Source organism: Sphingobacterium sp. NPDC055346 (genome assembly GCF_053645235.1).
Window position 1 is genome coordinate 115,344 of sequence record NZ_JBSHMI010000002.1, and the last position, 57,671, is coordinate 173,014.

General features: G+C 35.5%; 49 protein-coding genes (1 of these 49 only partly in view). 29 read left to right on the forward strand and 20 right to left on the reverse strand.

The window, feature by feature from the left end; translation table 11 throughout:
* Positions 1-579: the start of a SusC/RagA family TonB-linked outer membrane protein gene (locus tag ACWICE_RS04815; protein WP_185211726.1), read on the reverse strand. The gene continues 2,406 nt to the left of window position 1, outside the view; 579 of the gene's 2,985 nt are visible here — the first part of the coding sequence; its start codon is at positions 577-579; its stop codon lies off the left edge, out of view.
* A 637-nt stretch (positions 580-1,216) separates the two neighbouring features.
* On the opposite strand from ACWICE_RS04815, the gene ACWICE_RS04820 reads away from it, so the two are divergent.
* From ACWICE_RS04820 to ACWICE_RS04830, 3 genes are all read left to right on the forward strand, one after another.
* The gene (locus ACWICE_RS04820; protein WP_313258389.1) at positions 1,217-1,612 is read left to right on the forward strand and encodes a hypothetical protein; all 396 of its coding nucleotides are present in this window, start codon (positions 1,217-1,219) and stop codon (positions 1,610-1,612) included.
* A 134-nt stretch (positions 1,613-1,746) separates the two neighbouring features.
* The gene (locus tag ACWICE_RS04825; RefSeq protein WP_454297769.1) at positions 1,747-6,087 is read left to right on the forward strand and encodes a CusA/CzcA family heavy metal efflux RND transporter; all 4,341 of its coding nucleotides are present in this window, start codon (positions 1,747-1,749) and stop codon (positions 6,085-6,087) included.
* A gap of 2 nt (positions 6,088-6,089) precedes the next feature.
* A complete protein-coding gene (locus ACWICE_RS04830; protein WP_454297770.1) occupies positions 6,090-7,235 on the forward strand; it encodes an efflux RND transporter periplasmic adaptor subunit in 1,146 nt (381 codons plus the stop codon).
* A gap of 60 nt (positions 7,236-7,295) precedes the next feature.
* Here ACWICE_RS04830 and ACWICE_RS04835 read toward each other — a convergent pair whose 3' ends face one another.
* The 6 genes from ACWICE_RS04835 to ACWICE_RS04860 are packed head-to-tail and all read right to left on the reverse strand — an operon-like array spanning position 7,296 to position 14,177.
* Positions 7,296-9,092 (reverse strand): amidohydrolase, encoded by a 1,797-nt coding sequence (locus ACWICE_RS04835; RefSeq protein ID WP_454297771.1) that lies wholly within the window; start codon positions 9,090-9,092, stop codon positions 7,296-7,298.
* 19 nt (positions 9,093-9,111) lie between these two features.
* A complete protein-coding gene (locus tag ACWICE_RS04840; protein ID WP_185211731.1) occupies positions 9,112-9,795 on the reverse strand; it encodes a YoaK family protein in 684 nt (227 codons plus the stop codon).
* A 5-nt stretch (positions 9,796-9,800) separates the two neighbouring features.
* Entirely contained in the window at positions 9,801-10,223 is a 423-nt protein-coding gene (locus ACWICE_RS04845; protein WP_185217025.1) for a DoxX family protein, read from the reverse strand.
* A 9-nt stretch (positions 10,224-10,232) separates the two neighbouring features.
* Positions 10,233-12,149, reverse strand: a complete 1,917-nt coding sequence (locus ACWICE_RS04850) for an amidohydrolase (protein WP_454297772.1) — start codon at positions 12,147-12,149, stop codon at positions 10,233-10,235.
* Between the two features lie 27 nt (positions 12,150-12,176).
* Complete coding sequence (locus ACWICE_RS04855; RefSeq protein ID WP_454297773.1) at positions 12,177-13,469, reverse strand: alginate export family protein; 1,293 nt, start codon at positions 13,467-13,469, stop codon at positions 12,177-12,179.
* Positions 13,470-13,523: 54 nt separating this feature from the next.
* Positions 13,524-14,177 carry a hydrolase gene (locus ACWICE_RS04860; RefSeq protein ID WP_454297774.1) on the reverse strand — a complete coding sequence of 218 codons (654 nt, stop codon included), beginning with the start codon at positions 14,175-14,177 and terminating at the stop codon, positions 13,524-13,526.
* Between the two features lie 480 nt (positions 14,178-14,657).
* Here ACWICE_RS04860 and ACWICE_RS04865 point away from each other — a divergent pair, with 480 nt between their 5' ends.
* From ACWICE_RS04865 to ACWICE_RS04900, 8 genes are all read left to right on the forward strand, one after another.
* The gene (locus ACWICE_RS04865; RefSeq protein ID WP_454297775.1) at positions 14,658-15,887 is read left to right on the forward strand and encodes a DUF3748 domain-containing protein; all 1,230 of its coding nucleotides are present in this window, start codon (positions 14,658-14,660) and stop codon (positions 15,885-15,887) included.
* Positions 15,888-15,970: 83 nt separating this feature from the next.
* Entirely contained in the window at positions 15,971-16,570 is a 600-nt protein-coding gene (locus tag ACWICE_RS04870; RefSeq protein ID WP_454291695.1) for an RNA polymerase sigma factor, read from the forward strand.
* Positions 16,571-16,713: 143 nt separating this feature from the next.
* On the forward strand, positions 16,714-17,889 hold the full coding sequence (locus ACWICE_RS04875) for a FecR family protein (protein ID WP_454297776.1): 1,176 nt from the start codon (positions 16,714-16,716) through the stop codon (positions 17,887-17,889).
* A gap of 161 nt (positions 17,890-18,050) precedes the next feature.
* Positions 18,051-21,611 (forward strand): SusC/RagA family TonB-linked outer membrane protein, encoded by a 3,561-nt coding sequence (locus tag ACWICE_RS04880; RefSeq protein ID WP_454297777.1) that lies wholly within the window; start codon positions 18,051-18,053, stop codon positions 21,609-21,611.
* Positions 21,612-21,621: 10 nt separating this feature from the next.
* Positions 21,622-22,026, forward strand: coding sequence for a hypothetical protein (locus ACWICE_RS04885; protein ID WP_454297778.1), 405 nt, complete (start codon positions 21,622-21,624; stop codon positions 22,024-22,026).
* Between the two features lie 9 nt (positions 22,027-22,035).
* Positions 22,036-23,157 carry a RagB/SusD family nutrient uptake outer membrane protein gene (locus tag ACWICE_RS04890; protein WP_454297779.1) on the forward strand — a complete coding sequence of 374 codons (1,122 nt, stop codon included), beginning with the start codon at positions 22,036-22,038 and terminating at the stop codon, positions 23,155-23,157.
* Between the two features lie 14 nt (positions 23,158-23,171).
* A complete protein-coding gene (locus tag ACWICE_RS04895) occupies positions 23,172-24,338 on the forward strand; it encodes a hypothetical protein (protein WP_454297780.1) in 1,167 nt (388 codons plus the stop codon).
* A gap of 9 nt (positions 24,339-24,347) precedes the next feature.
* Positions 24,348-24,680, forward strand: a complete 333-nt coding sequence (locus tag ACWICE_RS04900) for a TlpA disulfide reductase family protein (RefSeq protein WP_454297915.1) — start codon at positions 24,348-24,350, stop codon at positions 24,678-24,680.
* Between the two features lie 50 nt (positions 24,681-24,730).
* Here ACWICE_RS04900 and ACWICE_RS04905 read toward each other — a convergent pair whose 3' ends face one another.
* From ACWICE_RS04905 to ACWICE_RS04920, 4 genes are all read right to left on the reverse strand, one after another.
* Positions 24,731-27,259, reverse strand: coding sequence for a phosphocholine-specific phospholipase C (locus ACWICE_RS04905; RefSeq protein WP_454297781.1), 2,529 nt, complete (start codon positions 27,257-27,259; stop codon positions 24,731-24,733).
* Between the two features lie 574 nt (positions 27,260-27,833).
* Positions 27,834-28,046 (reverse strand): hypothetical protein, encoded by a 213-nt coding sequence (locus tag ACWICE_RS04910; RefSeq protein ID WP_454297782.1) that lies wholly within the window; start codon positions 28,044-28,046, stop codon positions 27,834-27,836.
* Positions 28,047-28,541: 495 nt separating this feature from the next.
* A complete protein-coding gene (locus tag ACWICE_RS04915) occupies positions 28,542-29,024 on the reverse strand; it encodes a hypothetical protein (protein ID WP_454297783.1) in 483 nt (160 codons plus the stop codon).
* A 439-nt stretch (positions 29,025-29,463) separates the two neighbouring features.
* Entirely contained in the window at positions 29,464-29,985 is a 522-nt protein-coding gene (locus tag ACWICE_RS04920; protein WP_454297784.1) for a hypothetical protein, read from the reverse strand.
* A 225-nt stretch (positions 29,986-30,210) separates the two neighbouring features.
* Between ACWICE_RS04920 and ACWICE_RS04925 the strand changes: the two genes are divergently transcribed.
* From ACWICE_RS04925 to ACWICE_RS04940, 4 genes are all read left to right on the forward strand, one after another.
* Positions 30,211-30,489, forward strand: coding sequence for a hypothetical protein (locus ACWICE_RS04925; protein WP_454297785.1), 279 nt, complete (start codon positions 30,211-30,213; stop codon positions 30,487-30,489).
* Between the two features lie 4 nt (positions 30,490-30,493).
* Positions 30,494-30,730: a hypothetical protein gene (locus ACWICE_RS04930; protein WP_185211746.1), complete on the forward strand. Its 237-nt coding sequence runs from the start codon at positions 30,494-30,496 to the stop codon at positions 30,728-30,730.
* Between the two features lie 6 nt (positions 30,731-30,736).
* Positions 30,737-31,639 (forward strand): helix-turn-helix transcriptional regulator, encoded by a 903-nt coding sequence (locus ACWICE_RS04935; protein WP_454297786.1) that lies wholly within the window; start codon positions 30,737-30,739, stop codon positions 31,637-31,639.
* A 201-nt stretch (positions 31,640-31,840) separates the two neighbouring features.
* A complete protein-coding gene (locus tag ACWICE_RS04940) occupies positions 31,841-32,185 on the forward strand; it encodes a hypothetical protein (RefSeq protein WP_454297787.1) in 345 nt (114 codons plus the stop codon).
* A gap of 73 nt (positions 32,186-32,258) precedes the next feature.
* Here the strand turns inward: ACWICE_RS04940 and ACWICE_RS04945 are convergent, their stop codons facing one another.
* On the reverse strand, positions 32,259-32,819 hold the full coding sequence (locus ACWICE_RS04945; protein ID WP_454297788.1) for a hypothetical protein: 561 nt from the start codon (positions 32,817-32,819) through the stop codon (positions 32,259-32,261).
* A 329-nt stretch (positions 32,820-33,148) separates the two neighbouring features.
* The gene (locus ACWICE_RS04950; RefSeq protein ID WP_454297916.1) at positions 33,149-33,658 is read right to left on the reverse strand and encodes a flavodoxin; all 510 of its coding nucleotides are present in this window, start codon (positions 33,656-33,658) and stop codon (positions 33,149-33,151) included.
* 611 nt (positions 33,659-34,269) lie between these two features.
* Between ACWICE_RS04950 and ACWICE_RS04955 the strand changes: the two genes are divergently transcribed.
* Complete coding sequence (locus ACWICE_RS04955; RefSeq protein WP_454297789.1) at positions 34,270-36,240, forward strand: DUF1963 domain-containing protein; 1,971 nt, start codon at positions 34,270-34,272, stop codon at positions 36,238-36,240.
* A 24-nt stretch (positions 36,241-36,264) separates the two neighbouring features.
* On the opposite strand, the gene ACWICE_RS04960 is transcribed toward ACWICE_RS04955, so the two are convergent.
* The 3 genes from ACWICE_RS04960 to ACWICE_RS04970 form a co-directional block, all read right to left on the reverse strand.
* Positions 36,265-36,753, reverse strand: coding sequence for a hypothetical protein (locus ACWICE_RS04960; protein WP_454297790.1), 489 nt, complete (start codon positions 36,751-36,753; stop codon positions 36,265-36,267).
* Positions 36,754-36,946: 193 nt separating this feature from the next.
* Positions 36,947-37,963, reverse strand: coding sequence for an acyltransferase (locus ACWICE_RS04965; RefSeq protein ID WP_454297791.1), 1,017 nt, complete (start codon positions 37,961-37,963; stop codon positions 36,947-36,949).
* Between the two features lie 90 nt (positions 37,964-38,053).
* Positions 38,054-38,980 carry a hypothetical protein gene (locus tag ACWICE_RS04970; protein ID WP_454297792.1) on the reverse strand — a complete coding sequence of 309 codons (927 nt, stop codon included), beginning with the start codon at positions 38,978-38,980 and terminating at the stop codon, positions 38,054-38,056.
* 209 nt (positions 38,981-39,189) lie between these two features.
* On the opposite strand from ACWICE_RS04970, the gene ACWICE_RS04975 reads away from it, so the two are divergent.
* On the forward strand, positions 39,190-39,606 hold the full coding sequence (locus tag ACWICE_RS04975; protein WP_454297793.1) for a DUF3995 domain-containing protein: 417 nt from the start codon (positions 39,190-39,192) through the stop codon (positions 39,604-39,606).
* A gap of 405 nt (positions 39,607-40,011) precedes the next feature.
* Complete coding sequence (locus tag ACWICE_RS04980; protein ID WP_454297794.1) at positions 40,012-40,992, forward strand: hypothetical protein; 981 nt, start codon at positions 40,012-40,014, stop codon at positions 40,990-40,992.
* 33 nt (positions 40,993-41,025) lie between these two features.
* On the opposite strand, the gene ACWICE_RS04985 is transcribed toward ACWICE_RS04980, so the two are convergent.
* On the reverse strand, positions 41,026-41,367 hold the full coding sequence (locus ACWICE_RS04985; RefSeq protein ID WP_454297795.1) for a hypothetical protein: 342 nt from the start codon (positions 41,365-41,367) through the stop codon (positions 41,026-41,028).
* Between the two features lie 361 nt (positions 41,368-41,728).
* Here ACWICE_RS04985 and ACWICE_RS04990 point away from each other — a divergent pair, with 361 nt between their 5' ends.
* The 4 genes from ACWICE_RS04990 to ACWICE_RS05005 all read left to right on the forward strand — a co-directional run bounded on the left by ACWICE_RS04990 (position 41,729) and on the right by ACWICE_RS05005 (position 45,150).
* On the forward strand, positions 41,729-43,012 hold the full coding sequence (locus tag ACWICE_RS04990; RefSeq protein WP_454297796.1) for a phage integrase SAM-like domain-containing protein: 1,284 nt from the start codon (positions 41,729-41,731) through the stop codon (positions 43,010-43,012).
* Positions 43,013-43,164: 152 nt separating this feature from the next.
* Positions 43,165-43,824: a hypothetical protein gene (locus tag ACWICE_RS04995; protein WP_454297797.1), complete on the forward strand. Its 660-nt coding sequence runs from the start codon at positions 43,165-43,167 to the stop codon at positions 43,822-43,824.
* Positions 43,825-44,010: 186 nt separating this feature from the next.
* Positions 44,011-44,337, forward strand: coding sequence for a DUF3853 family protein (locus ACWICE_RS05000; protein ID WP_454297798.1), 327 nt, complete (start codon positions 44,011-44,013; stop codon positions 44,335-44,337).
* Positions 44,338-44,412: 75 nt separating this feature from the next.
* Entirely contained in the window at positions 44,413-45,150 is a 738-nt protein-coding gene (locus ACWICE_RS05005; RefSeq protein ID WP_454297799.1) for a hypothetical protein, read from the forward strand.
* Positions 45,151-45,767: 617 nt separating this feature from the next.
* Here ACWICE_RS05005 and ACWICE_RS05010 read toward each other — a convergent pair.
* Positions 45,768-46,016 (reverse strand): hypothetical protein, encoded by a 249-nt coding sequence (locus ACWICE_RS05010; RefSeq protein WP_454297800.1) that lies wholly within the window; start codon positions 46,014-46,016, stop codon positions 45,768-45,770.
* 22 nt (positions 46,017-46,038) lie between these two features.
* On the reverse strand, positions 46,039-46,164 hold the full coding sequence (locus ACWICE_RS05015) for a hypothetical protein (protein WP_454297801.1): 126 nt from the start codon (positions 46,162-46,164) through the stop codon (positions 46,039-46,041).
* Positions 46,165-46,562: 398 nt separating this feature from the next.
* Here ACWICE_RS05015 and ACWICE_RS05020 point away from each other — a divergent pair, with 398 nt between their 5' ends.
* The 6 genes from ACWICE_RS05020 to ACWICE_RS05045 all read left to right on the forward strand — a co-directional run bounded on the left by ACWICE_RS05020 (position 46,563) and on the right by ACWICE_RS05045 (position 55,667).
* Positions 46,563-46,766 (forward strand): type II toxin-antitoxin system Y4mF family antitoxin, encoded by a 204-nt coding sequence (locus ACWICE_RS05020; RefSeq protein WP_454297802.1) that lies wholly within the window; start codon positions 46,563-46,565, stop codon positions 46,764-46,766.
* Positions 46,766-47,101 carry a HipA N-terminal domain-containing protein gene (locus ACWICE_RS05025; protein ID WP_454297803.1) on the forward strand — a complete coding sequence of 112 codons (336 nt, stop codon included), beginning with the start codon at positions 46,766-46,768 and terminating at the stop codon, positions 47,099-47,101. The genes ACWICE_RS05020 and ACWICE_RS05025 overlap by 1 nt, the downstream gene beginning before the upstream one ends.
* Positions 47,094-48,023 carry a HipA domain-containing protein gene (locus ACWICE_RS05030; protein WP_454297804.1) on the forward strand — a complete coding sequence of 310 codons (930 nt, stop codon included), beginning with the start codon at positions 47,094-47,096 and terminating at the stop codon, positions 48,021-48,023. Before ACWICE_RS05025 ends, ACWICE_RS05030 begins: the two co-directional genes overlap by 8 nt.
* A gap of 733 nt (positions 48,024-48,756) precedes the next feature.
* Positions 48,757-49,308: a hypothetical protein gene (locus ACWICE_RS05035; RefSeq protein ID WP_093095635.1), complete on the forward strand. Its 552-nt coding sequence runs from the start codon at positions 48,757-48,759 to the stop codon at positions 49,306-49,308.
* 496 nt (positions 49,309-49,804) lie between these two features.
* A complete protein-coding gene (locus ACWICE_RS05040) occupies positions 49,805-52,741 on the forward strand; it encodes an RNA-directed DNA polymerase (RefSeq protein WP_454297805.1) in 2,937 nt (978 codons plus the stop codon).
* Between the two features lie 1,600 nt (positions 52,742-54,341).
* On the forward strand, positions 54,342-55,667 hold the full coding sequence (locus ACWICE_RS05045) for a metal-dependent hydrolase family protein (RefSeq protein ID WP_093095639.1): 1,326 nt from the start codon (positions 54,342-54,344) through the stop codon (positions 55,665-55,667).
* A 472-nt stretch (positions 55,668-56,139) separates the two neighbouring features.
* On the opposite strand, the gene ACWICE_RS05050 is transcribed toward ACWICE_RS05045, so the two are convergent.
* Complete coding sequence (locus ACWICE_RS05050) at positions 56,140-56,535, reverse strand: helix-turn-helix domain-containing protein (protein WP_093095640.1); 396 nt, start codon at positions 56,533-56,535, stop codon at positions 56,140-56,142.
* A gap of 519 nt (positions 56,536-57,054) precedes the next feature.
* Here ACWICE_RS05050 and ACWICE_RS05055 point away from each other — a divergent pair.
* Positions 57,055-57,483 carry a DinB family protein gene (locus tag ACWICE_RS05055; RefSeq protein ID WP_175486276.1) on the forward strand — a complete coding sequence of 143 codons (429 nt, stop codon included), beginning with the start codon at positions 57,055-57,057 and terminating at the stop codon, positions 57,481-57,483.
* Positions 57,484-57,671: the final 188 nt, after the last annotated feature.

A 57,671-nucleotide genomic window follows, 5' to 3' on the forward strand; every position in this document is an offset into this window, starting at 1 on the left:
GTTCACATAGACCCCATCTAAGATGATCAAAGGTTGAGAGGCACCAACAAGGCTTGAAAGCCCTCTTAACTGTATGGACATACCACCACCTGGAGCTCCAGAGTTAGAACGGATGTTTGCACCCGTTACTTTACCGTACAGAGCTGCATCGGTCGTTTGAGGTTTAGTCACACCAGTCAGTTCAGCGGCATTCACCGAACTAACAGCATTTGCTAAGTTTTTTCTTTTGATAGAGGAAGCCAAACCGGTAACAACGACCTCATTCAAGGTATTGTTCATGTTTTCCTGCATCTTGATGACAAGGTTGTTGCTTGCAGCGGAGACCTGGACTTCTTGATCTTCAAATCCTACCATTGTAAAGAGGATGGTAGCGGGAAGTTTTGGGGCATTGATGGAGAAATTTCCATTGTTGTCAGAGACACCACCAATTCGGGTGTCTTTAATCCTTACACTGACATTCGAGAGTGCTGAACCTGAAAGTTCATCAACCACCTTTCCTGAGATGGTTGTCTGGGCATAAGTCAATTGAACAAGACTAAGCCAAAAGAAAAGCACATAGAGCAGCTTATGTTTCTTCATAAGATTGATTAATTAGGGTTAGTTTTTAGGTTAAAAAAGTAATAATTACTAGAAAATTTTCTAGAAAAAGGCTACGGCTAAATTCGGTTTGTTAAGGTCTCAGGCGGTAAAACTAATTTAATTGGAACAGCTTTACAATTTAGAATTATTGTTGTCACTACTTTGTTACCAATGCCTGAATTGTTATCAATGTTTTTACAGAAAACGAAATTAATTGGCAAATAATTAAAGATTCAACAATTTTATTTAAAAGTCCATAAAGAATGTAGACTTTGTAAAATATGACAATCCTTGTTCCAAAGTGAATAAATTGGTCTGATCGTCTGATTTTCCTTGTTGAAATTTGATGATAAAATCATCAAATCTTTCTTAGTTCAAAAATAAATTTTTAGGCAAACACTTTTTTATAATTTCGCTATTGATAATTGGTAGTTAATTTTCTGCATAAGAGCTTGTTAGGTATTTTTGTGCTATCTATGAAATAAACAATAAATGGTAAAGAATCTGAACAGGATCAATAAGTATTAGGATAAGATTACAGAAAAGGGTCTGAGGATTCCTAATCACCTTATTTTGAACAGATTTAAATTATTGAACCCAACAATTATTAAAAACAATGTTTCTTAAATTTGATTTAATGAAAAAGCAGTTCGCCATATTGTTTCTATTTCTATACGTTTTTTCGACAACGGAATTAAGTCAATTGTTGAAATTACCTATTCTAATAGAGCATTATTTTGAACATAAAGAAAAAAGCTATGATCTCAGCTTTTCTGATTTCTTAGTATTGCATTACAACGAAGACCATTTCAAAGGTCACGCTCATGACGAAGATTATGATCAGGATAAAAGGCTTCCTTTTATGCTTCATAGTTCAACCTTAAGTTTTGTATTTATTTCACCAACAAGTATAAATCTTGAAGTAATAGACAAGGCTTATATCGAGAAGGAAAAGACCTTTCCTTTTGAAAATGAATTTTTAATAAATCACATTTACCTCTCGTCCATTTGGCAGCCGCCAAAGGCTTGTTAATCTTTCCGCCTAATATCGGTTTGTAATCACATTCTTGGGTAACCATGTCCAGTTCTTTAAGGAATTGGGGGTTTCAAGGGGGTTACAGACTAGGCTTGAGTTTCATTTTTTTAAAGATTAACAGAATCCAGATTATGCTTACAAGAATTATTGAGTATTCCGTAAGGAATAAGCTCATTATCGCACTCTTGGTATTGGGGCTTATCGCTGTGGGGTCATATCAGCTTACTAGGCTGCCCATTGACGCAGTTCCAGACATTACCAATAATCAAGTGCAGGTTATTACAGTGGCCCCATCATATGGCGCAACTGATATTGAACGTTTGATTACCTTTCCAATTGAACAGGCCAACAATAATATTTCCGGCAGAAAGGAAATACGGAGTTTTTCGAGGTTTGGCCTTTCCTTAGTGACCATCGTTTTTGAAGATCATGTTGATATCTATTGGGCCCGGCAGCAAGTTGCTGAGCGTCTCCAAAAAGTGCAGCAGGAGATTCCTGCGGAAATAGGAATACCTGAGCTAGGTCCAATATCGACGGGTCTTGGCGAAATATATCAGTATGTAATCCGGGCCAAGACAGGCTATGAACGGAAGTTCAATGTGACAGAATTGAGAACTATCCAGGATTGGGTGGTTAGGCGACAGCTTTTAGGAGTACAAGGCGTTGCAGAGGTAAGCAGCTTTGGCGGCAAATTGAAGCAATATGAAATTGCCGTAAATCCAGATAAATTGAATGCCTATGGAATCACCATTCATGATGTTTTCCAAGCCTTGAATGATAACAACCAGAATACAGGTGGTTCCTATATTGAGAAAGGTCCGACGGTTTTATATATCCGTAGTGAAGGCCTTGTTAATTCCATTATGGATATTGAAAATATAGCCATCAACAAGGAGTCTGAAGTTCCATTATTTATCAGAGATGTAGCGGAGGTAAAGATTGGTTATGCCACACGTTATGGTGCCATGACTTATAATGATGAAGGCGAGGTGGCAGGCGCTGTGGTGATGATGCTAAAAGGAGCCAATAGCAGCCAAGTCATAAAGGAGGTAAAAAAGAAGGTTGCTGAAATCCAAAAAACACTACCTGAGGGCGTGCTGTTGGAACCTTTCTTGGACCGGACAAAGATGGTCAACAATGCGATAAACACCGTTGAAACCAACCTTTTGGAAGGTTCCTTGATTGTCGTTTTTGTGTTGGTGCTATTTTTAGGAAATATAAGAGCAGGCTTTTTAGTTGCTTCCGTCATTCCTCTTGCCATGCTGTTTGCCATCTGTATGATGAACCTGTTCTCGGTCAGTGGCAACTTGATGAGTTTAGGGGCCTTAGATTTTGGGCTCATCATTGATGGTGCGGTTATCATTGTTGAAGCGGTCATGCATCAACTGAGCAAGAATGCGAAATTCCAAGAATTGACCAATATACCGAACAAAAAGATGGATTCTATTGTGGTGGATTCAGCGGGTAAAATGATGAATTCTGCGGTATTCGGTCAGGTCATTATCTTGATTGTTTATCTTCCGATATTGACCTTAGAAGGCATAGAAGGGAAAATGTTTAAACCAATGGCAGAGACGGTTGCTTTTGCGTTATTGGGGGCATTTCTTCTCTCCTTAACTTATATCCCTATGATGAGTTCGGTTTTGTTAAAGAAAAGACAGCTAAAACCTTCCTTTTCGGACCGAATGATGAAAAAGATGGAAGCTCTATATCAAAGAATCCTATTTAAAGTATTGAGGTTGCCCAAACTTATCTTTTCCATTGTTCTAATCCTATTTGCAATATCGATATGGATTTTAAGTCGGATGGGAGGAGAATTTATTCCTTCTCTGGAAGAAGGAGATTTTGCTGTTGACACCAGGATATTGCCCGGAAGTAATCTGAATACCACCATTGAAAGCGTCACAAAGGCAGCGAAAGTCTTAAAAACCAACTTTCCGGAAGTAGAAAAAGTTGTTACAAAAATAGGTAGTGGGGAAGTTCCAACCGATCCGATGCCGATGGAAGCCTCCGATATGATGGTTATCTTAAAAGACAAAAAGGAATGGACATCAGCCAGGACCTTTCCAGAAATGGCAGACAAGATGGCAAAGGCATTGGAGGATGTGCCGGGCATAACCGTTGGTTTCCAATATCCGGTTCAGATGCGCTTCAATGAGCTGATGACGGGTGCTAGACAGGATGTAGTGCTCAAGATATTTGGCGATGACCTCGATTCCTTAATGGAAAGTGCCAAGAAGATCGGAAAGATTATCAATGAAGTTGAAGGAACTCAGAATTTATATATAGAGCCTATATCGGGATTATCCCAAGTGCTGGTAAAGTTTAACAGACCTGTCATAGCACAATATCATCTTTCCATTGCTGAAATCAACAAGGTCATCAATGCTGCCTTTGCAGGGCAGCAATCAGGTCAGTTTTTCGAAGGGGAGAAGAGGTTCGACATCGTAGTGAGATTGAACCAGGATCTACGACAAAACCTTCGACAGGTTCAGGATCTCCTTATACCCACGAAAGAAGGAGTGCAGATTCCTTTGTCCAAATTAGCAACAGTGGACATCGTCCAAGGACCCAATCAAATTCAGCGAGAGAATGCGCAAAGAAGGATTGTAGTGGGTTTTAATATTAAGGATCGGGATGTTCAGAGTATTGTTGAGGAACTTCAAGGTAAAGTGGAACAACAGATTAAGCTTCCAGCTGGTTATTCCATTTCCTATGGTGGTTCTTTCGAGAATTTGAATAATGCAAAAGGTAGATTGATGATTGCTGTTCCAATAGCCTTAGCGTTGATTTTTATCCTGTTGTTTTTGGCTTTTAAGTCAATCAAAGAAAGCCTTCTGATCTATACGGCGATACCCTTGTCTATTATTGGAGGGGTGTTTCTTTTGGCATTCCGGGGGATGCCGTTCAGTATCAGTGCTGGGGTAGGGTTTATCGCTTTGTTTGGTGTGGCTGTTTTGAATGGAATTGTGTTGATCTCGGAGTTCAATAGGTTGAAGAAAAAAGGGATAAGGAATATTGTCAGGATTGTTATTGATGCTGGCGAAAGCCGTTTGCGCCCCGTCTTGATGACTGCTAGTGTCGCTTCATTGGGATTTATCCCAATGGCAATCAGTTCAGGGGCTGGTGCAGAAGTTCAAAGACCCTTGGCAACCGTGGTCATTGGAGGCTTGATGGTTGCAACTTTGCTGACACTGTTTGTTCTTCCATTGCTTTATGTCACCATTGAAAATGGATTTAAAATAAAGATTAAAAAGCCTGAAACATTAGTTATCATTTTCTTGTTCATGAGTTCCTTTTTAGGTAATCAGCTTAATGCACAGACTCCTATTTCACTAGAGGATGCCATGCAATTGGCCATAAAGGAAAATCGCAATATTAAACTAGAGAAACTAAAATCTGACTATGCGAAAAGTTTGATAAAGACAGCTAGCTCCGATATTCCTCAGTTTGGGATCAATTCTGAATACGGCCAGGTCAATAGTGCCAATACGGATATCCGATTGAATGCCTCACAAAGCATTGCCTTCCCAACGGTTTACAGCAAACAAAAAGGCTTATTTACTGAGGAATGGAAGAAAAGCGAATTGCATATTGATATGAAAGAATATGAGTTGAAGAAAGCCATTTCCTTGACTTACTATGAGATGTTGTTCTGGAAGGACAAGACAAAGCTTTTAGAAAGTTATCATCAGCTGTATTCTAAGATGGCGGAGAAAGCAACCTTGCGTAAGAAGGCTGGAGAAAGCAATATATTGGAACTGAGTACAGTGGAGAACCAAAGGTCATCGATTGGTGTTCAGGTCATGCAAATACAACAGGAACTTGAAATGTTGCATAAGCGTTTTAATTGGCTTCTCAATTCCAATTCAGCATTCACGGTGATAGATGAAGCTCATGCAAAACTTGCTTTTCAAGAGGGTCAAGACAACCCTCAAATAAGTCTATTGGAACAAGAAGTTGTCATTTCTGCTAAACAGGTTGAATTGGAGAAATCTAGGCTATTGCCAGAGTTGACACTAGGGTATAGTTTGAATAGTTTCAAAGGGATTGGTCCAAACGATATCTATTACAATGCCGTTCCAAGGTTTCATACTGTACAGTTCGGGATAGGCTTGCCCATTTTCTCCTCAGGACAAAGGGCCAAAGTGAAAGCATCAAGGATATCAGAAAACATAGCAGAGAGCAATCTTCAAAACTTCAGATACAGCATGGAAGTTCAAAGGGAGCAGCTACATATTGCTTATCAAAATTCCTTAAAGATTGTCAATCAGTTTGAATCAAGTGATTTAAGGCATGCCCAAATAATTTTGGAATCTGCCCAAAGTCAATTTAATAATGGAGAGATCAATTACTTGGAATACGTGATGCTTTTAAATCAAACCGTACTGGTAAACAATAATTACCTAGATGCTTTGTGGAAGCTCAATGAAGCTGTCATTCAATACAAATTTCTTCTTCTAAATCAATGATCATGAAAATTATAAAATCAATTTATTTATATATATCCTTAATCCTGATGAGCATCATGTTTGCATGTTCAACGAAGGTAAGCGAACTGCAAAGTGTGGCAAACAAAGTAGAAGAGGACCTAGTCATTTTAACGGACGCACAACTAAAAAATGCAGACATCGAAGAAATGGAAATCTCCGATCAGCAGATTTCAGTGATGTTAAAAATGAATGGCAAGATTGATGTGCCTCCACAAAACTTAATATCCATCAGCGCACCTTTAGGAGGATATTTAAAGCAAACAGATTTAGTGACGGGAAAGAAGGTGGCCAAAGGGCAGGTTCTTGCCATATTGGAAAATCCACAGTTTATTCAGTTGCAACAAGATTATTTGACTGCAAAATCGAAGTATAACTTTGCCAATCTCGATTATATCCGTCAGCGAGACTTGAACCAAGCCCAAGCTAGTAGCGACAAGGTTATGCAAGCTGCAAAATCTGAAATGGAAAACCAACAGGTTCTTATGAACACAATTGCACAGCAATTGAGGATGGTCCATATAGATCCTAATCAAATAAGCTCAACTAATATTGTCAATCATGTTGCTGTGTATAGTCCGATTAATGGATATGTCAGTAGAGTCAATGTAAATATCGGGAAGTATTTAAGTCCCACCGACGTCCTTTTCCAATTGATCAACCCCAGCAATATTCATCTCAGCATTAAAGTTCTGGAGAAAGACTTGGAAAAATTAAAGGTTGGACAGGAGTTAGAAGCCTATTCAAACCTAGATCCTCAGACTAGATACCCGGCAAAGATCCAATTGCTGGGGGCCATAATTGACGAAAATGGATTGGCAGATGTTCAATGTCAGTTTACCCAAAAGAACCTCAATTTAGTTCCGGGTACTTACATGAATATAGAAATTGCATCACAGACTGCTTTTTCAAAAGCATTGCCCGAGGAAAGCATCGTAGATTACAAGGGACAGAATTTTGTGTTTGTTCATGAAGGCAAGAATACCTACCGTATGGTAGCAGTTTCTTTAGGCGAGTCAGATAAGGGATTTGTACAGGTGTTAAATGCACAGGATTTTTCGCAGAAGAAGGTTGTCAGCAAGAATGCCTATACGCTTTTGATGAAATTAAAGAATACCGAAGAAAAATAGTGAAGAACAGGATTTAAAAAATGAGCTGTCCATCTCGACAGCTCATTTTTTTAAGACTGATTAATTTTCTTGGTAACCACCATAATATTTAACTGGGCTCCATGCGGGAATCACTTCCAGTTTTTCTTTGCTGAATGCTTTGAACTGATCATCTGCAAATACTATTTTCCCATCTACGATGGTTAAGTTAGATTTTAGTTTTTTGATATCATCTTCAGGAATGGTAAAATAATCCTGATCCAAAATGATCAAATCCGCATAATAACCTGGTTTTAGCAAGCCTTTTTCATTGCTTTGTTTGATAAGGTCGTAGCCTCCTTTTGTCATAAGTTCAAGAGCCAGTGTGCGGTCCAATCGATTTTCCTTTTGTAGGATTTCGGTATTTCCAACCGTCTTTCCAGAGACCAACCAATGGATTGCCAACCAAGGGTTGAAAGATGAGACCCGGGTGGCATCGGTGCCTAATCCGACAGGGATTCCCATTTCTAGGATTTTATGGATGGGTGGCGCTTGATTCGCAGCCTTCTTGCCATACCTTCTGATAAAATTCTCACCTTGGAAAGACATCCTATTTTGAATGGCAATCCCTCCGTTTAATGCTTTGATCCTTTTTAGGTTTGCATCACTTACCGTTTCCGCATGGTCAAAAAACCAAACAAGGTCTCCCAATGGAATTTCCTCATTAACGGCTTCGATTACATCCAACATCCTTCCAATGGTTTCATCATAAGTAGCATGCAATCTGAATGGCCATTTATTGTTCACCAACAATCGGATTACGGGCAGCAATTGAGTTTCCATGGATTCTGGTAATTCCGGTCTCGGGAAAAGGAAGTTCTCAAAATCTCCGGCATCAGAGACGATATTCTCGCCTGCACCAGCTACATAATAATCTTTGGGTACCGCTGTTGCTTTTGGATGTATGCCCACATCAACCATGCCTACCCATTTGGTATAGTCATTCAGCTCTTCACCCTTTTTCTGGGCGAAAAGGTAATGTGGAAGTCGAATGCTGATCTTTCCTTCTTCATTCAATTTATCGGTTATGCTATAATCATCCGGATAGTTTTGGAAACCACCACCAGCATCCATAACAGAGGTGATGCCTAGGCGATTCAATTCTGTCATGTAAAGTAAGGTTGAATTTATCTTTTCTGCGTCACTCAGCTCGGGCAGTTTGGAAAGGGTGGAGTACAAGATAAAAGCATTGGGTTCTGCAAATAACATCCCAGTTGGATTTCCGTTTTTATCTTTCTCTATTAATCCTCCAGGAGGATTTTCACTCTCCGAGTTCAGTTTCAGGGCGGCAACCCCCGCTTTGTTTAAATACACTTTTCCGTAAAGATAAAGGACGAAAGTCGGTACATCGCCGGTAGCTTCATTGATTTCCTCAAGTGTAGGGAAGCGTTCTTCCTTAAACTGATTCGGAGACCAGCCACCAACAACTCGCACCCATTGGCCTTTTGGAGTCCGTTCGGCTTGTTCTTTTAACATCTGAAGTGCTCTTTCCAGACTGCTCACTCCATCCCAGCGCAATTCGCTGTTGTAGAATCTGCCAGCTCGGATCACATGGGAATGGGAGTCAAAAAGACCAGGAATTACTGTTTTCCCTTTGGCATCTATTGTTTTGCTGGATTTTCCTCTCAACTTATTGATTTCAGCATTGCTGCCTAAGGCTAGGATTTTATTGCCTTTGATGGCGATAGCTTCAGCAGTGGGATCAGCATTGTCCATGCTATGGACTTTCGCGTTATGGATAATAATATCTGCCTTCTCTTGTGCCGATAATTGCGAACTGCAAAAAACACAGAGTATAGTAAGGTAGGCAAGTGTGATGTAGTGATTGAATTTTCTCATGATAGATATGTTTAAGGAACTAACTGCTTGCAATTTTGGCTTTTGAAAAAAACAGGCTGTAATAGAGCAGGACCAATGTTGCCGGAATCAACAGGACGACTAAGCCATATTTTGCAGAAAGCAGGGCTCCAGAGATACAGCCAATCAAGAACCCGACAATTAATATGAGCATCCTCCAGAAACTTTTTCTGGCATCAACATCTTTTTCCTTGCCCATAAAAGCATGACAAAAATCCAATGTTGCCTTAGTCACATTTCCAGTCATCACCGTCGTTGGTCCAAAAGTAGATTTACCATAGAGTTTATTGATGGCATTTTTAATACCTAGAGCAAACACTACAACCAGCACTATTCCGAAATTCACTAACGATTCAATGGGATAATCTTTACCGATGAAATGCGCGAGCAGTCCCGAGATAGCTAATATGGTACCCATTACTAAATAAAGAGTACGTTCATTATTGATTTTGCTGTTAAGGTATCCCGTAAAATAAACAGCAACAATAAATACAGGAAAGGTCAGTAATATCCTGTAATCAGAAAGTTGCGGATTGTGGATCAACTTATTGGCAAAGACGACAAAGTTTCCCGTCACATGGGCAGAAAAAACTTCATTTCCAGAAGTAAATGTTGCGGTATCGGCATAGCCGGCAACAAATACCAAAAGAAAATTAGCGATGATTTTTGAAATGTTGTTTTCCATGTTTTTTAATGTAGAAAGTTGTTTATGATCCAGTAGTCCACTGATTTGGTTCCTGCTCCAAATAGTACCAGCAACAATAGAGAAAGACTGTACATAAAGGGCACATCTCTTTCTACCACACTATCTTTCCTGTGGATGACAAAGTATCCGATAGCCGTGATCATTAATGCTGGCAGCATAACTAAGCGGGTACCAAGCCCTATGACTCCTAATAATGGAAGATATAGGGTGGCGAATACTGAAATTAAATTATTCAGTTTTTGAGGCAAACCCAAAGGATTTGGGGTGTCGTGATGGCTGTCCGTTTTCTTTAGACCATGCACTCGCATCAGTTCGATCATCAATAACACCCTGAATCCAAGGAATACCCAATTGTTAAATTCTGATCCTAAATCAGAGTATAATAGTTTGGTTATTAGCTCTTGCATGGATATTTATTAAAATGAAAAACAAGAACAGCCTAATGTACCCCAGAAGGACGTGTAATTATTTACTGGGACATTGCTCATCCTAGCTACATTATGGTTATGACCATGAACATTGCATGAGCCGATACATGCGTGGATGTACTGTGCTTGCGCTTGGGCCATAGCCTTTGCTTTCGCCGATTTGACATCGCTGCTATTCTTATTGTAACTAGAAAGTTCTAGATTGTTAGATCCAGGGAAATAGCCATTGTAGTTTTTGGTCGGAGACCAATCCGGTAAAATTGGAAGGGCAGGAGGCGCTTCGTTTCGGAAATCACCTTTAGCATAGACGATCTTACCCCCAACAACGGTCAGGTCAGCTTCGATATCTTTGATTTCCTCTTCTTGAACATTGAAATAATCACGGTCCAAAACAACCAAGTCTCCTAATTGACCTACTTTGATCTCGCCCTTTTTGCCTTGTTCGTTTGAGAACCAAGAGCCACCTTTGGTATATAGTTCAAGAGCGGTTTGACGGTCTAAAATGGTTTGATCGGAATAGATTTTCTGTCCACCTACTGTTTTTCCGGCAGCTAACCAGTATAGGCCAACCCATGGGTTATAACTTGCAACACGAGTGGCATCAGTACCTCCGGCTACAGGAATACCCATCTCCAACATCTTTTTTACTGGTGGGGTATGTTCAGCAGCATCTTTGCCATATCGTTCGGTAAAATATTCACCTTGGTAGGCCATTCTATGCTGAATTGCAATACCACCGCCCAATGCTTTGACACGTTCAATGTTTTGTTCGGTAATGGTCTCAGCATGGTCAAAAATCCAATGCAATCCATCAAAAGGAACTTCCTTGTTTACTTTTTCAAAGACATTTAAGAATCTATTGATACTCTCGTTATAGGTCGCATGTAACCTGAATGGCCATCTGTTGGTAACCAAAAGCTTCACCACTTTTTCCAGCTCTTCTTCCATGGTTTCTGGAAGGTCAGGCCTTGGTTGCAAAAAGTCTTCGAAGTCAGCAGCAGAATAAACCAACATTTCGCCGGCACCATTATGCCTATATTTATCATCCCCTTGGAAAAGCTTTACACTGTCTATCCAGCCTTGAAAATCTTGATATTCCTCTTTAGGTTTCTGTGTAAATAGGTTGTATGCTATCCTTACGGTCAGTTCATCTTCATCCCTTAAGGTTTCGATGACTTTATAATCATCCGGATAATTTTGTGAACCACCGCCAGCATCGATTACACTGGTAATCCCAAAGCGATTCAACTCACGCATAAAATGTCTTGTGGAATTCAAGGACTCCTCAAAACCTAATTTTGGACCTTTGCCCAATGTCGCGTACAAGATGGTCGCATTTGGAGTCGCTAGGATCAAACCTGTTGGATTGCCATTGGCATCCTTTTGGATTTCTCCTCCCGGAGGGTTAGGCGTGTTTTTATCATAACCGACAGCACGAAGGGCAGCGGCATTCAAAAATGCTCGGTCATATAAATGAAGGATAAAAACAGGGGTATCAGGAGCGATGGCATTGATCTCCTCCAAAGTAGGCATCCTTTTCTCTGCAAACTGCTGTTCTGTCCAACCGCCTACAACTCTGACCCATTGCGGACTCGGTGTGATATCCACCTGTTCCTTAAGCATTCTCAAGGCATCAGCCAAAGAAGGTACTCCATCCCAACGCAGCTCAAGATTGTAGTTCAGACCACCGCGGATTAAGTGGGTATGTGAATCGTTGATGCCCGGGATAACCGTTCTTTGCTGCAGGTCCACAAGTTTGGTCTTGTTGTCCGAAAACTCCATCACTTCCTTGTCGGTACCAACCGCAATAAATTTATCATCTTTTATAGCCACTGCATTGGCTATCTGGTTTTCTTTGTCTAAAGTATTAATCTTTCCGTTATATAATATTATGTCTGCTTTCATGATTATTTATTTTTAAAAATTATACTTCTAAAATGAATATTGAATTCCCAATGCAGCTGAGAACAGGTCTACAGCATCCGATTCCTGTAAGAATTGATCGGTTTTGAAATAGGCAAAGTCACCCATGAGAACAAGTTTTTCTTTGAGGTGATACTGAGGGCTGACTTGAAACTGGCTACCAATGTTTCTTGATTCCTGATTTAGGCTTTTTATCAAGGGATTTCCGCCTACATCATATACGGCATCTTCACTCGAGTTCCTCCAGAAATAGATGTATTCTAAGGAAACTGTAAGGTCCTTGATAGGATTGATTTTGCTGTATAGATGGATGTTGGTTAAGTTTTTAGGACCGATGATCGGACTTAATCCAAAATAGGCTCCTTTTGGATAGATAGGATCGAAGGTATTCAGCGTTTGATCTGTTGAATCCTTGTCTCCGCTGATGTATTGCGCTTTTAAGCCTAAAATTGGTTTCCAATCTAATTCCGCAAACTTATACGTGATATGAGCTGAGGCCGTAGAGGAGTTGATCTGTTCCCCTGTATTAGCCTTTCCCCATTGAAGGAGTGCTTCTAGATCATAAGTGAAGTTTGAGGTGCCTTCCCAAATTCGAAGCCCTAAAGAGTGCTTCTTGGTTTCATAACTATGTAGGTTGATAACTTCCTTTTTTCTATGGGTACCTAAATAGTAAAGGTCAAAATTCTGGATCACAGGAACATGATGCTTAACAGCATATATTCCCCATAGCACATTGTTCTGATTTAAGAATCTATCATTAAAGAAACCGGTCTTGGCTTGAACGTATGTGGAAAGAAAAGCATCAATCGACAGGTCATTTTGTTCATATTTAACCTTGATGGCATCAAATGACTGCCTGTTGTTAGGTCCTTCCCGAACAGAAATAATCCTTTGTGAACCATATTGAAGTTCCTGTCTTCCTATCGTCGCTGAAATCTTATTCGAGTTATTGATATTATGGGAATATTTATAATACGCTTGATGTAGATCCAAAACATTTTCATCGACGGGGGACACCGGTTTAGGTATTCCATTTGCCAATCCACTTTGGAACTCAACCTTGAATTGATGGGATGCACCTACATTTAAGGATGCATTCCATAAAAATCGAGTCAATAAGTAATCGGAATCATTTCCCTTTTTCCAATTTTGATTGTTGAAATGAAAATATTGCACGCGGATATCTCCTCCCTGTTTGAAATTGGTTTTGTTTGATCGTTCTATGGAATCTTGCTGTTGGGAAAAACCAAAAACTGGAATTAATGATATGATTGAAATAAAAATATATCTGCTAATAGTCATTCGCCAGTTTTTGGTTTTGTTCATCTTCTACCTTAAAATAATAGGGTTAGAGGATTAATTGTTTTTATTAAGCATGTGTTTCGCATAGTGCACACCTAAACCGTATGATCCTGCTCTTTGCTTGATTAAGTTGTTTACAGGTTCGTAAGTTTCTTGACGTGCCCAATCTCTCTGTAGTTCCAATACATATTGAACAGCAGTGATCGGAATTACACCAGCTTGTTGCATGCGGATTAAGGACATGTTATGGGCCTCAGGTGTAATGTCACCACAGGCATCAGTAACAACATATACTTCAAAACCTTCTTCAATTGCCGAAAGTGCTGGCATCGCAATACACACACTGGTCCACAGACCAGCCAATACCAATCTTTTCTTTCCTGTGGCTACGATGGCGTCATGGGCATTTTGGTCTTCCCAAGTGTTCATTGTGGTACGGTCGATACAAGGATGGGTTGCTTGCGGATATACATCTTCGATCTCAGGGAAAACTGGTCCCGAGAATGTTTCTTCGGCTACTGTAGTTACGATGGTAGGGACATTGAAGATTTTAGATCCTCCGGCTAGCAAGGCTACATGGGCGCGCAACTGCATCATGGGGATGGATGAGGTTGCAAAAGCCATTTGTCCTTCATGGTCGATCAACACTAAAGCATGGTTGTCTGGTGTCAGAAGTGATTTTGCTGGGGTTGGATTTTTGGATGTCATGGTCTTTGTGATTAAATAGTGAAAAAAAATATTTAGTTAATTAGTTTCGCGGGTATTAAAATAATGTTTAAAACCTAAAACATATTTCAAAGTTATTTCCTGAATGATAACTATCCATTGATTTATGTTAATAAATTTAAAAAGAACAATTAAATGTTTAACCATCTAATTTCCAGTTTGTTTTCACAATTAATGTTAAATTATTAACAGCAGAGTAGGGATGTGTTCTTTGCTTTAGGCAAGGTTTTAAAAGAAAATTCTAACAGAAATCTTAAAAAGATGAAAAAAATTTAAAGTTATTAACCAAAAATTATGCGTGTTGGATAAAATATTATCAAAAATAAAGCGGGTGAACTTAGGGTTTGAATTTCATGGTCGATCCAAAACAGCAATTTTTGCCTTCTTTCCAGCTAAATTCCATAATTTGCTTCTTGTTATTGCAGCTGTTTTTTTGCCGGATGTAAAATGAATTCTAATTCCATGTATAAAATTGAAACGCTTACCCAATCCGATCGAGGACATACCCTTCACCATAATTCCGTTTTCAACTTCAATAATGAATGGATCGTTTTCGACGCAAGGAACGACGATACTAAAATTGGAGAATGTACCGAAATTGGAATGGTCAATGTTAACTCCAAGGAAGAAAGAATCATATACCAGACCAAGAACCCAAGCCAATATGGTCCAGGAGTAGGAGCAGCATCTTTTCACCCGCATGAGAACTGTGTGATCTTTATCCATGGCTTACCTGATGCCAATGCTGAAAAACCTTACGCAATGACCCGCCGTTTTGGAATGATGGTCGAACTTGGTCATGAGATCAATGCATATCCAGCAGACTCAAGGGATATCCAAAAGCCGTTTTCAAAAGGAAGCTTAAGGGGTGGAACGCATTCGCATTGCTGGAGTCCCAACGGTGACATGGTTAGTTTCACCTATAATGACGAGTTTATTGAACCTGATTTAAGGACCGTTGGAGTAATGTTTCAAAAGAGTCCTGTAGAAAAAGTTGAACCTATTCCTGGAAATATACAAGGAACCTATTTTTCCAGCCTTTTAGCTCAGGTGGTACCAAAGGCCATCTCAGGCTCGGATCAAATCGTAAAAGCATTTGATGAATGTTGGTTAAATGATAATGTCTTGGCTTTTCAAGGTAATACGTTAAATAAGGAAGGTAAGCAGATAACCGACATCTATACCGTTGAAATTAATAGGGATTTATTGCTCAAGGATTCTGTTAATGATGAAAACATTTTGGATTATCCAAGAGTACCTCAGGATATAGAAGCTGTTAGGATCACGAGATCGGAGAAAGGCTTGTCAAATTTAAGGCATTGGCTAAGAGCAAGTCCAGATGGAAGAGCCATTTATGCATTGGCCAAAGATAATCAGGATAAAAACCAAATCATACTATGTGAAATTCCTTCTGGGAAAATGATCTATCTTAGCGATTTTGATTTTTCAGTTGCATCAGCTATCAATCTTGATCCAAAAGGAGAGCAGATTACTTTTATTGCCAAAAATAATGTTTACCTCTTCCATTTGAAACAGTCCAAATTGGTTAAACTCACCGATTTCAATGAAGAGGATCTCCCTGTTCAAGGAATCCCTAACTTCTCTAGGAATGGTCGCATCATCGCATTTAATCAATTTGTGAAGAACAACGGGAAACTGAATCAACAGATTAAATTGATTTACCTAAAATAGAGCGTACGTTTAAACATGAATATCCGTCAATAACCAAAGGTTTTTGTAATTTAGGATGTTCATCACCCTAAGGAATAAAATACATGGTCGATCAAGGCAATAAAGACGAAAGAGAATTGCTTTTGCAATTGCAAGCTGGAAATCGTACTGCTTTTGAAAAACTATACCATAGGTACGCTGAAAAACTTACGATAAAACTCCTGCAACTCGTGAAATCGGAAGATCTTGCCCAAGATCTATTACAGGATATCTTTCTTAAAATTTGGCAGATCAGAACAGAATTAAAGGAAGAAAAATCTTTTGGAGCCTTGCTCTATACCATGGCGACCAATCAATCGCGAAACGCATTTAGGAGTTCAATTCGAGAACAGAATCGTATTTCTCAACTAAATACCGGAGAATTCTACTCGCACGTGGAGGAGAACTTACAGTTTGAAGAAACGAATAAACTATTTGAAGAAGCGCTATCTGCTTTGACACCTAGACAAAGAGAAGTATATGTACTCCATAAACTGGAAGGTAAAAGCTATAAAGAAATTAGTGAACAACTTCAGATCAGCCATTCCGCCATCAATCAACATTTGCAGATCGCTAATAAGCAGATCCGATTATTTCTGCAAAGTAGGCTTCCTCAGCTACTTTTGTTCTTGGTTCCCTTTGTCTCAAGCAATTATTTTCGCTAAAAGCCTAAAATTATATATCTGATAATCAGGTTGATATAAATTATTTCAGTTTTTTTATAAAACTAACCTGTTACTTTTTTGGTATTCGGTGTATTCTAAGTATAGTCCACTAACTATTAATAAAGCCAATTTTAAAATCCGATATGGAAAAGAATGAACAATATCGCGTTTTGTTCCATAAGTATATTAACGATACTTTGGATAAGGATGAACTAGACCTGTTGACTTCCATGATTGACTCAGAAGAATATGAAGAGGAAATGGATGCTTGTTTTCGGGATTATTTCCAGTTTTCCGACAATAATAAGGATCAGGAAAACCTGAAGATCAAATCTGTTCCAATTGTAGAAGAAACCTGGAGGCAATTGAACCTAAAAATCAATGAAGAACATCGTGTCATAGAATTTCCTAAGCACCGAATTTCACCAGTTTTGAAATATGCCGCTGCCGTACTATTACTGATGAGCATTTCAACGGTTTGGTACTATATATACAATAAAGCTAAAGTAACATCGCAGGAACAGGTTGCCTCAGCAGATATCCTCCCAGGAACCAATCGCGCTACTTTAACCCTTTCCAATGGAAATGCCATTGCATTAAGTGAGGGGCAGGATGGGCTTGTAGTCGGAGCAGATCAAATGACCTATGCAGATGGGACAACCATTATGAAAACTCCGGAAGTGCAGTTGGCAACCATTAGCACCCCGCGGTCAGGTCAATATCAAGTGACCTTGCCGGATGGCTCTAAAGCTTGGTTAAATGCGGCTTCATCCATTAATTACCCTACTCAATTTATTGGAGAAAACAGACAGGTAAAAATTACGGGTGAAGTATATTTTGAAATTACGAAAAACCCAAAGAAACCATTTATCGTTCAATCTAATAATCAATTCGTAAAAGTTTTGGGAACCTCATTTAATATTAATGCTTATGGTGATAAAGGGCAGGTGATTACTACTTTGGTTGAAGGTAGTGTGCAGGTGAGCTCGGATCAGAACAATGCGGTTGTTAAGATTAAACCAGGTCAACAAGCTATTCTTTCAAGTAATGGAGAATTGCAAACCAGAGTAGTTGATACAGATGAGTATGCTTCCTGGAAGGATGGTCTCTACATGATCAATAACCTAAGTCTGGAAGATTTTGGAAAGAAAATCGAACGATGGTATGATGTTGAAGTAGATATGGGACCTTTTAAAGAACAAAAACTCTCGGCTACCATCAGAAGGGACGTGAAGTTAAATGAAGTTTTAGAAGCAATAGAATTAAATACCAAGATTAAATTTAAAGTAAAAGACAGGAAAGTAACTGCATATAAATAGGGGTCGATCTATTGTTTGCCTTTACAAAAAGCTGCCGAGGTGCTGAAGACACCTCAGGCAGTAATGCCTGAAAAAATAAAAGTATAGCTAACTATTTTTTAAACAGACAGTACAAACTTAATAATTAGACTGGATTTTACAATTTAAGTCCGTCTTGGTTTATGGAATGTATTGTTCATTATGATGTACCGATGAGCAATAAAAAACATGTTTTTTTATTAAAAATGAAACTGACCATTTTTCTATTTTTATTTTCCATGCTAGGGGTCATGGCAAAATCTAATGCACAGAAAGTCAATTTGGACCTCAAAAATGCCACCTTCAAGAAAGCATTTTTAGAACTTACCAAACAGACTGGCTATATCTTTGTGTTTGAGGATGGCGTAATAAATCCGGATTGGAAAATTAACCTAAAAGTTTCGAACAAGGATTTTTCGGAGGTAATGCCTGAGTTAATTGAGAATAAGCCTCTGCAATTTAAGAGAAGTGGGAAATCCATTTCAATTTCATTAAAGCCAGTAAGCCAAGTCAATCCTTCAAGAGCTCCACAGGTCATTGAAAGCCAAGAGCAAGGGACCATTACTGGTCAGGTTTTAAATGAAAAAGGAGAAAAGCTGATCGGGGCAACCATCATTAATCTTCGTACACAGAAAAACTATTCTACGGATGCGCAGGGTAGTTTTACCATCGATGATGCGCAAGCGACAGATATTTTGGAAATATCGTATTTGGGATATGAAAAAAGGCAGCTTCAATTGGATGGGAAATCATTCTATTCTGTGCAATTGACCCCCAAACCTGAAAGCATCGGTGAGGTGACGGTTGTCAATACTGGTTTTCAAACTATTTCTAAAGAAAGGTCCACAGGCTCATATGGTACGGTATCCAAGGCTCAATTGGAGAAACCTTCTACCAATATTTCGCAACGGTTGATCGGGACAGTACCTGGAATGCAAGCTAGGTCTGTAGATGATAAAGGAAATCCTAAACTCGAGATCCGTGGCCAATCCAGCTTGATGGCCAATGCAACCCCATTGGTTGTTGTGGATGGTTTTCCTATCCAAGGTGATTTCTCCTCCATCAATCCCAATGATGTTGAATCCGTTACTGTTTTGAAGGATGCCGCAGCAGGCTCAGTTTGGGGAGCTCGTTCTGCAAATGGGGTTATTGTTGTCACGACTAAAAGTGCCAATAAAAACGCTCCATTAAAGGTGGAATTAAATGTATTCACTAAAATCTCACCCAAACTGGATTTAAGCTATGTTCGTCCACTGGCTTCCTCTTCTGAAACGGTAGATTATGAAATGAAAGCCTATGAAAATTGGCGTGCCCTACCTGATCCATTTTCTTTTTATGATGTAGGCTATGATTGGGGAACAGCATCCATATTGATGAATGAAGCTAATTATGGGTTTATAACAACGGCTGAGCGTGATGCACAATTGGCTCAATTGAAAACTTTGGACAATAAGAAGCAGATCGCGGATCATTTGCTTGACAATCCAGCGGCTACCCAATACAATTTCTCCATTTCCGGTGGCTCTGAAAGGATGACCAATTATCTGTCCCTGATGCATGAAAGTAACCAGTCAAACTTTAAAGAAACCAATGGTAAAAAATATTTGATCAACTTTAGGAATATTACCAGCATTACAAAATGGTGGGATTTAACCTTGGGAGCGAATTATCTGTACAATAAAGATCATAACAGTGGAGTTACCTTGGAAGATCTGAATAGCTGGTCACCTTATGATATGTTGATCAATCCTGATGGCTCCTATACAAATGTCAATAAATATTATGCACCTATTCTAGATCGAGAAGTTCCTACTGCTTCATTTCCTTATGCTGACTGGACCTATAACCCGATATTAGAAATTGCAAACAGAAACCTCAGTATAGAAAATACACAGGCTAGATTTCAAGGGGCCATGAATTTTAAATTGTTAAAAGGCTTATCGGCAGAATTAAGAGGTCAATATGAATATGGAACAGCCAATACCCGAAATCTGTTCAATGAAAACAGTTTTGAAGTCAGAAAGTCTGTAAACGAATCGACGACTTGGGATCCATCCGTTGAACCCAACCTCTTTATAATGAACCTTCCAAAAGGTGGCATTTTAAAGCAAAAACGAGTACGTACAGATTTATACAATGTAAGAGGGCAATTAAGGTATAACCGCGATTTTGGTCCCGATCATGAGCTTGATGCCTTAGCGGGTATGGAATTCCAAAGCTTAACAGCGGAGTCTGTTGAAAATCCACCTGCCTATGGGTATAATGAAGAAACTATGTCTGTAGGGACTTTTCCTAATGGCCCAGGGGGACCATCTAATCCTATCCTAGATTATTTGGGACAGGAAATTACGTTTCCATACCTTAATGTTTTTGGATACACGACACAGCGCCTATTCTCTGCTTACGGGAATGCTGCATACACTTATAAACAGAAATATATCCTTTCCGGAAGTTACCGTTTTGATGCATCCAATTTAATTACTGATGATCCTAAATATCGTTATGCCCCATTCTTTTCCGTTGGGGGAATGTGGCATCTCTATAAAGAAGGGTTCATGGAAAATGTGGATTGGATAGACCGGTTAACAACCCGATTGACCTATGGAAAGTTAGGAAATTATGATCCATCTACCACATTCAGGCCCTTGATTACACCAAGCCAGTCTCCCGATCTATATATCAATGCACTGATTGCTGGATTTGCAAGTTACGGTAATCCAACCCTTAGATGGGAGCAGACCAGTAATTGGGATTTCGGAATAGACTTTTCATTTTTTGAACACAAACTATTTGGTAAGGTAGACCTCTATAAAAAATCTGGTAAAGACCTTTTGGCCGAATTGTCCATTCCTTCTATCCATGGTACGTTTATCCAGAAACTGAACAATGCGGCAATGGTCAATAAAGGTATTGAAATAGATCTTGGTACTTCGCAGAATTTTGGCGACCAAGTACAGTGGACTGGAAACGTAAATTTCGCTTATAATAAAAATGAGATCACGGATTTATTTGTTGTGAATTACAATGCATTCCAAATGCCTTTGGGCGGTTCTGCTGCTTATGTAAAAGGCTATGATGCCAATACGGCATGGCGATGGCAATATTCTGGTATCGTCGATAATCAACCGACCCGAATTGGCCCTGATGGTGAACCTTTCCCATTATCTTCTTTTCCTGAAGGCAATCCATTAACCTATTTGAGGAATATGGGTACCATGGTAGCACCTTATACTCTCGGTTTTATGAACTCCTTCAAGTATAAGAACTTTGATTTCTCCTTTATTTTCACAGGTAAATTTGGTCATGTTTTTCAAACACTTGGATTCAATTATCCGCCAAACTGGGTTTCTAGAGTGCTTCCGAATTCAAAATTATCGGAAGTGAATACTGCTGATCCAAGCAAGATGGTCCCTCTGCCATTGAATAAAGATGATTCTGAATATTATATCTGGAGTTATGTGACCAGCTCAATGGACTATCTGATCCAATCAGCATCGCATGTTCGACTTCAAGAAATCTATTTAGGGTATCATTTTCCAGAAACCTTGACCAAAAGAATTGGAATCAACAATGTACTGTTGTATGCACAGGGGAACAATCTATTCAGCATCTATTCCAACAAGGCTGGAGAGGACCCAGAATTCCCAATGGGCGGAATGCGTTTGATGCCTAGCTATACCTTCGGGTTGAAGTTTGACTTTTAAAACTTAGAAAATGAAAAAAAGAATATTTGCGTTATCGATCATATCTTCCTTGTTATTGGCTTCATGTAGTAAAATCGATGATTTCTTGAATGAACCTCCAAGCAAAACCTCGGAATTGGAAATCAAGACCTTTGATCAGTTGAACCAGTTGTTAAATAACTATAGCGAGGTATTTGCCCAAGATTTAAACATGACTGCGGTCTTTAGTTCTGATGATTATTTTCTAAGTACGGGCATTTATGATGCCGATCCTTCGGTTGTATCCATCACAGCAGTTAAATACGGTCTTTGGGATAGCAACTTTTTGCCAACAAATACTGGTGATGATTTCTGGACTGCCGAGTATAAAAAGATTTTTTATGCTAATACTGTTTTGACCTATCTTGACCAAGTTTCGGGTGGAACTGCTGAATAGAAAAACAACATGAAAGCTGAAGCTCACTTTATTAGGGCTTATAGCTTATGGCAATTGGCAAATACCTATTGTTTACCTTATACCGAGGCCAATGCAAATGAGCTCGGATTGCCCATAAAATTGACCATCAGTTTTGAGGAAAATAGCGAACGTCAATCTTTGGCAAATACCTATGCGCAGATTGAAAGTGATCTTGCTGAGGCCTTAAAGATCAATACGCCATTGGTCCAAAGTGGGAGAGCAGTACATTGGCGAGCCAATAAGACTGCAGTAAATGCATTTGCAGCAAGGTATTGGTTGAACAGGAATGATTATGCCAAATCTCTACAATATGCTAATGATGCTCTATCGGGTTATAGTATCCTTGTCGATTATAATTCCCAAATGCGTTTTGGAATTCCTAAAACTGTAACACTGGATGCAGGTACAGCAAATCAGAAATCTTTTACGATTCAATATCCCTATACCCATAATAATCAAGTAGAATATACCGATATGATCGGATGGAAGGAGTTCCTATATTTTAGGATGCTTTCCAATCCCAGTTATTGGTATGTACCTAGTCCCGAATTATTGGCTTTATATGACCAAAAAAATGATCTACGCTATAAATACAATATCGTTAAAGGTTACTCTTATGATAGAGGGATGTTAAAGCCATCCTATGATTATCCTGGCTATGTTTTCTTCTATAAAGATCGAATCCCATCAGGTCCAACGGTGGCAGAGATGCTCTTAACAAAATCGGAAGCCCAAGCCCATTTAGGAAATACAGCTGCTGCAATGGAAACGTTAAATACTTTACGTTCTAAAAGAATGCTTGCGGGACCTTGGGTCAATTTAACAGCTTCAAATAAGGAAGATGCAATTAAAAAGGTTTCTGATGAAAGAAGACGTGAAATGCCTTTTTCCCAAAGATGGATTGATGTCCGTCGATATAATCATAATGAGATTTCCTCAGATGATATCATTATGAAAAAATCCTTCTATCCGTATAATAACTCAGTTGTCAATAATGATCAGCCTAAACAGGATTATACGTTACCCAAGGACTCAAGACGTTGGGCAGCTCCAATTCCGGTTTCGGATATAGAAGCTAGTAATGGAAAAATTGAACAGAATAAATACTAGAAATCGGATTTATTATGAAAATCAAACTTATTCAAAGCACTTGCCTACTTATTATTTTCATGGCATGTTTGGTAAAGCTAAATGCCCAGACAAGAGAAGAGTATTTATATTCTGCCAAGGAAATGGCTGACCTTCGGGCTGCGGTACTTGCTCATCCAGATAGTATGGAGCTGCATGAAGAGTATCTTGCGGGATTTGCTAAGCCTGAACAGGCAGAAATTGAGTACATCAAATTAATACCTAAATTCCCAAATTCTGCAACCTTTCCAATTGCAATTGCCAAAAAATTAGGTGATTTCAATCCCAAAAGAATGCAATACTTATTAAAAGCGGCAGAAATCGACCCAAAAAATGTAGAGAACTGGGAAAATCTGGCAAGTGATGCAGCGTTCAAAGGAAACAAAGATGATGAAATCAGGTATATACAAGAAGCTATTCAAGCTAATCCCGCAAGCCTTGATCTAAAAGCCAGATATGTGTTTCTGTTTTCTGATGATGCAGATGAGTTTAAGGTAAAAGCCAATGAATTTATCGATAAATACCCTAATTCTGAACAAGCCATTACCATATTTAATATTGCCGGAATAGTTTTAAAAGATGATGCTGATAAAATCCAGTCCGGTGAACGTATGTTAAAACTGTTTCCAGACAATGAAAGTCTGGTTTTTTTGGTAGCAGTGGTGCGACTGGTTGATTCTTATATAAAGACCGAACAGTACGATAAGGCCATTGAACTAGCAACAAAATTTAAGGATAAGGGAGAAGCTGATTTAGGATTAGGTGAAAAACTCTCATTAGCGCAAAGCCTCAAAGACTCTGATGCTAGAATGAAAGCTGGTCAATTTGCAGAAGCAAAAGAACAGATCATCAATATTCAATATAGAACATTGAATGGTAATGACTTAGGGAGCTTACTGATGCTGAAGAAGGCTTTGGCGTTAGACGCGAACAAAGAGACCCAAGCAGCATATGATAGTTTAATTATTCTTCAGGCGCATAAACCTTCATTAGCCAATCAGGAAGCCATTTATAGATATGGCGCAAAATTGAATAAGAGCAATCAGGTAGTGGATACTGATGTTTATCAACATGTCATGAAGCAGGCAGAGAATGCCAAGCCTTTTTCTCTTGATTCATTCGATTCCGAAAAGAAAGTTACCTTGGAAGATCTAAAGGGGTAAGTAACTTTACTGACTTTTTGGTATCCTGCTTGTGGGCCTTGCAGAGGAGAGATGCCGCACTTTGAAAATGCAATTAAGGGCTTCGATCGCGATAAGTTCCAATACTTAGGAATCAATATCTATAGGGAACAAGATAAGCTCATCAAATCCTTTTTAGACAATACAGGCTTTAGTTTTACCCCTTTGGGAGCAAGTAAAGAAATTAAAAGAGATTATCAAATAGTCGCTGCACCTACTAACTTTATCATTGATCAGCAGGGGAGGATCGTCTATTCAGATTTTACAGTTGATGCTGAAAATGAACAGATGTTGACCTTGATGATAGAATCCATGATGAAATAGATTGAGAATAAGAAAGGCTTTTCCATGACAGAAAAGCCTTTCTTAATTTATCATACCCGATTGATCAACGGATCTGTTATGCTCTCTTTGCCGGTTTCCACTCTTCCAGCAAATCTTTGATAAAAATCTTTATTTCCTTGTGTAGTTAAAATGAAATCATACCAACCTGAACTTCCAGTCAAATCGATGCTCAAATTCTCCTCTGCGTTCGCTGGAATACTCTTTTCAAATAGGACGCCTTTTTTATAGCTCATATCTTTCACACTGATCTGTAAAGTTGAAGAACCCTTGTTTTTTATCCTTAGGCTAATATTTTCAGTAGCTGCTTTCGTCATTCGTTTCAATTCTCCTGAAACTTGGACCTGAATTTTCGGATCTTGTGCCGTACCGGCGAATTCCCTAAAAAATCCATTTGGACCGTGTAGATGTAAGCGGTATTTTCCTGAATCAAAAGATGAGATAGGCCACTCGTATTGGATTTCATCGCCAGCTTTAACAGCAAAAAACCAGTTTCTACATCTTTCTTGCTTTCCTTTTTCCGTAAAATTATCCGGAGCATAAACAGTAAATGCTGAACCGGCAGCATGATCGGCAAATATTTTGTTGTCAGCCTTCATGCTAATGCGGATTCGCTGTTTATCCAGTAATTCCAGGTCAGCGTTTAACTGGTAGGGAAGGGCTGTTGATATTCTCTTTCCAGGTTCTTGCTGGGACATCAATTTGGAATAATTTCCCGTTTTAAGAGCTTCTTGGATATCTTGATCGCTGATCTCATGGAAGTTCCCTGGATCTTCTTTGAATTTCGCGCTGTATATGCTTTCAATAAATGGATTCCGATTTAAGAAACTGATACTTTTCTCTTTTGGATTGAAAGGGGAGAAAGCTGAGGTCAAATTTCCACAAATCGTTCTCCTCCAGTTCCCTATATTATCAAAATGAATATTTTTAATGAATTTTTTATTAACAAAATGCTCCAGAAATTGTAGGGTCGAGGTGTGATCAAACACCTGCGAACATACCTTTCCACCACGGCTCCAAGGTGATGCAATGATCATGGGAACACGAAACCCTAGGCCTACCGCTCCCTCTCTTGCTTGTTTCTCTGGAATCCCTTGTTTTAATTCATTGCTCAACCTAACAAATTCCTCTTCAGTTTCAATCCCTTGGGAAACTTTACCCGTTTCGGGTTTGTTATTGTCAGGAATGCTAAAAGGAGGGATGTGATCATAATATCCATCATTTTCATCGTAAGTGACAATAAAAATGGTTTTCTTCCATACTTCAGGGTTCTTGGTCAGGATATCCAAGATTTCAGAAACATACCAAGCTCCATACCAAGGAGCACTAGGATGATCCGAAAAATTCTGTGGTCCGGCCAGCCAAGAAACTGTAGGTAACTTTCCAGCTTGGACATCCTCTTGGAACTGATAAAGTAAATTCCCTTTTGGCACCGCTAGTTCTCTTTGGGTATTCTTGTCCTGATAGGTCAATGTATCAAGGTTCCTATAATCAGGATCTCCTTCATTGGTAATAAATGCACGTTTATATAGACTTTTCTGTTTTGGAGTCAGTTTTTCAAAATTAGTTTTGCTCCATTTTTCCAATTCTGCAATGGCATCATCCAATGCTTTTTGCTTATCTCGGATGCTGGCTTGGACTTTCTTTGCCCGTTCTTGCGAAGATGGACTTTCTTCTTGAAGTTTATTGATTTCACCTGGTAGGGTTTCTATCCTGTTTTTTAGGCCTGCTACATAGCGATCATTGAATTTTACCTGATAAGCTTCAAAAAATTCAAGCAGGTTACATCCGAAATTACTAAGCCAAGAACGCTCTTCTCCTTTAAACCCACCCACACTGCTCAATTCATTTTGATAAAATCCCCAAGAAATGCCATTGTCCTCAAGTAATTCAGGGAATGTTTTCCAGGTCTCCTGTCCATAGGAATAGTCCTCATTCCGGATGTTTGCTTTTGGCAATCCGTCTTGGGTACTCATGATTTTTCCAGTCCAGAAAAAAGAACGGTTAGGGGTTGTACTGGTCATGGCCGAACAGAAGTTTTGGTCACAAATGGTGAAGGCATCTGCCATGGCATAATTGAAGGAGAGGTCCTCACGATTGTAATGGCCTAAAGTCAAAGGCATATCTGCATATCTCTTGTTGCTGGAGCGTTTTGAGAGCAACCACTTGTCATATTTCCCAAGATTATAGGCATCGACCTGACTTGCTCTAGAATGTGGTAGATCACCAATCCATGTACTTTTACTTTCTTTGATATTCAAGCGAAAAGGAGCATAGGTTTTACCTGCGAGATCTGTTTGGAACCAAACAGGATTTTTGTTTGGAAGTAGCACTGCTCTCGGATCATTGAAACCTCTGACCCCAGAAAGAGAGCCGAAGGCATGGTCGAAAGAGCGGTTTTCCTGCATTAATATCACAATGTGCTCAGCATCTAGAAAGGTACTCCCAGGATCGGGATCGATGGCCATTGCTTTTTGAATAGCGGAAGGAATTACATTCACCATTCCTGTCGCCCCTGAAAGCATAATTACTTTCCTTAAAAATTCTCTGCGGTTATCCATGAGATGTTGGGTTTGTTTAGGTTTACCTAATTTACCCCATTGGGAGAGAAAATTTCGAGAGAATTGATTATGAAATTGTTAAGTAAATAGAATTGTTACGAATGAAGATTACAAGCCTCCGGCATTCTTTCCACTTTTCCGCCAAGGAAATGAGCCGGTTGCTAAAGGACTTCCTGCGGAAAGATGATTGTTTGTATAAATTGGGAACCCCTAGCGGGGATGGAATATTTGTAGAAATTGGATGTGTGCAGTGGCCAACCCACAGCGTGGGTGAAATATTTTTCAATAAATCTTTTTGAAGACAGAAAACAGTTCTTTCGCTTTGCTCAAGATGACAAAAATTCTAAAAAACAAGAAATAGATTCTTCGTTTCACTCTGAATCCCTCTTTAGCGGATTTTGATTCTGTACAATCAATGAAGAATCTTTACGGTTCTCCCCATAATGGCTTTGACTACTTCAATCTTCGATTGAAGGACTGTTCGCCAATTCCATAAGGGCTGTTGTAGAATGAAGATCTGCATCGTTCCGAGATGCTTCGTTCCTCAGCATGACACAAAAAAAACGTTAACTTATTAATTTTGACCTACGACCCTGTCGTCCTGCACTTCAGGTGCAGGAACCGTTCGCCAATGCTTTTTTTCCTGATTAGGTAATAAGTAGGTATAGCCCTGAGATGTTTCGTTCCTCAACATAACAAATAGGCGAGGTAGAATCTTTAAAATAGCTCGCCAATTCTCATAATGTTGTTTTTGATGTTGAAGCTGTGCATTTATACTTAGATCCATCCTTCATACCATTGACAACTTTGTTAGAGCTGTGTTTCTAACCATGCAAACCTATTTTTATTTATCAGAAGATTATCCTTTTTTGACAACAATCTGCCCTAGAAGGGCAGAATTATTTTAGAAATGGTTTTGAACAGAACAGGAGTAGCGAAAAACTGATGTTCGATTAATCGAACATCAGTTTTTCACTACTTCCAGGCTAACTTGCCATGTTTGCTAAAATAATGGAACCCCGATGGAGGTTCAATATCTAAAAAATTAAAGAGCTACTTTATTTTCATTGCCAACATGTTGTAATCACCTTCCGATAAAATTAGTCCAATTTTTTTATTCTCAACATGACAAAAAGGCGAGGTAGAATCTTTAAAATAGCTCGCCAATTCTCATAATATTGTTTTTGATATTGAAGGCGTGCATTTATCCCTAGAACCTTCCTTCGTCAAGACAAGAAAATGGAGTTAATCTTCGATTGAAAAATTATAAATCTTCACTCCCTTATTTCCAGGAATATCCAATTCCAGCTCCGATCCAGAAAGGCATATTTCCATCAATGGTATTGAATAAAGGCGTATAGGTCGCCTGAAAGCTCAATCCATTATCCTTGGGAGAATATCTGTAACCTACATCAGCCGAAAAAATAACAGATTTGAAGTCACTGGGTTTCTTTTCACCTTCTCCATTAAATGCAAAAACAGAATTTGCACCAATCAGTAGACCATTATTGCCCTCTCCATAGATATAGTTAATGCCTATAGGTGCCGTGTAGATTCTGTCGGTGTCAAATGCGCCAAAAGTTCCCCCAAAACCAAGCCTAGCTCCCCATCCATCATTGACATTCCTTGAAAATCTCATGTCGTAGTTAGCCGATCCAAATATGCTGGAACCTCCCAGCTCAAAGAAGGCTAATTTTCGGTGCTGCGCAGAAGCATTCATTGTGCACAAGGTAACCAATGATATAAAAAGTATTTTTTTATTCATGTAGAGATAATTTTTCGCAATATTAGTTAATTTACTACAGTTAAAGGAATAATTAGCGAAGTGTTTATTGATTTATTTGAGTATCTTTTTTTGTTCCTATTAATAATATTGTTCCGTTAAATGGGACGTTTAAGGTAATAGTGATTTTTAGGGTTGTCATAAAAGCAAAACTCAGACAAAAAAGAACTAACAAAATGAGGGGCAATATTGGGGCGAATGGCAAAATGCCGGAAATTTATGGAATGAACTATCTAATATTTGGACAAAATTTTATCAATTCTTTCGGACCTTCTTTTGGTCTTATTCGAGACATATTTTGAAATTTCCGAATATGGGTCGAACAAGGGTAAAAGGAAGGTCGGAGGGAAAGGTCAAATTCGAACAAAAAAATGGTCAGAATTTTTCCGACCATCATGATATTTTTTTTAACCGTTAATTACTAATTAGGCTTTATAGAAGTTTTAAAGGAGCCTTCCGTCAGTTTAAGTGTAGCTAAGGTCACTAAGCCTTCGGTACGCACTAAAACGCCAGAAAAAGTACCTTCAACCTCATTGTTGTTGATCTTGTCAATTTTTAGGTCAAATGAATCTTCGGGAGCCACGGTATCATCAGTTGCGGTTGAATTCACTTGCCCAGATTCATTTGTGGTATTATGAGCTATCAACAATTTAAACCCTGATCCGCCATCTAAATGATATTCGCCTGCAGGTACACGAGTGGCCTCAGACATCACATTGATCATTAAAGACTCTTTACCTTGGTCCATCGCAGTTATCATCAGATAATTTCCGCCTTCAACCCAATTCGCACTCACATTCGCGAAGATTTTTTCAACGCCATCAACCTTGACTTTTAGATAATTGTTTCCTAATTCTCCAGAAACGCCTTCATCTTTGCTGCAACCAAAATTTAATAGTGTAAAAACAGCTACTACAGCTCCAAATAATATTTTCCTTTTCATAATAATATAGTGTGACATTGCAGAGAGAAGCGAAAATCGTACCAGTAAAGAGGGAAAATGGAATGAAAGATTACGTTCTTACGGAATTCCGTAAGGAGCGTTCATATTCCTTTTATATTTTTCAGTCGTGTTGAAAATATTCGGATCTGGTTTAAGCAATTTTGAACCGCCAACTTTTGGCGGTTTTGTGTTTTATGTTTGGACCATTATCAAATCAATTTAAAAATGGAACAGACAAATTTAGAAAAAAATGAAACTGAGATTGCTGATGTAGAAGTAGGTGCAGCTGCAAAAGAAAAAGAAACCATTGCTACGTATGCTGCTTTACTGCTCTGCTTGATACCTGGTTATTGGATTGTCCTTTATTGGTATGCTTTATACCAGCAATATTCGATAGAATATTCAGCTATTGTTGTGGGACTGGTCATAATAATAATCGCCTATTTGGCTTTTATTTTTACTCAGGCCATGGTCAAACATATTATTTTATTCATTATAAAATAAGGTCATGGGTAAAATATTGACGGTAATAATCTTCATTTTAATGATCAGTGGTTCTATTGGGCCAGCGATTTATTTATTATTAATCATATATGGGTCTTTGGGACCTGAAGATATATTCTTATATACCGACTGGGCATGGGCATTTAATATCGTTTTATTGATTGTAGGAATTTTGGCAGTGAAGCTGATGTTTAACACCAGTAAGGATATCAGTGGATTTATCATCGGATTATTTAAATAGAATAACGTGAATCATAAAAATAAATTTTGTCTTTGGTTGTTGGATACCTTGCAGAGAAAGCCATTGAATCTACAGGAAATACAGGCAAAATGGTTGTATGCTAGTTGTAATCCTGATCAGGATGAGTTATCCGAAAGAACTTTCAATAGGTATAGGAGAATGGCTGAATCACAATATCAGGTCCAAATAAAATGTAATAGGAGTTTAGGCAATCGGTATGAGATAGAAAATAAAGAAGAAATCTTAAATAATCGGTTTCTAAGTTGGGAACTGACAAGTTTCCGGTTAGGGAATCTATCTAAGGAAATTAGGGATAAATCCTTTGTGGTCATGGATCCCGCACCTCCAGCAGCCGATCTTCTTGAACCTATACTGGAATGTATTGAAGGTAAAAAAATCATGAGAATGATTTATAAGTCCCATTATAAGGATGCAAAAGAGGTGTCATTTTATCCGGTTTTTGTGCGATTGTGCGGTCAGAGATGGTATGTTGTAGGTGTGAACTGTGCAGATTACAAAGAAAGGGTATATGCCTTTGAAAGAATTCAAGAATTAAAAATAGAATCTGAAAAAGATCCAAAAATTGTAAAGAAAAATATTAATATAAATCCCAAAGATTATTTTGCGCATAGTTATGGCGTAATTAATGAAGGTGAACCAGAACTCATAAAAATTAGGGCATTTTGGCCTCAGAACGCCTATCTAAAGGATGTTCCATTACACCATTCCCAAGAAATAGTTGAAGAATGTGATGGCTATACGGATTTTGAAGTATTTATTCGACCTACCTATGATTTTATACAGGCACTTTTGTCAAATAGAGAACAATTGGTCGTTATGGAACCTCAATCTTTAAGGTTGGAAATGCTAAATATTTTGAAAAATATGATTGGAAGGTATGGGGCATGAAGATGACAAGGTTTTCTATAAAATTCAAAAGGATAACAATATCCTGACAGAAGAATTGTTCAAGGAGAACTAAGGAAAATTCCTTTACGAGCTTAGCTCATATTTTTGTTTTTATATAGTATTTGAAATAAAATTTGATAATTATAATTAATTAAATTTATTTTTGATTCTGACTATTTAAAGAAATAAGATCCAAAAATCATGAAAAGAATTTTAATAGCATTGTTGGTTTCCTTGTGCGTGATAAGCTGTTCTGAAGAGCCTGAATTGCACCTGGAAAATATTGTTGGCCGATGGGTCATTGATAATGATAAACCAGCGGTATTTATTAACCTGAAAAGTGACCAATCCTTTGAAATGGGCGTGGATGTCCCTAAACCATTAAGTCTAAAGGGCAATTATAGCTATGGGGACTATCTATTGACCTTGCGATCTACAGGGCTTGAAGCTATTTATGGTGTGACCTTCGTTTCAGATGATGAGATTATTTTAGATGAAGTTTCAAAAACAAACCTTCCAGATAAACTGAATCTGGTTAGGGAATAATTTGCTCATAAAGATTGTATTGGAAATCCTTGATCGTCCAATACAATCTTTCCGCTGATAAATGGAGAACAATTTACTGTGTTAATCTCCTCAGTTCGGGCATGGTGATCACCTCTTTGGAATATAGTGCAGGGACAAGATAGATCTTGTATTTTTTCTTCGACTTAAGCATTTTTGTGATGGCAAAATAACCGTGATCAATAGCACTTATCGGGTATTTATGGAGTTCTGTAATGATAAGTTTTTTGCCAATGATACTCTTTGATTTCTTTGACACATTTAAATCATCAATGGCATCTGATGCCATTCCTGCTGAAGTTATGATACTGGAAGCACCTACTATTTTAATGCCCGATTGGAGTGAAGATAGATCTGTGCCCATCATGGCTACACCGTAACCAAGCGCTCCTCCAATATCCCCAATTTGCTTGAGCCTACCCAAACCAAGATTCTTTTTCTGTTCTTCAATCGTTGTAAATTCATAGGATGCAGGAATATTAACGATTAGGGTGTCCTGAATTTTTAATGTCGTAGAATCGTTGATAATGGCGATTTCAACTTTTTCAGAGTCTTCTTGTGCTGAGGCAAAAGAAGAAAGTAGCAGTAAAAGGCTGCAGCATAGTAAAGTTTTCATAATCAATTAGTTTTTGTTTATATGAATTTAGAGAGGCAGATTAAGGAAAATGACAATTACAGGTTAAGGGATTATGAAATAATTGTAATGTTGGGTTTGCAGTAGTCAATGCGTGTTTTTTAGCACTTTTTCTATTTTCGTTCTAACCTTTGGTTAAATGTTTGTAAAAAGATGGTTTCCTAATTATTTAAGGACTTAACCAGGGTTTTTTGGATAGCACAAATCCTAATTAAAAAGAAAAGGCTCACCAAATTTTATGGAGAGCCAAAAACTTTTCTCATCAATGAATTGATTATAGTTTATTCCTATTGCGAGAATAAGGCAATTCTTTACCTATGCAATCCTATTTTAGTCAGCCAAATCTCAACATCTTTATCAACCTGTTCTGCTTTGGATCCTTCCATGACGAAGAAAATCCCATCGCGTTCTTTACCACCTTGAGTGGAATATCCATCAACGATTCTGCTGTTTGTAGCTAATTGTTTGATAGTAGCCAGGCTGGTGCCAATTCCATATCCGGCATTCGTGTTGAAGGGAATAATAGTTTTGCCTTTTAAATCGTATTTCGAAAGAAAGCTTTTTATTGGAGGGGGAAGCTGCATACCCCATGTTGGAAAACCTACAAAAATGATGTCGTAAGATTCCAGATTTTGGATGTTTGTTTTAAGCGGGGGTAAATAGCCTGTTCTGTTTTCTTCAGCTACCTGATCGACCATGGTTTGATAATGCTCTGGGTAAGGTGTTTCAATTTCAATTTCTACTATTCTACCGGCAGTTTTTTGTTGGATAATTTCTGCCAAGACCTTTGTGTTTTTTGTTCTTGATAAATAGACGATCAATATATTTTTATTTCCTAAGGAGTCCTGGTTTCCTGATAAAGTTTGCTCTTTGGAGGTAACAGACTCTCCAGCTCTTGTGCAGGAGATTGAGGATAGGAAAATGCTTAGTATAAAACAGTATAGCATGTTTGTTTTCATCTGTATTCCTTTGATATATGCAAACAAAGTTCTTAATAGTAGCTTACTAATTAGTTATACAGATTACGGAGATTGCTACCAATATTACCTATCAAGTACCCATATTGCATTTCAGATGTTCATGTTCGCGAAATTGTGCTGTCAAATGGCAATTGAGCATAGAGGTGGAGGTGAATTTATTCATCAGCATTTATCCTGCTAATGGAAAGGCGGTCCCACTCAGTTTTTTAGGTAAGAGATATTGCTTGTCCCGTTGAGAGATGGAGAATATATAGCTTTCATAAGTAAAAGCTTGTCAATCTATTTGGTAAAGGGAAAATAAATTTCAATTGGAATAAATTGTTGTTTTAAATCTATACTGTTATCGAAACAAAATAAATATACTCATGAGTTTTCCATGTTTTTTAAGGTGGTGGTTAAATTCTAGCGAAATTGATTATATTAGGTTTGCAATATCCTAATTGTATATCACTATGGAAAACGATCAAATTAAGCAACCGTATTTTAAGATTGATGGTCAAGAATATACTATTCAAGCAAAGAAAACGAAATGGGTAATTGGAAAGTTAAGTAAAACCTTATATACAGAGATCAGCATCCTGAGTCAGGATGTGGAGTCTGATAAGAAGAAGGGTTTGCTGAATGATTTTTCCGATGATGGGATTATATCAATTGATTTTGAGGCTTCAAAAATTTTTAAGGATGGCGTTCCAACTGGAATATGTTCTTATGAAGAGGATAAAAATCCTGAGGATTATACCTATTTCCGTAAGAATGGATTGGAATATTTGCTGTTTTTTTATGGTACCATTGAATATAAGAAGGGTTGGGTTTTAATTAAGGGGGATTTAAAAAACCGATACGGTGATCCTTCTCCTAGTTTTCCTTTGGAAGCGGCATTGGAGTTTGACCCAGCAAGTTTAGATTGGAATGACTATAAATTTAAGAGCTTGGAGGAAACCGAAGGTGCAGATCCTCAAACCATTCGGCTACTGGAAATTACCAATCCAACTTTCAGCACCTTGCCTGAAAGTATTTATTCGTTTGAAAATTTGGAGTACCTAATCATTCAAAGAATTGGGAATTATTGGGATAAGGATAAATTGCCGTTTGCTGATTTTGGAGAAAGAATCGCTGAATTAAAAAACTTAAAACAGATAACCGTAAATCAAGCTGTGATTAGCAGACTCCCAGAATCCTTTGCCAAACTAATGCAGTTGGATCGACTGAGTATTATTGACTGTGAGCTAAACACCCTACCTGATGGATTTTGGAAAATGCCTAGACTGGAATATGTCCTGTTAGGGAAGAATAAGATCGAAAGTATTCCTGCAGACATTCAAATGCCTTGGTTAGAATATTTGGACATCGAAAATAACCTTCTCAAAACTCTTCCCGAATCGCTACTTCAACAGCCTAATCTGAGAACCATTAAGGCAAGTTTTAATCCCTTGGAAAATCTTCCTTTTGCCTATAATTCCTTTAAAGGCTTAGGTCTGACCATGGAGGAAATAAAACGACTCCTGGATACGACATATCCAGGTGCCGATGGAGGAGGAACGGTCAAATGGGATGAATCGATGTATAAAGCTGAACATAATGAACTATTGATTTCACCTGTAGAGAAAATTATTGACACGAATGATTTATCTGAATATAAGGAGGCATTAGTTTCCTTGGTAAAGCGAAGTGTAGGATTTAAATTGACCAGCGAAGAAGATTATGTTGAAGTCGGAAATCATCGGTTTGGTGGACAACCTGACTTGCCTGAAAATATTCCATATCCAACTTTCTATTCTGATTATAGAGAGCAAGAATTAAACTATGAATTCATAGCGCAAATCAATTGTGAAAAGATTGCGGCTCTACAGGATTATTTACCGCGAACAGGGACTTTGTTTTTCTTTTTTAAGAGTTTTCAGTTCTTTGGTTCTGAGGATCAAGATATCGGAAAGGTCATCTATGTAGAAAACAATAAAGATCTGGCTTCTGGAAATAGATTTGATTTTGTGGAGGAAGATTTCTTTGAACTGATGGATGGGGAATACCAAGCCAATAAGGCGGATTCATTCCTGACGGTTTCGGCGCCATCTTTTTATGCCAGTTATGTCAATACCTATTTGTTTGAAGGGAAAGCGGAATATTTAAAAGATCAACATGATTTTACATATGACCTGTATGAACCCTTTGAAAAACCAGTGCTAGACCTGCATGGGTTTGACCATGCCATGAATGCCTATGCATTTACCCAACATGAATCTCCCGAATTGCAAGCAGCATTGACCAGAAAAGGAGATCCCCAAGATTGGGTTATCTTGCTTTTAGTAGGTTCCAAGGGGAATTTTCAATGGGGCGATGCCGGTGACCTGTTTTTTGTGATCCATAAAAGTGATTTGGCTAAAAGGGATTTTAGTAAGGTATTCGTGACCATGGAAAGTAGTTAGGGAATGAGGGGTGGAATAGTGAAATTACCATGCATAGCCTAATCCTACACCTCCAACCAATGATAGCCCAGAATCCTGTACATAACAAGGATTAATTGTTGCCTGAAAAGCGAATCCTTTTTTCAATGGCCTGAATCTATAGCCAATATCCAAGGAAGGGACTAAAATAACGCCCGATTTTTCGTATGCATTTTCATCCACTAGGGTCGTTGTAAGGTTGGCACCGAATAAAAAGGCTGATTTGTTCTTGCCTTTGACATAGTTTATTCCTAATGGAATATTGAATTTAGAGTCCCAAAATCCTATTAATGAACCGGTTCCTATTCCAGCTTTGAATCCCATTCCTTCTCTGGAATCTTTCTGGAACCGCCTGTCAAAATTTATACTTGCCAGTAAACCAGAACCTACTGCTTCTGCGTAAATGAATTTCTGTCCCTGTGAATAGGATGGTTTTGCTGAACAGGTAATCATGATCGAAATGATTAGGAGTATTAAGCTGTTATGATTTTTCATGGTTCTGATTGGTTATTTAGGTATTGTGGGCTTATGATTTTTTAATTCATAAGTTGTAGCTTATATATCGGTAAATGTTTAAAGGGTAGCCTATGTTTTGGCTATTATAATTGATTATAATTTAGTGTGTAATATGTTTTAAAGATAATTAATAGTTTTGATGTGAGTGAAAGATTTTGAGGTGGAAATCAGTCTACCCGCTAATATATTTACCATAAGGTATCTTCCTGAGAACAAAGGTTATGATAATTGAAGCTATTATGGTACAAATGGTTGCTAATGGAATCAGCCAGACTGTTCCCACCTGTTTTGCGATAATGGGATGGAAGTAATTCAGCGGTATGATATGGGCAAGATAAATTCCAAAGCTATACTTGTCGGTGATTGATACCCATTTTGGGACCTTTAAATCTTGCGTGCTTTCCTTTACCCACAGGAATAAGCCGGCTGCTGCCAAAGCTGTTGAAATGAAAAGGTAGTTATAGAAAAAGGTATTCAGTTTGCTTGCGTTTAGATTGAGCAGATTGGTTCCAAAGCCTGCAATAGCGATCATCGAAAGATAGGTTAAGGCCCAAACTATCTGTCTGTTGCTGAATTTGAAAGTTTTGATGCTGAAGTAATACCCTAATACCAAATAGCCAATATAACCAGAAAAGAAGGTGAGGTCGAATTTCGGCATGTAGGAGTATAGGGGTTTGCTCATGAAGCAAGAGGATAGGAGCCAGAGCACAAGGAACCATTCTATTTCCCGAGTCGTGGAATGGATCAGGAACTTTCTCAAAAATGGAATGGCCAAATAGGCGCCGATGATCATGTATAGATACCATAGATGTGCATTGGCTCCGTGCAAAAGCTTATCTACGATGATGGACCATATCTTTTCATTGGATAATTGGTCAAATTTCGTGTATCGGTAGAAATAATAGATTAGATAAATAATCGTCCAGAATAGAAAGGGATAGATGATTTTAGGAAGACGTTTTTTGTAAAAAGTCCATGTGTCCTCATCTTTTGGAATTAATAAGGTTCCAGAAATAATAACGAAGATAGGCACTGAACATCGTGTAGCCGCATTGATCCAATTGGCATAATTCCAATCAAAGGCATTGGTGTCTATACGATTGAGGAAACCAGTTGAAGCATGAATAAGTACCACAAATATCGTCGCGATAACGCGCAGATAGATGAGATAGGGGTTTTTCTCGGCCATAGGGTAAAAGTATGGATATTTGGAGAAAAATTAAGTAGGTGATTCTAATTTAAGAATTACCCTTCTTTAAAAGGGTAAGTGGTCATCAGTTTAATAGGTTATCTTGTAGATCAATGTTAATTTATTGAAATCAGGGAATATGCTGGAAAGGCCTATGATATTCTGATTGATAGAAACTAGGGTTGGGCGGGAAAGGTTATCGTAAGCTAGCTCATAAGAACTTGCTTTTTCCCAGTCTGGTTGGACTGCTACGTTTTTCTCATTAAAAACGTACGTGATGCTTTGAATAGGTTGTTTGGCCGTAATAATGTCTGATAGCTCGATAGGGTTGAATCCCAGTTGATTATATAATTTATTTAAGAAATGGGCTTTATCTCCAGGTTTAAAGAAGATATGGGCTTCAATATCTTCAAAATTATTTAAGCCTCCGGTGCTCGGAAAAAAGTCATTGCTGCCGGAATATATTGCATTTTGAAGGTTGTCCGACTCATAGTAATATTTCATGGTTTTTTCAGCGGATAAAGTTGTAGTAATTCTCCCCGCAGCGTATCCAGTCACGATGGTTTTCCAGGTCAATTCACTTGGATTACGTTGATTTTCCAGGTATTCGAATTTGGCAATAATAGGTTTGTCTTTGGCGATATCTGTCGCTGCCGGTTGATTGTCCTGATAATAATAGTTTAAACGAACTTCTGCCAATCTTCCATCTGTATCCCAAATGTATCCGTACTCACGGATTAATTTATTGTTTTCATCGGTTAATGATCTTTTTTCAACCTTTCCTTGAGCGTTATAGGAAAACTTCTCTAAGCCATATCCAATTAACCTGTTTTGGTCATCATACTTTAAATCTACGGTATTACCAAATCCAGTGGATGCTTGGAGTTTGATGATTTCCAGCTTCCTGATCAGGTCGGATGGAGTTTCTTGAACGTTTTGATCTTTCTTGCAGGAAATTAGGGTTAAAAGAAATGCTGCAAAACCTATAATAGTGGATGTGATTTTTAGTGTTTTCATAATTATAGTGTGAAAGGTCTACCGACGAACTAATTTATTAATAAATAAGGATAAATTTGGGTAAATATTTTATGACCTATAACAATTTCTCTGAATCAATTTATTGCCCAACATTTCGTGATTTCTGTTATCAAAAATCCTTTTAATTATGATGTGGAAAAATCGTATTTTAATATTGTCTTTAATTAGATTTTATAATAATGAATAGCATGCTTTTAATAATTTTGATCGTCTTAACCATTATCTTCTTAATTATCTCCCTGTTTCATTTGTATTGGGCTTTTGGAGGTACCGTAGGTAAAACCGAAAGTGTGCCGGTAACTGAAAAAGGAACTCTATTGTTTGAGCCTGGGTTCATGCCTTGCCTTGTTGTTGGACTTGGTTTCTTGTTTTTGATTTTTCTCCTGTACCTACCAAGTCTGGATTTAGTTTCTGACACAATTTCGAGTGGTATACTTTGGTTAGTAATGGCCGTGTTTTTATTGCGTGTAATAGGTGATTTTAATTATGTCGGCCTTTTTAAGAAAGTGAAAAACACGACATTCTCAAGAAATGATAATAGATATTTTGTGCCATTGTGCTTCTTGATCGCTTTATTGATATTGGTGAAGAATCTTGCTGATTAATGAATTGAGCTAAATTCAAGTTATAAATTTGTTTAATATTTTTTACTATACATTTTAGGATATAGAATACTAATGGATGCCAGAATAAAAATCCGAAGTAGTATAGTTAGTAGTGTATTTATTATTTCATAAATGGTAGGGTATTGATGCTAAAGATCCTAGTAAGCTAATTAGAGCAGCAATAAGGAATTATTTTAGGTTAATAAATGAAACATAATATCTAGTTTACTTTTGTTGATTCCCAATAATTATTTATTAATGGTTCTTGTTAATAAATCTTTGTTGTTCAGAGGCAACAAGCTTGGGAGCTATATATAATCTATAACCAAATAATTAGATTGAGGTTTTCCGTAAAAATGTAAAAATGATTTAAATATCTTTGCGGCCAAACCAAATCGATTATTTATGAAATCAATTTCTTATTTAATGGCAATATTGCCTTTTCTTTTTATTTCATGCAGTAAAAATATTGATAAAAATGAAATAGTATCCAACGAAAAGTTAATCCAAGTTAAAGTTCAGGCATCAGTATTTAAACAATCTGTTGATCCATTGAGTTTAATGGCAGCTTCAAATAGCCAAGGCTTTTCAACCAGCGGGAATGCTGAAATTACAGATTTAGAGTTAATGGTATTTGATGAGTATGGTAGGTTCGTGACTTCAAAGAGAAATATCACTGCTGATTCTTTTTATAAACCTATATATGGATCGGACTCTTTTAATTTAGCATTACCGAAAGGTAATTATAAAATTGGTTTGATTGGCCATAATAGGCAATATGGAGGATTAAATTTCTATATTGATCAAAAAGATATAACTGCCCATAATTTGACTGTAGATCGATCGGAGCATTTTTCGGCAAATGTGATGCGAGTATTTGTAAGAGATTCTTATATTCACCAATTTCAAGATTTCTCCCTAAAATCAGATACAAGTTTATCACCTTTCAAACTAACACGCTTAACCTCAAAGCTCGAGATTAATATTGAAGATAAGATTGTACCTGATGCTGCTCATATATTAATTGGCAATATGATAAATGCTACTATTTATCCGTTTTCGACCACAAAAAGTAGCATTAAAAGGGAGGGATATTTTACATTTGATGTAAGTAAGAATGCGGGAGCAATAAATACTGTTTTGAGTACCCCAATTTACTCTAATATTAATAATCCAAATTCTAAAGAAACTATCACTGTTAAAATCTATAATAAAGATTATGTATTATTAACTTATTTAACAATTCCAAATGTGACGTTAAAACCTAACCATGTAACTAAACTTAGTGGGAAGTTTTTCTCAAATTATAAAACAGATGGTGATTTGAACCTGAAAACAGAAATCTTAAAAGATTATTCAAGTACCATCATTGAACAAAAGTTTTAAAACTATTTCTTCTAAATTATTTGGGATTTATTTTTAGGATTTCAGGGAGGCCTTGGCAAATTCAAGGTATTCATCGATGCACCGGCAGATGTTGTGCTTTTCCTGATAGGAGCTGTCCGAATACCTGAACTGCTCATAGGGACTGAATCCCAGCTCAAGAAGTTCCCTGATGGATTCCTTGACCAGGTTCAGCTGTTGCAGCCTTTCCTTCTTGCTGTGGATGGAGTTGATGGTATTGAAGACCTTGAACCTTTCATAGGTCTTACCACCGGGTTTCCGAAGTTCTTCGGGGATAAGGTAATGGTAATGAACGAACCATTCCTTGGTGATGTCGCCGCCGGCAACATAACCTTTTATCAGCTTGTAAGTAGGCATATGTGCTCGTGATTTATTAGAAAGCTCTAAAGCAAATGGATTAGCAGAGTTAAATAACTGAAAGCGGAGGGATTGTTTCAGCCCCTTTACCCCGCACTCCTCCCTGAAACCCCTACGGGTCGAACCCGCCCCTCACAATTTCTCATCCCTGCGGCCCACAAAAAAAGCCCATCTTTCGATGAGCTTTTTTCTGTGGAGCCGGAGGCTCTTTTGATATAGTACTTTTAAGGTTGTTTAAGATTGATGTTTAAGCTTAAAAGCTTCATATTTAGCTGTATAAGGTGTTTTAGTTTTTTTAAGTGTTTTAGGATAAGTCAAAAAAGTGGTGTAAATTGTGGTGTAAATTTGAATTACACCACGTATGATTATTAAAAGAAATATCAGCTTTAAACCTGAAAAAAGAAGGAGCAAAGGCATTGAAATTACTAAAAATGTTCCGATTAAAATTCGTTTAAGTTTTTTAGGTAATAAAATGGATCTTTATTCAGGTTTTAGAGTTGATATTGAAAAATGGGACGATACTAAGCAAAGGGTTAAAAATGGCACCACAAATGCTCTGAAGCAATCTGCAAGTGATATTAATAATGCTTTGTCTATGCAAGAAATATTCATAAATGACATCTTTAAAAACTATGAACTTAATAGTGCAACTCCCTTACCGGCAAAACTTCGTTTAGAGATAAATGAAAAAATAAAACCAAAGGAAGTTGAAGACGATCCTAAGCGGAGAAACGATTTTTTTCAGAAGTATGATTTGTTTTTAACCGAAGGGATAAAACTTAAGAATTGGACTGAAGGAACTATCAAAAAATTGAGAACTGTAAAAGCACATTTGCATGAATTCGATGAAGACATAAGTTTAAATGACTTCACACATGATAAAATACAGGATTATCTTGATTTTCTATTGAGGGTCAGAAGTTTTAAAAATACTACTCTCCAAAAGCATTTTAAATATCTCAAGTGGTTTTTGAAATGGGGTGTGTCTAAGAAGTTTATATCAAATAATGATTATATTTCTTTTACACCCAAAATCAAAAATGTAACCAAAAAAGTAATTTTCCTTACTAAAGATGAAATAGAACTTATTAAGTATTTTCCTCTTCCAAAAGAAAAGGAGTATTTAAATAGAGTTCGAGATGTCCTTTTATTTAGCTGTTTCAGTTCATTGAGGTATTCTGATATTTATAACTTAAGAAAGGAAGACCTGGGTGAGAATTCCCTTGAATTTATCACGCAAAAGACTGATGATAGCATTATTGTTGAGTTTAATAAATACACTAAGGAAATATTAAGGAAATACGAGAAAGTTAATCTTCCCTTCAATAAAGCATTACCTGTAATCAGTAACCAAAAATACAATGATTATTTAAAGGAATTAGGGGAGATAGTTGGACTAAATCAACCTATTAAGACTTCATATTACAAAGGGAATAAGAGATTTGATGAGATAGTGCCAAAATATCAAAAACTAACATCCCACATTGGGCGGAGAAGCTTTATTTGTAATGGGTTGTATTTAGGTATACCTGTCCATATAATTATGAAGTGGACAGGCCATAATGATTACGATTCTATGAAACCATACATAGATTTAGTTGACACTATGCGTTCAGAAGCAATGAAAAAATTTAATAGATTTTAATTATGGAGTTTTAAGGTTTTGAACGAAAATTTGGGAATGCCCTTCTACCTGATTTAATTTATCGCTATGGCTCAATTAAAGAGTTTGTCAATTTAACAAAGTCCAAGGCAATTGAGTTATCATATGATCTTTTTTTACAGTATGCTGAAAACTTGAAAGCGGTCAAATTCAATAATTATCCCAAACAGTTTTGGATTTCGTATTCAAAAAAAGATTTTAGTTCCAGGCAATCAGAACAAATTTGTTTATTGGCTGATTTATTGGATGGAATTAAGGATCTGGATCTTGGTAAATCTCACTTCTCTATTTATGAATTAGATAATGAGAAAAATAAAAAGTACATCAATTCCATGAAAGTTTTATGTGATAATAGCTATGCTTTTTTATCTTCTTTAAAGGATGTATTAAATGATGATTTGAGAAATTGGAAAGAGATAGGATGGAAAGTGAGGTTGGAGAATTCAGTTTTTGATTTAAAATCAATCCAAGAAATCCATAGCTGTTTAAATAATACAGTTATTGAAAATATAGACCTTTTGACGTTTAATGAGGTTTTCAATACCATAGATCCTGATAATAAGAAAATCAAATACCTCGATGGGAAGAAAGTCCTTTTATGTATTTTATTAAATAAGATTAGTTTATCTATCGTTGATGAAAAAAAACGGAAAAGATGGATAGAGTATATTTTAAATCAATTCGATATTCAGCAAAGTTTGTTTAATAAGAAAAATTCTGAGAAGCAAAACACCGATAAGGATATGAATAATCTCATTAGTCTATTTTATAAAATAGACTTAAAAGAACTCTAAAATATCTATTTGTCACATTAAATCACTTCTTTCATACTTAAAAGAACCTTTATTGTGCTTTTAAGTATGATTTTTTTGTGCACTACCACCTTGATGCACTTATTCCAAGATGCAATTTTGAAATGTTCGAACAAAGAATAATAGCTGCTGTACACAGCTAAGGTTTAACATTTTTAAATTTTTATCATGAGTATAAATATTCAATCTCTACTTTCTAAACCTATCTACGCAATGACTGGTGAAGAGTTTTTAACACTTCAGAAACAATCAATTGATCAAGCAATGAAAATTGAGCGACAGGAAGCTCTAGGATCGCATGAATTTGTAAAAGGCATATCAGGTATCATGGAGGTGTTTTCAGTCAGCAGAAGCAAGGCAATTGAGCTTAAAAAAGGAATTATTAAAGATGCTGTACAACAGGATAAAAGGACAATAATTGTAGATGTCCAATTGGCAATGAAATTATTCAAAGAATCTAGTGATAAAAATGGTCGCAGGTTTTTAAAAAAATAAAGCAGATTCCTGATCGAATCTGCTTTATTCTATACTTTTTTAATTTGTACCTAAAGGTACTCAAATTGTTGTGTAATGGAGAAGAATCTTTTTATAATAATTAAAAACACCTTTATTGAAGCTAGTAACAACCATGAGTTTGGTTCATATCATATTAGTCTATTTTTATATTTAGTTGAATTATCAAATAAGCTTCACTGGAGAGCAAGATTTAGCGTTCCTACAGATAAGACAATGGATGTCCTTTCTATTGGAAGTTATAAAACTTACAAGAAGTATTTGTTGGATTTGGAAAAATTTGGAGCCATAAAAATTATTGAATTTTCTAAAAATCAATATACTTCTTTGGTAATAGAGCTTAATACCTGCTTTGGATCTGCTTTGGTAAAAAATACCAAAGCAGATCCAAAGCAGGTTCAGTATAATAATACAATAAAGACAATAAAGACTAATAAAAACTATATATACTTAAATCCATATTTTTTAATTTTTCAAAACTTCTATTCTGAAGAATTCAACACACTTTATTTAGATAGCGATTATGAAAGAAAAAGATTAGAATCGCTCACTGAGAAATTGGAACAATTTAGGGAAAGTACAAACGATGGGAGAGAACCCATTTGCTTTTTTGAAGATTTTTTGAAAAACATTTTGACATTAAGTGATTCGTATTATCATAAAAACTTTTCTTTGACCATGCTGGACAGTAAGTTCAATGATATTATAACTCATTTAAAAAATAATAAGAATAGGTCTAGCAAGGAGGCCGTGTATTTTACACCCAAATATTGGCAACCTAGAATTTCTAATTAATATTTTACCCCTTGAAAGTTAGTGTGACCTTTGGGTCACACAATTGGTTGTTTAGGGAATATTATTTGAAATTTTATGAAAAAGTTTTTAATTCAATTTCCTTATGACTTAAACTAAAATTTATTAGGATCCATTGGTTGTTCATGAAATAAAGATTGTTCGATTTGGTCAATCGTTTGGTGTTATACTATTATTCTGGAATACTATTATAATGATATAATGATATAATGATATAATGTTATAACGATATACTGTTATACTGTTATAACGATATACTGTTATAATGTTATAGGGTTATAAATTCCTTAAAGCTACTTGATAAATATTAAAAATACTTTTTGTTAAATGCGTTTTTCCTAAAGATTAAACCACAACAATCGCTCAAAAAAGAGCGTTGATTTTTTTGTTTTTTTAATATTTAAGAATAGGGGTTTTTTGAAAACGTTCTAACATTTTTTGCTCTCCTATCAATGTTTTTTTTGTCTTATGCAAGTAGTACTTTTGTGTACACAAAAAGTTTACTTGCCAACATTGGATGGAACTAATAATTCGGAACTCATTATTATATTTAAGTGATTTATTAACAGAAGAAAACAGTAGTGATTTTCCCAGGAAAATCATTCATTTTTTTTACTCATCCTAGCTATTATTTCCTTTAATCTTGCGCTGATTACTTCTATCGGGAGAACTTCCTCAACTTTGTTAAATAAAAAAACCAATTCGTTTTCTTTACATCGTGCGGGATCATGCCTTATGAAAACGGATCCATCTTTTTTTGCTTGCTCGTGCATTTCTCTAGTAAGTGCCCTCATTCCTTCTAATTTCTCGAATTGCTTTTTAAGTTGTTCGTTTTGTTGGTTCTCCATTGTCATTTATTTTTATCCTTGGTTAATTCAATAAAATTCTTCTTAAATCCATTTCATCTCTTATGTCACTTATTTTTACGCCATTGATGGCGGTAATTTCATAATCAGGAAGAATTATATTCTTTTTGTTAGTTTTTTCTTTTGCCATTTTAGGTTCTAAATTTAGTTATCAAATTTATTCATTTTGAGAATGAAGTTCACTTAGATTTTATGAATTCTTTAGAATTATCCTACGATAATGAAGTTGTATTATAATAATAGCAAATAATAAAACTTAAAATGATTATTTTTTTGAAAAATTAATTTATCACATTCTATGGAGTATGATAAAGTTTACCTGATTTTCAATGTCCAAAAATGGAAAACACAATTAATTGTGGAAAGAAAAGTGGTTTTTAGGTTGAATGGACAGGTAGGTTTTATTATATTTTTAAACTTAATATTTATACCCTTTAAGGTATAAATAATTAGTAAAATAAAAATTTATACCCGAAGTAGTATAGTTTATACTATTTTAATTATATTTATATCAGAAAAGGTATAATCATGGAATCTTTAAGGCTATTTGTTAAACAAAAACGTAAGGAATTAAAGCTTACCCAAGAAGATTTGGCATTAAATGCAGGTGTAGGTTTGCGATTTGTTCGAGATCTAGAGCAGGGTAAGAAAACCCTTCGATTGGACAAAGTTAATGATGTTCTAGCGCTATTTGGGAAAGAAGTTGGTGTAATAGATAAATCCAGGGTATAATGGCACGTAAGGCAAAAATCTTCTATCAAAATCAATTGGCAGGATACCTTGAAGAAGGAGATGCTGGCTATACTTTTTGGTATGATCAGCAGTATTTAAATTCTTCTTATCCTATAGCTGTTAGTTTGACCCTTCCATTGACTGAAGTAATTTATCATAGCAATGTGCTATTTCCTTTTTTTGATGGCCTCATACCTGAAGGATGGTTACTAGAAATCGGAGAAAGGCATTGGAAATTGAATCCCAGAGATCGATTTGAATTATTAATAAACCTATGTAGAGATACTATTGGAGCTGTCTCTGTATATCCGATGGAGGCGGAAGGGAATGGCTAATTGTTTATTCTGCTATAAACCCGTTGAAAATGGAGATTACCATCCCAGTTGCTCTAAAAAATTCTTTGGTACATCAGAAATGCCTTACTTAGATCTGGATCGAGAGAAATTGAATAGCTTGGCCCAAATTACTGTTAATGAACGTTTAGCCCTAACAGGAGTGCAACCTAAAATTTCCTTAACTCTTGAAGGACAAAGAGGAGAAAAGCGTTTGACCTTGGTTGGTCTCTGGGGAGAATATATTTTGAAGCCACAATCTGATAACTTCCCATTTATGCCTGAAGTGGAAGATTTAAAGATGCACCTGGCTGAATTATTTAAGATTGAAACAGCCGACCATACCTTAATCCGTACTTCGACTGGAGAATTAGCATACCTTACAAAAAGATTTGATAGGAAGTCAGGAGAGAAAATCCATGTGGAGGATTTATGTCAGCTCTCAGAATTATTGACTGAGCAGAAATATAAAAGTTCTTACGAAAGAGCTGGAAAGATAATAAAGCAATTTGCGACCAACTCTGGTTTAGATATAATCAAATATTTTAGACTAGTATTGTTTAGTTTTCTGACGGGGAATAATGATATGCACCTAAAAAATTTCTCATTGATTCACTCAGAAGGAGATATTTTACTCTCACCAGCCTATGATTTGTTGAATGTAAACCTGATTTATCCGAAAGATGATGAAGATTTAGCTTTGACCCTTACCGGGCGCAAAAGAAAAATTAAGAAAGTTGATTTCGATCAATTCGCAAAAAGCTTGGGTATTTCTGAATTAGTTCGAGATAATGTCTATAAAGATTTTTCAAAGCAAAAAGGTAAAGTGGAAGATTGGATTAGTCGAAGTTTTTTAAATCCTGAATTTAAGGAAAGATATCAACAGATATTTGAAGTTAAATTAAATAAATTAAACTTTAGTTAAAGCTTGCCATCAATATGGTTTCCCGTATTTTTTTTTAGTTTTCATAAGTATATTTAACCCTATTATGTACGGTTTATAGTGCGCAATATTAATATTACCAATATATGTCAACAGAACAACAAGTGCAAAAGCTGTGGGAAATAAGAAGTATCCTTAAGAGGAAGAAAAAGTATTTACGAAAAACTTAACTATATTTTAGGTTTTGTTTTCTTCAAAATCCTTTCCGGGAAAAAGCATTTATTCGCTAATTACCTATTGCATGACGAATTCAAAAAAAAATGTGCGTTCGCCACTGATGAGGAGAGGATAGTTTCTATCAAAGAAGAACCATTAGGAATGTTGGGCTATTTTTAGAACCAAAATAGCTGTTTGCTACTTTAGCCTAAATAAGGAAAATATCTTGGAAACTGGAGGCCATCCTTAATTTATTCAATCAGTCGACGGTTGACGCCGATTCAGGAGAGGACTTCAACGATTTATTTCAAGTTGATATGCTTAAGATTAATGATTAAACAACTTGGAAAGCTAGCACCAAAAACCAAAATTGATTTTCTTTCCTTACAACATGTTTGTTTTTAGCCAACTAACAAAGTGCGGTAGTTAAAATATTTCCATAATGTAAGGATAAATAAAGTTGACGAACAATTAATGCAAATGCAAGCATTTAAGTAGGCAATGTTGCAGAAACCATTTGGGTAGCATTTATTATAATAACAATAATAAACTAATTTTAATGAGAGATATTTTTTTAAACAATGAATTATGGGGTTTGACAATGCTTGGTGCATTTCAAAGAGCATATTGTTATAAACCTACAACTAAAACTCTTGAGAAACGTAAATCAGAGTTTAAAAGTGCTTTGAGATTACATATCGACACAAAGATTTTACCAGAATATAAAAGTGAGGTTTTAGAATCTAAACACATTGAGAATATTGTTGAAGTATTAGAATTTTCAAAAAAATATGCTGATATTTTTTCAAGAGGGTCATTAAACTTTGGAATTAGCCAAAAGCTTCTCAATTTATATTTAAAATATCAATGGGTAGTTGGTAATATTGAACGTCCGCCACATTTTCCGGTGGATAGGATTATTCAAGAGAGATTAAATATCAAAGATATTCAACCATGGACTCAATTCGATCTTACCGATGGGAAATATTATTATGTAATTGCCTATGCTAAACAAGTATTAAAAGATAAAAAAATCCCAAAGATAGAATTACCTGAGGCAGCGTTTGAATCATTAGCGGATTTAGAATTACATCTTTTTAATAGAAGGTGATGAATGTTCAACTTGACAATCATTTGAGAATAACTTTATGGACCATACGAGAGATTAGCCTTTGAACGTACTTCGTTTCTAGGAGAAAATATCATTCGAGCTAATAAAAAAATAGCAAGAGAAACACAATTAAAATCTTCCTTTAACCACTAGTCTAGATAGTTTAGTGGATGATTTTGATAATTTTATTCTTGTCTAACTTCAATCAGCTAAGTCAGAGAAAAGTTTAGAAGGACAGTTGGGCTCGTGTAAGCTAGAACTTTTTATTGGAATTTTTTTTTCTAACATAAAAACGCTTTGAAATGATGTCTTCGTTACAATGCTGGTGAAACCTAAACTATCCGATCGTTCTTCCAAAATTGAAGGTGTGACTCATAAAACCAATTGATTTTGAACAGGTTTTTGACAATGGTTTAGGAGCTAGGGGATAGGGGATAAAACTCAATTTTTATACACCTATATTTTTATTATTTTTTTAACATAACCATCAAAACATATGAATAAAGTTTCAATTACTAAAGAAGAACTCTTGTTTACTTATAGAAAGGTGAAAAGAGAGTTGTTCTATGAAAAAGATTATATTAAACTGGATAAGATTCTTTTATTTGAAGAGAATATTGAAAGCAATATCAATAATCTTCTTTCTGTATTAAATGGTAATAAAAATGAAATCCAACGATTCTTTAATAATCACGAAAATATTGGTTTTTCAGAGTTTATCTTAAAGGATATTGATTTTTCTAAAAAAGCATCTGTTGATGTAAAAAAATCAATTAAAAATCTTGATCGTAATTTATTTGAGATTAAAAATATTGGGTTTAGGTTCATTGGAGATTTATCAATTTATTTTCAAATAATTGGAGGTCTCTGGTTAAATCGGATTGGATATAAATTAGATCTCGATTTTCCTGATAATGTTTACGGCTGCAGGCTTAAGAAATACGATGATAGTATTAATATTCCTTATTATAAACAAAACCATACTCTTTATAAGCCATATTTTAATGATTATAAAAAATGGCAAAATGATCTTTTTAATATAATTAAGGAAGATAAAAATGTATTGGTTATTACATCTGATTTAAAAAAATATTATCATTCAATTGAGATAAGTGAGCTAAGGTTTAAGGTAGATAAATTAATTAAAAAGCATAGTTTTAACAAAACAGATCTTTTTATTAATGAACTTTTATTTCAAATGATTGAACATTTTAATGATCTTAATAACAAAAATTATCAAGATTTTTTTGATAGCAATATTAATAATTTAGATAATAAAAACTTTGGACTTCCTTTAACTCTTAATGCATCAAGAGTTTTAGCTAATATTTATTTATTAGATTTTGATCAAGACATTATTGATAACTTGAAGCCATTATATTATGGAAGATATGTAGATGATCTAATTATTGCTGTAGAGTATTCTGGATATACGAATGACCAATTGTGTTTAAAAGATATATTAAAACCCTTAAAAAGCTTTGTAATATATGACAATAATTCAATATTTCATGAAGGATTTGATACATATTTAAAGTTTAATCCAGAAAAAGAGAATATTTTTGTTTTTAATGGAATTGAAGATAAAATAGAAGTTAACCAATTAAAAAAAGCTATAAATAAAAATTCTAGTGAATGGAAGTTACTTCCTGACAATTCAGATTATGAAGAGATTGAAAACCTAGATTTATTTCACGATTTAAATAAGTCTTGCGAAGAAGTAAATGGTCTCAGAAAATCAACCGGGCTAATATTAAAAAGGAATAAATTTATAAAGGAGATAGTTAGTTTTGAAACTTTTATTTGTTCTTACAATAGTCAAGTTTGGAGGAAGCGATTATTTAATTTTTTGAATATTATTGAAAGCTATATTTTCGATTTTAAAAATTTTGTGGACTTAAATAAATACTTGCCTAGGTTGTTTGGTATACTAATCCATTCAAATAATGAGGATTTAATAAAAAAGTACTTTGAAACCTTAGAAAGTGTTATGGGCTATATAAAGGTGTCAAAAAATATCAATTCAACGTATTTTGAAAAATCAAAGGTCTTTTTGTATCATAAAATTGCAGAAAATATATTAACAAATAGTTCATTGCATAAAATTCAAAGTAACTATGCCCAGAATTGGGTTTCAAAAGTATTAAAAGGAAATTCTTCAAAAGAAGATATGCTGAAAAATGTGATTCGATTATTTAACACGGACTTACATAAGATTGCATATAAAGATTCCTTTTATAAATTTCCTGAATTTGTTAAATACTTGAATAATAATATTAATTTATCTACTGTTTCGGATAATTTAGCCAATACTTTCTTTAATAAAAGTATAATTGAATTTATCAAGATAAATGTTAAAACAAACTATCAAGAGAATTCGAGTGGAATTACAGATTCAACGGGGTTCTACTTTTTTACTAGACGTCCTTCGTTGCTTGAATTGACAGTTACTTTTAAAAACAAAATTTTAGATAAGGATGGTTTTAAAGATCTAGCAGAAAAGTATTATCATAAATACAGTTTATCTGAAGAGAAAGAATATGATGATGTGAAAAACTTTAGCTTTGTTGATTTTTCAGATACTAAAAATAAAGCGAAAACTAGAGTTTGTAATACACACTTTTTTACAGATGATATTTCCTTTGATGCAAAAGTTAGAATATTGAATGATGAGCCAGATGTAACTAGGTTTGATAGATTGATTAAGATTGTAAATGATGTAATAAAAGAGAGCAAATCAATAGATTATTTAGTGTTTCATGAACTTTCTTTACCTAGGAATATGTATGTTCATATCGCTAAGAAACTAAGCTTTGTTGGCGTTAATTTAATTGCTGGATTAGAATATAAAATTTCTGGTTTAACGGTAGATAATCAATTGGTTTATATACTGAATTCTGATGATAATAGAAGTGGGTCGATTGCATTATACCAATCTAAGTTATTTGGAGCTATTCATGAAAGTAAAGAAATTTATAATAAAAACGGACTTAGTATTGTCCCAAAATTTGAAAAAAAGTTAGTTGTTAAGCATAATGGTTTTATTTTCAGTGGATTAATATGCAACGATTTGTTAGATATTAATAATCGTTCTGTTTTGAGAGGAAATATTGATTTATTGTTTGTTGTTGCTTGGAATCCTGATTTGGAAACTTATCAACACTTAATTAATTCCGCATGTCTTGATCTTCATTGTTTTGTTTCTATTTGCAATAATAAGCAATATGGTGACACAAGAATTAGAGCTCCATATAAAGATTCTTGGAGAAGAGATCTTCAAAAAATACATGGAGGAACTTTAGATTCGTTCATTATTTCTGAGATTAACTTTAAAGAGTTGAGAGATTATCAAACGAATCAAATATCACCAGATAGGCCTTTTAAGCCATTTCCAACTGGTTTTCAAGTTTCCAATGAGAGAAAACTCAAGTAATTAATCATAATGTAATAAGAAACCTATTTTGCTTTTAAATGAGATCTAAACATGGAAAAGTTTAACAAGCAAAATGAAAAAACTTTTCAGAAAATTACTTATGTAGAAACATGAATAATTATTAGCCGTAAAAATTCAGTATAGGGGTAAATAGGAGCCTGGATCTAATTTACGGCTTTTTTATTCGTTTTAAAGAGGTTATCGGTGGGGTAAAGATCATTCAATGATTTATTTATTCATCAAGGTTACAAACTAAAAATAACGCACCACTATTTTAGTGGTGCGTTTTGTGGTGTTAAAAACATAACTGATTGACAATCAGCTATTCCTGTGGAGATGATGAGGATAAAAGTGAAATTATTAATTCAATATTGTTTTTTCTGGAAGGGTTCAATATTTAGTTAGGTTGGGGAATTTTATAATACATGAATAAATAATAAAGGTGGGGAATAAATAATCTGCTTAATGAAATATTATTTTTATGATGAAATATTATTTTCCAAGTGACGGTAAAGAAATTAAGATATTAGAATTTCTCGAAAGTAAATGATAAATTATCATTTTGAAGGAAGTTGGTATGTATGAAATTCTTTTTATGTAGAGTTTTTTCTTCTGTACCAAAGAAAACTGTTTTGATAAAAATTGCCACCATTTCTTTAGAATGGTGGCATTAAATTCTAACTGTTTTTTTATTTGCTTATTAATACTACAAAAATATTAATAATTTGTTTAGAAATTGTTTTATCCATTGTGCATGGGAGCCATTTGATATTTTGGAAATTCTTCTAAATAAGAACATATTTGAATCCCTAGTCTATTTAAGAAGTCACAACTTAAATTTGACCAGGGATTCGATAGCTAGTGATAGTTAAATAATATTTTAATATTAAATTTTAATTCAAGCTAGTAATCTAAATTATATATAAAGAATTGAAAATACAAATTAGAAAACGAATCATTAAAAATGAGTTCTTTTAATTCGAACTAAATCACACAAGCATTTTCTTACTTTTAGGTTAGATAAATTCGATTGTGTATCGTTATCCAGCTAGTAATCCTTTTTGAATATACCTAAGGGTAGGTATATTCTTTGTTAGATAGTTCATTTAATTTTGGCCCAATTTACGTACCTCAATAAATATTGAATATCAATTGTTAGTGGAGATAATATAAAAATAATCAATGAAATACTTTGATAGAATTGGATCAAAATTTAACTATTACCTATGCAAATTGAAAGAATATTTTTGGTCCGCAGGCTTTGAAGTGGATAGAGAAAATAGGACAGTAAGATTATTTTTCTATGCATTTATCATCTTAACATTATTTTCTATGGTCATTATGGTAATACTATTAATTTGGCAATAAAGTTTATAGCCCTCATACTTCTTAAATATTTTTATAGTAGTATTGTTCATTTATAAGGCTGATTTTAGAGTTAAAAGATCAGAATTAAAAATATAAGTAATAATTCTGAAAGTCTTTTTATAAAAAAATCGCTTTAAATGAATTTTAATCAAATAATTGATTTAAAATGTGAATTTTATTATATTATTCCTGACAGCAGGATTCCTGCGTAAGCCATCTAAAACTTAACTATATGAAAGCAATTATTATAACTTTATTCCTGATAATTAATATCTATCCAGCATTTTCACAACATGCAAATGTATTATTTGAAAATGTTAATTTATACGATTATGAGAAGGGCGCTTTATCAGGACCTTTTAACGTTTTAATTGAAGGAAATACCATAAAAAAAATTAGTCGTAGCAAGATTCCTGAAAATGGTAATAATTCTTTAATTATCCAAGGAAAGGGGAAAACATTAATTCCAGGGCTCATTGATGTTCATGTTCATTTAGTTTTTGGATCTTTAACCATGGGAGAAATGATGACAAATGACCTTTCTGAAGAGTTTGTTATTGAAAAAATTGGCTCTTCTTCGGAAAAAATGCTAATGAGAGGTTTTACAAGTGTCCGTGACGCTGGAGGGCCAATATTTCCTCTTAAGTTAGCAATAGACAATGGAAAATTGATAGGACCTAGGATATGGCCCTCCGGGGCAACAATAAGCCAAACCTCTGGACACGGAGACTTCCGTTCGGCGTCTGAACCTTCTAGACGTTTTACCGGGGTGGTTTCTCGGGCTGAAAGATTTGGAGCTACTTTTATTGCTGACGGTCGTGATGAAATACTTACAGCTGTAAGAGAGAATTTGAGATTTGGTGCAAGCCAGATAAAGCTAATGGCAGGTGGCGGCACTTCCTCGGCATATGACCCTATTGATGTAACTCAATACACCTTTGATGAAATGAAAGCGGCTGTAGAAGCTGCTGAAGATTGGGGAACTTATGTGACGGTTCATGCGTATACCCCGAAGGCTGTACAGCGAGCAATTAATGCGGGTGTGAAATGCGTTGAACATGGGCAAATGTTAGATGAAGAAACACTTAAAATTCTTGCCGATAAAAAAATTTGGTTAAGCCTTCAAAATTTGGTGGGTGATACCGATGACATGAGTGAGGAAAGAAAAGCCAAAAGGAAACCTGTGTTGGAGGGACAGGCCAAAGTTTGGCCCATGGCAAAGAAATTAGGTGTAAAATTGGCATGGGGAACTGATTTCTTGTTTGAACCGGAATTAAACGCTCAACAAAATCATTATATTTTAAAATTGCAGCAATGGTTTGAAAATTCAGAAATAATAAAAATGATCACAAAAGATAATGCCGAGTTATTGCAAATGTCTGGTTTGAGAAGTCCTTATTTAGGTAAATTAGGTGTAGTTGAGGAAAATGCTTTGGCAGATTTAATATTGGTTGACGGAGATCCTTTCAAGGACTTGTCGCTGCTGACTCAACCAAAAATGAAGTTTATTGTTATCATGAAGGATGGGAAAATATTCAAAGACTTAAGTCATAGATAAAAATGATTATTCATTAATTTAGGAACAATTAAATAATCATTTTTAAATTTAATTATTTGCTTTGGATTCGGTGACATAAAGGAAAACCCAAATGATTCAGTTATTTAATTATGGAATTAATGATCTCAAAATAATGAATAGATAAGTATATATTAAACAGCAAAAAATCCCTCGTATTAGACGAGGGATATGTGTTAACCCTAAACTACTAATTAATAAAGTAATTTTACAAATCAATATTTTGGATAGCTAAAAATAAGCAGAAAATCAATTCAATCCAAAGGATTTTTATCTTTCCTAAAAATTATCAATATATTTCTCTATAAAGTTTCTTTTAGAGATGTCAAATTTAATTCATAATAATATATGTGTGTAATTTAATTTTTAAATTACATTTACTTTTTAATATTAACCGGTCTCCGATTTAAAAAAAAGATTTAAAAATACTTTATTAATGTAGAAAAAATGGTCATTATCTTTTTCTCCTAAAATAATAGGTTGGATTCATATCATAGGTTTTTTTTATATAGTGAGCAAACTTAAAATAGCTTGAAAAACCTGCCAATTTTGCCAATGAGGTCAGATTTAATTTTGAATTTGGTTCAAATTCACCAATCATATTCTCAATAAAACTAAGTCTAAGGTCGTTTATGTAATTTGGGAAGCTTTTGTTTAAATTTTTATTGATAACATAAGAGATATATTTTCTATTAAAACCTAAGGCTTTTGCTAAATGTGCTAATTTAATATCTCTTTGTATAAATCCATTCGTTTGTTCCCAATCCTTTAGTAATTCTAAAATTCTATTCTCAATATCAGGGCTTAAATAATCATTTTGTTTATTTTGAAGGTCCAAATTATTTTCCATGTATATTATTTTTAAGGTCAAATATAAAGGTTAACAAAATATATTAAAACAATTGATTCAACATCAGTCCCTTTATTAAATATATATTGAGGTTAATGAACTTAATTATCAAATACAAAAAGATATAATTATTGGCAATTGATATAGACAATATTAAAAAATAATAATGAAACTACTAAATGCACTTTTTACTCTAAATGTTTGTTATACCTTAAAAGAAGATGAATTGAAATAATAGTATGATGTATTTTATAGTATTTTAAATATGATTTATTTTACCATATTATCCATTTTTACAATAAAAGGGTAACGAACGACGAATATGATTATGCAAATAAAATTTTAATGAGCTATGTTTTTTTGAAATTTACACCAATTTATACCATTAAAACTTGACCAACTTAGTTGAAAATTCCATGTAAAATAAGGTAAATTCATTATCATGACTATTTTATTGAGTAATATCTTTTATATTTATTAATGCATTTACATCAAACTTCGGATTGTTTTCTAAATGAAATGTTTGATTATAATCGTCATTGTAATCATGAATTGATTAAATTATTCTTGCTTTATCAAGATCAGGTTTCAGAACAATCAATAAAACTTTTAAGTCACATATTGAATGCACATCGAATCTGGAATAACAGAATAATGCAAAATAATGAACATTGGGAAATCTGGCAAATACACTCTGTACCTATGATGGGTGATTTAGATGAATCTAATCATTCGATATCAAAAGATATGCTGCTAAAGGATAATTCTTTAAAGATGATTGATTTCCAAATGAAGGACAATAATGATTATAGTTGCATGATTAAGGATATCATGTTTCACATTATTAACCATTCAAACTACCACAGGGCTCAAATTGCTACTGAACTTCGTAAACAGGAAATTGAACCAATACAGACCGATTATATAAAATATAAATTGTTGATTTGAAATTTCTTTTAATTGATTGATGGCAGTGTTCTTAATATTTAAAAATCTGGAAATAATTTATTAAACTCAGCATTGGATCTTCTTTTATGAAAATGAATTTGAATCGAAAGGTATGTAAATTATCATGAATAGTTTTTCTAAAATCGATTTTACATTGTTAATCATTTTCGTTCCTACTAATACTTAAT

Bases quoted from the DNA above. Each gene is read 5' to 3' on its own strand.
- ACWICE_RS04820 (WP_313258389.1), top strand. From the start codon at position 1,217: ATGAAAAAGCAGTTCGCCATATTGTTTCTATTTCTATACGTTTTTTCG.
- ACWICE_RS04825 (WP_454297769.1), top strand. From the start codon at position 1,747: ATGCTTACAAGAATTATTGAGTATTCCGTAAGGAATAAGCTCATTATC.
- ACWICE_RS04830 (WP_454297770.1), top strand. From the start codon at position 6,090: ATGAAAATTATAAAATCAATTTATTTATATATATCCTTAATCCTGATG.
- ACWICE_RS04835 (WP_454297771.1), bottom strand. From the start codon at position 9,092: ATGAGAAAATTCAATCACTACATCACACTTGCCTACCTTACTATACTC.
- ACWICE_RS04840 (WP_185211731.1), bottom strand. From the start codon at position 9,795: ATGGAAAACAACATTTCAAAAATCATCGCTAATTTTCTTTTGGTATTT.
- ACWICE_RS04845 (WP_185217025.1), bottom strand. From the start codon at position 10,223: ATGCAAGAGCTAATAACCAAACTATTATACTCTGATTTAGGATCAGAA.
- ACWICE_RS04850 (WP_454297772.1), bottom strand. From the start codon at position 12,149: ATGAAAGCAGACATAATATTATATAACGGAAAGATTAATACTTTAGAC.
- ACWICE_RS04855 (WP_454297773.1), bottom strand. From the start codon at position 13,469: ATGACTATTAGCAGATATATTTTTATTTCAATCATATCATTAATTCCA.
- ACWICE_RS04860 (WP_454297774.1), bottom strand. From the start codon at position 14,177: ATGACATCCAAAAATCCAACCCCAGCAAAATCACTTCTGACACCAGAC.
- ACWICE_RS04865 (WP_454297775.1), top strand. From the start codon at position 14,658: ATGTATAAAATTGAAACGCTTACCCAATCCGATCGAGGACATACCCTT.
- ACWICE_RS04870 (WP_454291695.1), top strand. From the start codon at position 15,971: ATGGTCGATCAAGGCAATAAAGACGAAAGAGAATTGCTTTTGCAATTG.
- ACWICE_RS04875 (WP_454297776.1), top strand. From the start codon at position 16,714: ATGGAAAAGAATGAACAATATCGCGTTTTGTTCCATAAGTATATTAAC.
- ACWICE_RS04880 (WP_454297777.1), top strand. From the start codon at position 18,051: ATGGAATGTATTGTTCATTATGATGTACCGATGAGCAATAAAAAACAT.
- ACWICE_RS04885 (WP_454297778.1), top strand. From the start codon at position 21,622: ATGAAAAAAAGAATATTTGCGTTATCGATCATATCTTCCTTGTTATTG.
- ACWICE_RS04890 (WP_454297779.1), top strand. From the start codon at position 22,036: ATGAAAGCTGAAGCTCACTTTATTAGGGCTTATAGCTTATGGCAATTG.
- ACWICE_RS04895 (WP_454297780.1), top strand. From the start codon at position 23,172: ATGAAAATCAAACTTATTCAAAGCACTTGCCTACTTATTATTTTCATG.
- ACWICE_RS04905 (WP_454297781.1), bottom strand. From the start codon at position 27,259: ATGGATAACCGCAGAGAATTTTTAAGGAAAGTAATTATGCTTTCAGGG.
- ACWICE_RS04910 (WP_454297782.1), bottom strand. From the start codon at position 28,046: ATGGATCTAAGTATAAATGCACAGCTTCAACATCAAAAACAACATTAT.
- ACWICE_RS04915 (WP_454297783.1), bottom strand. From the start codon at position 29,024: ATGAATAAAAAAATACTTTTTATATCATTGGTTACCTTGTGCACAATG.
- ACWICE_RS04920 (WP_454297784.1), bottom strand. From the start codon at position 29,985: ATGAAAAGGAAAATATTATTTGGAGCTGTAGTAGCTGTTTTTACACTA.
- ACWICE_RS04925 (WP_454297785.1), top strand. From the start codon at position 30,211: ATGGAACAGACAAATTTAGAAAAAAATGAAACTGAGATTGCTGATGTA.
- ACWICE_RS04930 (WP_185211746.1), top strand. From the start codon at position 30,494: ATGGGTAAAATATTGACGGTAATAATCTTCATTTTAATGATCAGTGGT.
- ACWICE_RS04940 (WP_454297787.1), top strand. From the start codon at position 31,841: ATGAAAAGAATTTTAATAGCATTGTTGGTTTCCTTGTGCGTGATAAGC.
- ACWICE_RS04945 (WP_454297788.1), bottom strand. From the start codon at position 32,819: ATGAAAACTTTACTATGCTGCAGCCTTTTACTGCTACTTTCTTCTTTT.
- ACWICE_RS04955 (WP_454297789.1), top strand. From the start codon at position 34,270: ATGGAAAACGATCAAATTAAGCAACCGTATTTTAAGATTGATGGTCAA.
- ACWICE_RS04960 (WP_454297790.1), bottom strand. From the start codon at position 36,753: ATGAAAAATCATAACAGCTTAATACTCCTAATCATTTCGATCATGATT.
- ACWICE_RS04965 (WP_454297791.1), bottom strand. From the start codon at position 37,963: ATGGCCGAGAAAAACCCCTATCTCATCTATCTGCGCGTTATCGCGACG.
- ACWICE_RS04970 (WP_454297792.1), bottom strand. From the start codon at position 38,980: ATGAAAACACTAAAAATCACATCCACTATTATAGGTTTTGCAGCATTT.
- ACWICE_RS04975 (WP_454297793.1), top strand. From the start codon at position 39,190: ATGCTTTTAATAATTTTGATCGTCTTAACCATTATCTTCTTAATTATC.
- ACWICE_RS04980 (WP_454297794.1), top strand. From the start codon at position 40,012: ATGAAATCAATTTCTTATTTAATGGCAATATTGCCTTTTCTTTTTATT.
- ACWICE_RS04985 (WP_454297795.1), bottom strand. From the start codon at position 41,367: ATGCCTACTTACAAGCTGATAAAAGGTTATGTTGCCGGCGGCGACATC.
- ACWICE_RS04990 (WP_454297796.1), top strand. From the start codon at position 41,729: ATGATTATTAAAAGAAATATCAGCTTTAAACCTGAAAAAAGAAGGAGC.
- ACWICE_RS05000 (WP_454297798.1), top strand. From the start codon at position 44,011: ATGAGTATAAATATTCAATCTCTACTTTCTAAACCTATCTACGCAATG.
- ACWICE_RS05005 (WP_454297799.1), top strand. From the start codon at position 44,413: ATGGAGAAGAATCTTTTTATAATAATTAAAAACACCTTTATTGAAGCT.
- ACWICE_RS05010 (WP_454297800.1), bottom strand. From the start codon at position 46,016: ATGGAGAACCAACAAAACGAACAACTTAAAAAGCAATTCGAGAAATTA.
- ACWICE_RS05015 (WP_454297801.1), bottom strand. From the start codon at position 46,164: ATGGCAAAAGAAAAAACTAACAAAAAGAATATAATTCTTCCTGATTAT.
- ACWICE_RS05020 (WP_454297802.1), top strand. From the start codon at position 46,563: ATGGAATCTTTAAGGCTATTTGTTAAACAAAAACGTAAGGAATTAAAG.
- ACWICE_RS05025 (WP_454297803.1), top strand. From the start codon at position 46,766: ATGGCACGTAAGGCAAAAATCTTCTATCAAAATCAATTGGCAGGATAC.
- ACWICE_RS05030 (WP_454297804.1), top strand. From the start codon at position 47,094: ATGGCTAATTGTTTATTCTGCTATAAACCCGTTGAAAATGGAGATTAC.
- ACWICE_RS05035 (WP_093095635.1), top strand. From the start codon at position 48,757: ATGAGAGATATTTTTTTAAACAATGAATTATGGGGTTTGACAATGCTT.
- ACWICE_RS05040 (WP_454297805.1), top strand. From the start codon at position 49,805: ATGAATAAAGTTTCAATTACTAAAGAAGAACTCTTGTTTACTTATAGA.
- ACWICE_RS05045 (WP_093095639.1), top strand. From the start codon at position 54,342: ATGAAAGCAATTATTATAACTTTATTCCTGATAATTAATATCTATCCA.
- ACWICE_RS05050 (WP_093095640.1), bottom strand. From the start codon at position 56,535: ATGGAAAATAATTTGGACCTTCAAAATAAACAAAATGATTATTTAAGC.
- ACWICE_RS05055 (WP_175486276.1), top strand. From the start codon at position 57,055: ATGTTTGATTATAATCGTCATTGTAATCATGAATTGATTAAATTATTC.